This is a genomic window from Chryseobacterium lathyri, assembly GCF_003290185.1.
In the GTDB taxonomy this organism is placed as follows: domain Bacteria; phylum Bacteroidota; class Bacteroidia; order Flavobacteriales; family Weeksellaceae; genus Chryseobacterium; species Chryseobacterium lathyri.
In genome coordinates this window covers 345,767-388,997 of the sequence record NZ_QNFY01000003.1, presented here as the reverse complement: position 1 = coordinate 388,997, position 43,231 = coordinate 345,767, and the positions used below count along the sequence as shown (strand labels likewise).

Below are 43,231 nucleotides of genomic sequence, written 5' to 3'. Positions count from 1 at the left end.
TTATTAATACAGTATTTAGCATCATATGTTAATTTAACATATTATATATTGAAATTATTACCTATTTTAACCATACAGAACACACAAGACTCATATCTCATTGCAACACAGTATTTTTCAAATTTCAAGCCGATATGTTAAAAAATCATAATGTTAAAAAAATGAAATTTCTTCATGTTTATTTTTAATAATAAATGGTGCATTATCATTTTTCACCAGGCAATTCTTATAATCTGTGAAATAAAAAAAGCAAAGCTTACGGCTTTGCTTGAAAAAAAATGATTTAAAAATTATTTCAGATACTTTTCAAAAAAATTTTCTAGTTTATCAAAAGGAATTACATCAACTTTATCATAAAGATCAACATGAACTGCACCAGGAATTATCATCAGTTCTTTGGGTTCGGAGGCCATTTTGTAAATATCTTCACTGAAATATCTCGAATGTGCTTTCTCACCAACAATTAGAAGCACAGGTCTTGGAGAAATTTCTTTTACATAGGTAAGTATCGGCATATTCATAAACGATAAAGGGTTGGTCAAAAGCCAGGCTCCGTTTGAATTAAGTGAATTGGTGTGAAAACCACGGGAAGTCCTGTAATAATCGAAATAATCTTTTACAAATTGTGGTTCGTCGCCTTTTAGACTTTCGGGAAGGTTTCTTTCGCCTTTGGTTGGGTTTCCATTTTCAGCATCTTTCCAACGCTGTTGACCCAGGTCTTCCAATATTTTTGTGCGCTGTTCCAAACTTATTACATCGTTATATCCTTTTGACATCAATCTGGTCATATCATACAGGCTGGTAGTAGCGACCGCTTTCACTCTTTTATCAACTGCAGTTGCATTCAATGCAAAGCCTCCAAAACCACAAATTCCAATGATGCCTATTCTGTTTCTATCCACATTTTTCTGAAGTCCTAAAAAATCGACAGCAGCGCTGAAATCTTCGGTATTGATTTCCGGTGATGCGAGGTTTCGAGGTTCTCCACCGCTTTCACCGGTATACGAAGGATCAAACGCGATGACAGCAAAACCCCTTTCTGCCATTTGGTTTGCATATAAACCGGATGATTGTTCTTTTACTGCTCCGAATGGTCCGCTAATCGCTAATGCTGCTAATTTCTGACTTTTAACATTTTTCGGAAGATAAAAATCTCCTGATAATGTTATACCGTAACGGTTTTTGAAAGTCACCGCTGTTCTTACTACGTTTTCGCTCAGTTGAAAAGTATAGTGTTCTGCCGTATCCATTTTTGGGGTATTTAAATTTTTGTTTTGGGCAAATATCTGCCCTGTAAAAAAGAGCATCACTGCCAGTGTTATTATTTTTTTCATTACAGTATTTATTTAGTTAATTGATTTTTCCTGAAATAAGCAACTGCAAGAACCACTGACCTTTTGTTCCCGTTCAGGTAAGGAGGACTGTTCATTTCAATCACTTAATTTACAATGCAAAAATAAATCAGATAAATATGCAACTTGTTACAAATAGTACAGTAATAATGTCAAATATTACGTATTTTAGCATTTTATCGACAGAAAGTAATATGGAAACACCGGCTCAACCAAAAGTTTTATTATTGAAAGCCACCGGAGACATCGAATTTCCGGAAGATTTCCAGTTACACTATCATACGCACATCTATTGCCAGCGTGGAAATGCAAGCTTTATTTTTAATGGAAAGCCTGTTCAATGTAAGCAAGGCGAATTTATTTTCTGGCTTGCTGACAGTAAGATTTCAGATTTATCTTTTTCTAAAAACTTTGCTGCAACAGTACTGTTTATTGATAATTATTTATTAACAGACAATTTTCCCAGCCTGAACATCAGCATCGACGCCATTGTGCATCATAGAGTTGATCCACTATTACGTCCAGATAAAAAAAACAAAGAAAGAATTCTGAAAAATTTTCAATCATTGTACATTAAGTCGCTTGAAACAGCCAATCGCTTTTATGATGAAATTCTAAAACTTCAAATGCGGCTTTTCCTGCTGGAAATGTGGGATATTTTTATTGACCAGCTTGAAAGGCGAAGCCGCAGTTTGGAAAGCGGAACATTATACGAGCGATTTATTAAACTCGTAGAAGTACACTGTATGAAACGCCGCGAAGTGCAATTTTATAGCAGTCTGCTTAATATAACCCCAAAATATCTAAACCAGATTTGCAAAACCAATACCGGCATCACTGCATCGGAGTGGATACAACGTTATACGAAAGACCGACTTATTTTCCTACTGGGTAACAAAACCCTGAATATTTCTGAAATTGCTGACCAAATGGGATTTTCCAGCCATTCATTTTTTACGAGATATGTGAAAAATATGTTGGGAATCAGCCCTAGCGAATTTAGAAACCGGCTATAATATGTATGTTATTTGAGCACTCACCGCAATCTCTTTTCCGTGAAATTAATTTCTAAGATACAAGGAAGACTGGTACTGCTTTTAGAGACATCTACCTATTATCTGCCGGGCAGAAAAAGAATTAGAAGCAACCGGAAAACTGTTAAATAAAAAAAGAAGGCCTGTTTCAGACCTTCTTTCTTAGTTTCATGACAATTGGAATTTATCTTAAGATATTTCAATCAATCGCGGTGGCTTCTGTTTGGCATCTTCTTTCTTCGGAATGGTCAGCAAAAGCAATCCATTTTCATATTTTGCATTGATATTATCCTGATCGACAACATCTTTTGGAAGTTCCAGGCTTCTTTGGAACGATTGATAGCTGAACTCCCTTCGGGTAAAATTGTCCTGCTCCCTTTCGCTGCTATCCTGTTTAGAGGACGAAATAGTCAGAAGATTTCCATCAAGTTTCACTTCAAAATCTTTCTTGTTCATACCCGGCGCAGCAATCTGCACCTCATAAGCATCTTCATTTTCTCTGATATTAACCGAAGGAACCGTTGTACTGGTCGATGAATAATTGTTGTTTCCCCAGTTAAAAAGTTCACGATTAAAAAAATCATCGAAAAGACCTGGAAAGGCTAAATAGCCATTCGGGTTTCTTTTAATAAGACTCATAATAATCTTTTTAAATTAAGTTAAACAATCATTTTATACATAAATCAGCTGGCCAGCTGTACGTTATGAAAACATCAAAAAAAATACCATGTTGAAAAATGTGTTTTTTTTGCAGAAAAACTGACAAAATTTCACTTTGTACTTCAAAAATTCTTTATGCGGGGAACCATAGTAATCCACTCCGAATAATGTATTATGATCTCACTCATAGACGTATTGATGAGTAATATATAATTTTGAATAATTAAAGCATTTAATAACACTAACCATCATTATAATATAACTTATGAAAAATTTATTCTTATCAATCATGGCCATAAGCTTCCTTGTAGCTTGTAAAAAAAATAACGAAAAAAATACCGTTTCTACTGATTCAGCCAATACCCAAAATGTTTATTCCGAGACTGATACAGGTGCCTCATCGCCCCGTATCTCCGCAGATAGCACGTCAGGTCGGGACAGTATTAATACAAAGACTCATATAGGCGGCAGAAAAACAAGCAATAATAATACAGGCAACGCCACTGGTAATATTAATGCAGCAGTATCAGACAGCGCACGTCCCAGCAGGTAAATTAAACAATTTTTATCGGGTTCCTACGGCCTAATTCCATATAAGATTTACGTATTAGTTTTAGACAAGACCTAATGATTTAATCGAACTATCCCTTGAAGCAAAATATTGCTTCAATAGTTTTATTTTATGGTTCTAAATTGAAGATCTTATTTTAAATAACTGAGCTTTAATCACTTGTCTCTACATCAATTGGTATCTGTTGTCAAAAGATAATTTTATCTTACAATGATTTTGGAATTAAACTTTTGCAGGCTTCATAAATTGTAAAAAAATCAGTATTTTCGCAGTCGGAAATCATACGTGATAAGTCTTTTTGAATTTATTCACTGCTGATGAACATGGCTGCATAGTTTAATGGATAGAACTTCGGATTTCGGCTCCGACAGTGAGGGTTCGAATCCTTCTGCGGTCACTTGATAAAAGAGAATTTGTATATTATTAAAAATTAAATAATTACACATTCTCTTTTTTTTGTTTTGAACTTCCAACGATTACGGACAAAAAAATAAAGCATTACAGCTATAAAAACAAACCCCTTACATTTGGAATGTAAAGGGTTTTATTGTCTTGAAATTTTTTTTAGGCTTAAAAGGTAATCTTCACTCCTCCCAGAATCTGTGCACCTAAGACTTTATAGCCTTTGTAGGTCTGGTAATTGGAGTTTAGAAGATTGTTTCCGATGGCAAAAACACTGAAGTTTTTATGAAATTTGTACTCTGCAGAAAGGTTTAAATCTGCATAGCCTCCAACTTTATCGTTTCTGTTTTCCGTAGACTGATAAACCATATCCGGGTTTGCTACTCCTTCAAGAGCAAAAGAATTGGTTGTTCTGTCGCTGGCAAAAATTCCTTTGAATCCTAACAGTAACTTTTTATCCAACATGGTATATTTTGCTCCGATGCTGGCGTTCACTAAAGGAACGTTGTAAATATCCTCGTAATTCTTCAGATCATATTTGGTAAATCTTACTTCCCCATCTAAAATCAAGTTCTCAAGCGGGAAATACTGTACACTTCCTTTGATATCACTTACATTTCCGTCGTCATAAACTGCAGAGAACGTATTGGCAAAATTATAAGCAGAACGATTCAAAGTATAGACATTGTCGAAAAGGTTGTTTCCCTGGAAAAACATAATATCTTTCATCTTTCCATAACCGGCAGAGAAGTCATATTTGAATGTTTCATCGATGTCTCCTCTCAGTCCTACATAAAAATGATATTTCGTCTCTGTTGGCTTTAAAAACTGGTCAGAAACAATAAATGGATTTGCCTGTAAAAGATCTCCAAAAGTATTAAGCTTTAAACCTCCGTCTACCCCGCCATAAAATTTGAATTCTTTAGCGGCAGCAACCTGAAACTCGGCCTGTGGAAACCAGTATGTTTTATTATTTTTGACTTCACCACCAAGCACATCGTTTGAGTTCTTGGCATTTAAGAAAGAAAATGTAGATCCCAGCATTAAATAAGAGTCTCCTTTTCTGAAGGTCACTTTCGGGTCCAGAGTCGTATTAAAGAAATTGGATGAATTTTTGTCTACGATGGCAAATTCTGTTTTCACAGCCTCCAAGCCTACGCCTAAGTCCGCATTTAAATTGATTCCTGATTTTCCGATCTCAACAGCATGCTTGGAAAGATTTGCCAAAATGGAAACCTGGTTCTCCTGTGCATCAAAATGATCTTTCAGGAAAGATGATTTTACCCTTACATCATTTAGAATTTCGTTGGAATAAAAATCGTAATATCCGTTCACTTTAAACTGGCTTACTCTCTGCTTCAAATCAACATCTGCAGCCGGCTCCAAAGCATAGATCCCGTAATATCTGTTATTATCCAATCCATACTGGGCATTCAGGTTGAATTTTCCTTTTTCGCCATATGAATTCAGGTAAGCTCCGATCGCTGTAGAACTCTGTTTGGAGTCCCAGGCATATTCTTTTTTCAGACCTAAAGTAGAAAGGAAATGGAAATCTGCCCCTACTTCCAGCTTATTATCAAGCGTCTTGGAAATATTGGCATCTGCAAGGATCTTCCCGAAGTTACCCATTCCGAACTGTACATAATTATTCTGAGCCGTCCCTTCGAATTTCGGAGTCACATCCTGTCCCTGAATGGTAGAAGTTTTGAAATCTGAAACCGCAGGCACATCTGTAATGGTATATTTTACAGGGTTCTGAGATTTCTCTTCCGGCGGATAATTCTTGATCGTTTCCACAGAGGTTTTCTTCTTCTCGATCTTCTTCACCTCCGGTTCCCGCTTCTTATTAAGAATCAGTTTCTCCTCCTTGATCTGGGAAAACGCAAACTGCGAAAACCCTAAAAATAATATGGATAATAATTGAATTTTTCTGTTCATTGTTCAATATTTGTATTAATGTATAATGTCGGATGTATAATGTATTTACTGGACTTTGTACATTTTTACATTATACTTTATACACTTTACTTTTTAATCTGCTTTTTAACCTCTTTTGCTTCTGCCACGATCTCCGGGAAATCTTTATAGTTCTCGATGATCTGATCGCATGTATAGCTCGCCTGATAATTATCTTTCAGCCCAACGTAGTTCTTAGCCATCAGTACCAAAGCTTTTGCTCCCCAATAGTCTTCGGATGCATAATTATTGGCCAGCTTAAAGATGGTCTCGTTTGAAGATTTGAATGCTTTTCCTTTATTCTGATAGTACGCTTTTGCATATAATGCTTCAGCCGCTACCGAGGTGTTGGATGATTTTTCAAGAGTACTATAAGCTGACTGTGCATCTTTATCTTTTCCTGAATTCATTAAGCTTCTCGCTTTGATTACTTTCGCAGTTTCAATAACTGCAGCAGAGTTTTTCGTATTTGCAATCACTGCATCTGCCAGTTTTTCAGCCTGAGAGAAGTTTTTCTCATCCGCGTACATCTTCATGAGCTCTACATTCGCATAGTTCTTAATGCTGATATCTGAAGAGTTTTTGAGATTCTCAAGGTATTTTTTAGCTTCTGCCGTGTTCCCCTGAGCGATGGAGATCTGTGCCAGACGGGTCTGTGCATCATCCTGGTAATCATTCTGAACCGAGGCCACTTCCTGAAGAACAAGAAGTGCTTTCGTAGCATTATTGGTTTGATAGTAGCTTTCACCCAGCTCGTATTTAGCCTGGTAAAGGCCTTCCCCAGTAGGATTCTGCGTTAAATATTTTTCGTAGTAAGAAATAGCATTTTTGTAATCCTTCTTAGTGAAATACTGTTTTCCGGTAGACAAATTAATTTCATCTATCTCAGAAGCATCTACATTCACGCCGATACTTTTTGCAAAGCTTTCATATCCTGAAACGTCTCCGTTTTTCGTGAAAACAGGTTTCGCTGCCTGAACAATCTTCTCGGCATACGCTGTATTTTTGTACTGCTCTCCTAAAGATTTAAGCTCAGAAAGCGCTTTATCATTTTGGTTCTGGTCAATATAGTTCTGCGCTCTGTAAATAGAGGCGTTTGCAATAAGATCTTTATCCGAAGATGTTTTGATCACTTTGGCAAAAGCATCATTGGAGTTGGCAAAATCATCCTGGGCAGCATAAGCCGTTCCCATTTCATACTGAGCATCATCATAATATTCAGAATCCGGATATTTGGATAAAAGATTCTTCAAATTGGTAATCTTTGCCTGCGTGTCTCCTTTAAATCCTAAAGCCATCGCTTTCTGATATAAAGTATAGTCCGTAGCATCTTCATTCTTATCGTAAATGGCAATTGCCTCGTTCAGATCATTGTTCGCATAATGAATATCTGCCAGGCGGAGCTCCGCATCATTTTTAAATTCAGGTTTCGGATTGCTCAGATACTGCTTGAAATAAGTCTGCGCCTGGTCGAATTTTTTAGCTTTGAAATAGGCATAGCCTAAATCATAAGGCAGCTGCTGCTTTTCAGGGAAGTTTTCGGTCAGGAGTTTCTCATAACGGGTAATAGCGGACGGATAATTCCCTTTCTGGTAATACACCTGTCCTAACCAATATAATGCTCTGTTGTAAAATTCTTTATTGATATTGAACCCTAAGCTCCTCAGGAAATATTTTTCAGCTTCATCATAATTTCCTTTGTTGAATTCTTCCGTCCCCAACAAATAGGAAACCTCCTGATCTACTTTATTGATTTCCGGAGTAGAATCCTGAAGTCTGTCAATTGCATTCAGGGTTTCTTTATAGTTTCCGGAATATAAATAGGATTTCACAAGAAGCGATCTCATTTCAGGAGCATTCGCATCATTCTGATTGTTGTTGATATAATTTTGGATTACAGCAGAAGGACTTTCAAACGGGTTCCCGATATCGTAGCTTAGTTTTGCGTACTGTTCGTGAGCTAATTTCTTCACCTTGGCATCGTAATCCATCTGGTAAGAAGAACGGAAGGCCGAAAGGGCTTCCTGCTTTTTATCAACTGCCAGATAAGCATTTCCTAACTGATAGTAAGCATTCTGTGCAAGCGCCGAATTGCTGTTGATAAGCTGGTTGTAATACGAAACCGCTTCATCATATTTTTTCAGCTGAGCGGCTACAAATCCCATTTCGTAAAGGTCATTTTCAGAAGGATTCTGCTGCACGCTCAAATAATCTTTAAGATGCGGATATGCCGAAGTGTAGTCATTTTTCATGAAATAACTTTCCCCAATGATCTTATGAACCTCAGCTTTGTAAGATTCAGAAATGTCCTCGTTCAGGAGGGCGGTTCCTTCGGTAATTGCCTGGTCATAATTCTTGTCATTATAATACATCTGTACATAATAAGGACGCACCAGTTTAGAAAACTTAGGCTGGTCCTTTACAGAATCAAAGTATTGAAACGCTTTATCGCTCTGCCTGTTGGAATAATACAGGTGACCCAGCATATAAGCAATATCTCCTTTTTGGGATTCATCAGCTGTTTTATAGGCTTCCTCCAGAGCATCTGTAGCCCCTTTGGTATCGCCCATCATGAATTTAGCATAGCCCAGCTTCAGAATATACTGTGTATTCTCTTCTTTTGAAAGCTGGTACTGATTTACTTTTTTCAGGGTCTCTAACGCTTTTTCAAAATCTTTTTTAGCCAGATAATAATCAGCCAGCGGTAAATTAGCCTGAGCAAAATAGGCTGAATTAGGATACTCTTTCATGAAGGCCGTTAATCCTTCCTCCGCATGGTTTTTCTGCAGAATCACCCCGATCACGTTATCAAAAAACTGCGCTGCTTCCTTTCTCGATTTGGACAAATTCTGATTATAGAAGTATTGTCTGGCATATTCGAACTGGGAAGCATTGTATATTTTGGTCTGATAAAGATTTTCTGCGAGGTTGAATCTGTAATTGTCTTTCTGTGTAAAGTACTGTGACTGTTGCGCTTCGGAAGTTCCGAAATAAAGCACGGCAGCTGAGAGAAGGATTTTTTTTGAATTCATTCTTTTTCTGAATAAAAAGATTAGTCTATATAAGTTAACGAAAATATTAAAAACTTATTGTTTAAGCAAGTTTTAAAAGGTTTAATAATCCAAAATATCTATTGAATGCATTTCACTATTTGATGATAAAAAATGATTACTTTAGTATCATAAAAGTTAAATAAATATCAATATAGAATTATCATAAAATATTTTGATTTAATCCTCATTCTACAGCAGCTAAAAACATACCATATTATGAAAATTAAGATACTTTTAGCATTAATATTTGTCAATCTGATGCATGCCCAGAAGTTTTACTTCCCCAAAACGGCAGTAACAGACTCCGTGGTTCTGGAAAAACAAATGCCCCAGCTAGCATCAAAACTGATCACTCAGGCCCCACTGCTGAAGCTTAAAAAAACCAATAAACTTGCCTATTTAGATAACCTGCTACGTCTGCAGATGGTCGCCAAAGACTATAAAACATCTATCACAACATTAGCAGATTACCGTAAGGAATTTGCAGACCATAATATGGCAGGAAATAAATTCATTGCCTACGAATTTTACAGCCTGGCAAAACTGATTGAGGAGAAGAAAAAAATAAGTTTTCCTGATGCACTTCAAAAAGCGTTCAATAAAAAGTATGAAGGCCTTCCTGATCAACTGATCACTAAAGTGGGTATTGCTGTTGATGGAGATGTTCCTGCTTCCAGGAAATTATTAAAAGAAGCGTTGAACAAGCAGAAAGATAAGGATAGCATAGATTATACCTCGGCTCTGGCGTTATGTAAAAGCTATTTAAACTATAAGACTTTTTCCAGCACCAAGCCTCAGATTGTACAGTTAGTGAAGTTAAAAGACCAGGAAAAATTCATTACCGAAACAAAGGATCTGAAAACCAAAAACGGAAATACCCTGACGATCACTATTGTCAGAAAAAAGGAAAACCCGGCTCCACTTCCTGTTATTCTTACCAATAATATCTATGCCGGACCTTTTGATTCATATTTTGGAAAAAGAGCTGCCGTTTACAATTATGTAGGAGCTGTTGTAAATACCCGTGGCAAAAGAAACAGCAATGATGAAAACAATCCTTTTGAGCATGAGTCACAGGACATTTATGAAGTTATAGATTGGGTAAGCAAACAGCCCTGGAGCAATGGTAAAGTCGGAATGATCGGCGGAAGTTACTTAGGTTTCAGCCAATGGGCAGCGGTGAAGAAATTGCACCCTGCCTTAAAAACAATTGTCCCACAGGTCGCTGTAGGAATTGGAATAGACTACCCTGCTCAAAACAATATATTCATGAGCTATATGCTACAGTGGATTAATTATGTGACCAACAATAAGCTTACTGACGAAGCGGATTTTAATAATTTCACAAAATGGGATTCTATCAATACGGCATGGTACAAAAGCGGAAGATCATTCAGAGCCTTGGATACCATCAGCGGTAAGCCTAACAGGATATTTCAAAGATGGCTGGATCACCCGGGTTACGATCAATATTGGCAGAAAATGGTTCCTTATAAGGAAGATTTTGCGAATATCAATATTCCTATTTTGACGACTACAGGATATTATGATGATGATCAAATTGGGGCAATGTCCTACTTTAAGGCCCACCATCAATATAATAAGAATGCCAATCATTATCTGGTAATGGGCCCATATGATCATGGCGGTGCACAAAGTTTTGGATTTACTTTCGTTAATGGCAGACCAATAGATCCTGCAGCCAGAATAAGCATTGACGACCTGGCTTTTTCATGGTTTGATTATATTCTGAAAAACGGCAAAAAACCAGCTCTTCTAAAAGACAGAATCAACTTTCAGGTAATGAATACCAATACATGGAAACATGCTCCTACTCTTGAAGAAATGCACACCTCAACACTTAAGTTTTATCTTCAGGACCGTAAAGGCAGTTCATCTGTTTTTAATCCGCCGGCAGAGAAAAGCTTCACTAAACAGACCGTTGATTTTAAAAACCGGGATCAAAAAGATACTTATCATCCAGTAAGCAAAACAGACAGTGTAAAAACCACAAATTCGATGTATTTTGAAAGCGAAGTGCTGGACAAAGATCTTATTATCAGTGGAAACCCGGCCGGATTCTTCAATGTTTCCATTAACAAAAAAGACTTTGATACGGATACATATCTGTACCAGATACAGCCGGATGGCAAAGCTTTCCTGTTATCAACCCATATTGTAAGAGCGAGCTATGCAAAAAACAATGCTTTACGCCAGCTACTTGAACCCGGTAAAATAGAACAGATCCCTATAAAAAATTCAATATTCATCAGCAAAAAAATAGAAAAAGGAAGCAGACTTGCCCTATTGGTTGGCGTCAATAAAAGCCCAAGCTGGCAGATCAATTATGGAACGGGCAAAGATGTAAGCGATGAAACGATAAAAGATTCCGATGAGCCGCTGGAAATAAAATGGTACAACGACAGCTATGTGGAAATACCTATTTATCAAGAATAAAGGCCATTAACGCTTATAGTCTCAGTCTTTTTAACGAAATATTATGATTACAGCCAGCACCAAAATAAAAAATCATTACATTTGCTTTTTTTCAAACTCAAATAAATATTGAATGAATCAACTTTTTAGAAGGAAAAACTATTCAGAAACAGATACTTCTACAAGCCTTTTAAGGGTTTTAGGTGTTTGGGATATTGTTTTTTTTGGTATTGCGGCCATTATTGGAGCAGGAAGTTTCAGCAGTTTAGGTGAAGCGGTTTTCAGAGGCGGCCCCGGAGTGATTCTATTGTATTTGATTTGTGGTTTTGCCTGTGGTTTTACGGCATTATGCTACGCTGAATTTGCGAGCAGAATTCCTACGGCCGGTTCTGCCTATACGTATGCTTATGCCAGTTTCGGAGAACTGATCGCATGGGTGATAGGATGGGCCCTGATCATGGAGTATTCTTTTGGTAATATTTATGTGGCTTTTTCATGGTCCGACTATTTCACCAGCTTCCTGGAACGTCTGGGAATGCATATTCCCGATTATCTTACCTGCAGCTATACGGAAGCAAGAAAAGCTTTTCAGAACGGTTCTGAGAATAAAGAGCTTTTAAGCGCATGGAAATCTGCCCCATTGATCGGCAGTTTGAAATTCATCGTTGATGTGCCTGCATTAGTGATCAACGGTCTCATTACGTGGCTTTGTTATGTTGGGGTGAAAGAAAGTAAAAACTTCAATAATTCTTTAGTCATTTTAAAACTGGCGGTCATTGTTTTAGTGATCCTGGTAGGCTTTGCTTATATCAATACGGATAACTGGACGCCGGTAAATCCGGAAACACAGGTCGCTTCTTTCATGCCAAATGGTTTTGCAGGAGTAATGAGCGCGGTTTCAGGGGTTTTCTTTGCCTACATCGGTTTTGATGCATTAAGTGTGCTTTCCGAAGAAACCAAAGATCCCCAGAAGACCCTTCCGAAAGGAATGATCATCTCTCTTGTACTTTGTACGGTAATTTATATTGCTCTAACACTGGTTTTAACAGGAATGGTGGATTACAGGAAATTTGACGGTATCGGAGATCCGCTTTCATTCATATTCGAAAAATCGAACGCCAATGTGGCCTGGATGGAACTTGTGGTTTCCTTCGTAGCTATTGTTGCCATTACCACTGTATTATTGGTGTTCCAGATGGGGCAGCCGAGGATCTGGTATGCGATGAGCCGCGACGGGCTGATGCCTGAAAAATTCAAAACTGTACACCCAAAGTATAAAACACCTTCATTTGCAACTATTGTTACGGGTATTGCAGTAGGCGTTCCTATTCTTTTTACAGATAAAACATTCATCCTCGATTTCACAAGTATCGGAACGATCTTCGCTTTCGTACTGGTGTGTGCCGGAGTTTTAATGCTTCCTGCAAAACAGAAGATCAAAGGCAGATTCCACCTTCCTTATATTAACGGTAAATTCATATTCCCGGTTATTTTTATCGGTGGGTTAATAGGTTTCTATTTCTGGCAACCGGAATTCTTTAGCAACCTGATGGACTGGAGCAATCCTAAGGAAGGTGAATTCAAAGCTTCTATCTTTGTTTTCATTCTGATCAACCTGGTGCTGTGTATCTTTACCTTTATCAAGAACTTCTCTTTAATTCCGTTAATCGGTTTAAGCTCCTGTTTATACCTCCTTACCGGAATGAGCCATGAGAACTGGTTTTGGTTTGGACTCTGGTTCGCTTTAGGTCTGGTGATCTATTTCTGCTACGGTTATAAAAACAGTAAGCTCAGAAAAGAAGCAGCGTAAAAAAACAATATAAAAGACATATAATAAAAGGCAAATTCGCAGATCAGCAAATTTGCCTTTTATTTTTTCATCAAATCGGCAGAATTATTGCATAGATTTTATCTGAAACTATAACTAATATTGCCATGTCAGGAAGAATAAAAACTTACGGGGAATTTTATCAGTTCTATCTTACCGAGCACAGTAAAACAGGAACAAGGATCTTTCATTTCATTGGAACACTTCTGGTATTTCTTGTGATCTGGTATGTCATCAGTTCAGGAAAGGAGCGGTTTCTGTGGTATATTCCGATCTTTGGTTATGGCTTTGCCTGGTTCAGCCACGCAGTGATAGAAAAAAATAAACCTGCTACTTTCAAATATCCGCTCTGGTCATTGATCTCTGATTTCAGGTTGTTTTTCGAGCTATTAATAGGTAAACAAAAATTCAGAGGGATAGCTCCTGTACCAAAGGAAACAGAGGATTCCGGGAATTTGTAGGGGTCTTTATTTTTAATAACAAAAGTCACCGCCTGAATCTAATACTTAGGGTTAGTTAAATTACCTTTAAGTTTTAAAAAATGTCCTGTTTTTTAGCGGTGAATTAATATTGTTTTTCCAGAATATCATAATGAACGGTATTCATTATTTTCTCTGCTAAAGCATCTCCATCCACTTTTGTATGTTCCGGTCTGTATCTTGAAAATGTAACCGTTTTGTCTTTATTAAATGTAACAGTTACTTCTTCAAGAATCTGACCTTCAACATAGAATTGAAGCCTGTCATCCACTATCTTCCAGAACGAAAGCCTGGGTTCAGAAGGCATACAATCTCCCGAGCTTCCTTCTACATAATTATAAATGGCAAAACCGTCTTCTCTTATGGAATAGTTTCTCATCAGGCGGCAATTGTCAAAATCCTTAATTACTTTTTCCTTATTTTCATAAAAGCCGGATTCTTTCAGTTTCCAGAATCCTGTGATATCCTCTTTCTTTAATTGTTGGGCACTGAGAAAGGAACTGACCGTTAAAAACAGTATTCCTATGTATATTTTATTCATTATTAATACAATTGTACTTCTTTTATTTGAGACATTTTGAGAGAGAAAGTTTTTTATTTTCGGCGGCCTCCGGCCGCCGAAAATAAAAAATCAATCTTAAATATAAACTTTAAGTATAAAAATTTAAAATACTAAATATCAATCTATTTAAACTTTTTCTTAAAGTTAAACTTGATCATATTCATTAGGCCAGGTTCTATAATATCAATTCCTAATCCAAAATTACTGTCTGCTATTGTATGATGATCTTCACGAAATTTTTCAAACTGATCCTGCGGAATTTCAAGATTCACCAGAGGATTGTATTCTATAAAAACCGTAGCCCCATTTTTAGTAATTTTCTTGCGGCTTTTGTACTCAAAATAAGGATTGCTTATCGTACTTTCCTGGACGGTATATTTTTCCTGGGTATCAATCTTTTGATCTGTATTCAGACTTATCTCATACTTTTCACTATCAAAGTTATGCCAGAAAGGAAGATCTTTATGTATAAAATCCCTTGCGCTTGTTTTAATGACATTACGATCAAAATACATTAAGAACCGGTTTTTCTGGGGATCTATGTAATATGGATTTTCTACTGTCGCAGTATACTGGATCCTGAATTCATTCAGTTTTTTATCATCGCTCACAATATCAATGGTGGCATCTTTAAAAATATCTCTAATATCTGTTCCGTTTCTGTCGCCAGAGTAATTAAGACCATAAAACAGAAAACTGTTCCAGCTGTCTACGATTTCCCTTTTGTTGGTAGTCTTGAAATACCTTCTCATCGCATTGGCTCGGTTTCCTTTATATGTTGTGGTCAATTTCAGACGACCCGTTGTATTCTGAGCGTTAAACTCAACTTTTTCATCAATACAGTAATACGGAAATTTATATGATTTTCTTTCCTGAAGTACCTGATCCGGTTTTACTTCGAGATAATGCATAAAGTAGATAAAGCCACGGTTTTCTATCAGTCCGAATTCATCACGAACCGTAGCATCTACAAAGTATTCCTGCCCTTTATAGTCAATCTTTACCACCACATGATTAAAGCTAAGCAGTGAAGGCAGATAATATTTAATATAATAGTCGGTATGAAAATTCACAAGGACTACCGAAGAATCAACACCGATATAATTTAAAATAACCTTCAGTAAAACACATTTCGCTTTACAGTCGCCCTGCTTATTCTCGTACGTGACAGAGGGTTCCTGAGGCTTATGCCCATTCATCTCATCGGCATTGAAAATATAATAAATATGATTCTGGACGTATTCTATGGCAAACTGCAGCTTTTCATCCAGGCTAGCAATCGCATCCAGCTTCTCAGCAAGATGGGGCGCAAAATCCTTTAAGGAATAGGTACTGAACATTTCTTCATAAATCGGAGCAATATAATTGGACAACTCTTTCCAGCTGTTTTCGGTTGCAAAATCTATAAACGGAAAAATTTCACGACTCGCATCTACTGAATTAGTGTAATTATCCTCTTCTATAACGAACCTCTCCCCTTTTTTCAGATAATGGATTTCCGGCTGCAAAACATTGCCTTGTTCATCTCTGAAAAAAGTCTTTTTATAAGCAATATTCTCTTCCCGGTCATTGATAAATGTAAACTTAAAGTTTCCGTATGCCCAGTAATTATCCGGACTTACCCAGACATATTTTGAAAATTCTTTTCTCAGAAAATCTCGTTCTGTAAATGCTTTAAACCGCGAATCTTCGAGAATCAGTACATCGTAAAGCCTCAGATCCTTAATGGTAATATTGATTTTTTTATTACTGCTTAAAACTCCGCCGCTGCTCTGGCTCTCGCTGTCCAATACTTTTATTTTAGTATCCGGAATCTTATCGATCAGTACACCGTCTCTCAAAACACTGATCCTGTGAATACTGTAGACTTCATTTTCTTCCACAATAACCTCCGAAACAGAAGCCCGCTCCAGATTCACCGGCTCATTAAGGGTATAGGCCATACAGACATATTCGCTGTTTTCAGTATTGCTTGTATAATATTTTTTATCAAGAAAATAACAGTAATCTCTTCCTTCATCAATCTGTTTTCTGGAAAATTCAGAGTCTTTTATTTTATCAATCAGTTCATGATCTTCTATATTTCCAGCCCATGCTTCAGGTTTCTGAATTTTGTAATTTTCAATGTGAATTGGATTATTCATAGTATATTCTGGTAATTGTCTTTGGTTAAATTTTTAGAAGTGCTCAAATTAAATAATTAATAAATAAAAAACAATAGAAGAACTGCGTCAAAAACTTCGGCACAGTAATTGGAACCAAGATGTAAAATAAAGTTTTATGAAAATTATCGCAAACATTCTAAAAAGCGCTGTTCCTGCAGTAGCACTATTCGCAATGACACAATGTACCACGACAGCCAACACTGCCGGAGCAGATGAAAAAACTTTCATCGTAGGACCTGAAACTGCAGACTGTACAGGAGTAGCCCCAATGAAATGCCTGCAGGTAAAAGAAAAACCATCGGAAAGCTGGACGAATTTCTATACAAATATTGAAGGATTTACTTATGAGCCGGGATACGAATACGTTTTGAGAGTAAAGACCGAGAAAATCGCCAATCCTCCAGCCGACGGATCTTCTATAAAATACACCCTGATCAAAGAGGTTTCCAAAACCAAGAAATAATACACAAAACTCCCGGAAAATTCCGGGAGTTTTTATTTTGAATGTTTATTGTTGTTCAGATTAAACCGTCATTCCTATATCAATCCCTTTGATCTTTCTGTAAAGATCGGTTGCAAAATTATCAGTCATTCCTGAAACGAAATCTACCACACCAAGTACTTTCTGATAATCCGTTCCTTCTTCGTAAACGAATTGTCTCGGAAGCAGTTTCAATGCTTTTTTATCGTAAGATTTTCTTTCATCCTCAGGTTTCAGAATAGAGGGAATAAAATGATCCAGAAGTTCATACATTACATTGTAACCGGCATTTTCAATTTCTACTACGGCTTTATGATTATAAATCTTTTCAATGGAGAACGCCTCGATGTCCTGCAGGGCGCGGTTCTCTGATTTATAAATATCCAGGAGCCCGTTATCCAGATTTCCCTGAAGGATGTTCTCGAAATTATGTTTGTAAATTTCAAGGGATTTATTGATCAGGGCATTAATCGTTTTTGCTCTCAGGTAAGAGATCTTTTCATTTTCATTGGAAATGGAAGCCAGCTTATTTTTCACCCTGTCCGTATCATTGCTTTCAGATTTGATCAGTTCAAAAAACAGGTTCTCACAGTCTGCAGTGGATACAATTCCCAATCGGTGTGCATCTTCCATATCAATAATATTGTAACAGATATCATCTGCTGCTTCTACAAGCCATACGAAAGGATGCCTTTTGAATATATAAGGTTCTTCATTTTCCAAGATCAGATTCGTTGCTTTTGCTATTTCAAGGAAAATATCTTTCTCATTCTGGAAAAACCCGAATTTCTTTCTGTGAATGATCCCTTTTTTCCTGGCAACGGCTTCACACGGATATTTTGCAATACTCGCTAAAGTAGAAAAAGTAAGCTGGATTCCTCCATCATCTTTTCCCTGCTGACGTTGGGCCAGAACTCTTATAGCATTGGCATTTCCTTCAAAATTAACAAGATCTGCCCATTCTTTTTCATTAAATTTCAGCTTCAGATCCTTTTCATTCCTCTCAAAATAGCTCGCAATTGCATCTTCCCCGGAATGTCCGAAAGCCGGATTTCCGACATCATGACACAGACATGCCGCAGCAATTACATTTCCTAAATTATGAAGATAAAAATTTTTAGAATCTTCCGTAAGGTCATTTTTATAGGTTTCAAAGATAAATTCCCCGATAATACTTCCTAAACTTCTGCCTACTGACGAAACTTCCAGTGAGTGTGTCAGCCTGTTATGCACAAAAACACTCCCGGGAAGAGGAAAAACCTGAGTCTTATTCTGCAGCCTTCTGAAAGCAGAAGAAAAGATAATTCTATCAAAATCTCTCTGAAAATCAGTTCTTGAAGCTTTAGTATGCGGATTGTTTCCTGTACGCTGATTCGTGAAAATCTGGTTTAAATTCATCATTTTTCAAAATTACTCCAAATTTTATTTTTACGGAATAGTATTTGAACTTTTGTTGAAAAGTAAAGCCATGCCTGAAGGACCATCCATTATTTTAATGAAAGAAAGCCTGCAGCCGTTTACCGGACATCAAGTAACGGAAGCTTCAGGCAATGCCAAATTCGAGAAAGAACCATTGATTGGCCAAACACTTCGCGAAATCCGCACATTCGGAAAACAGACATATCTTGTTTTAGACAATACAGCCATTCGAATTCATTTGCTGATGTTCGGATCATACAGTATTGATGAACAGACCAAACCGGATAAAAGCCTGCGCCTGTCAATTCATTTCAAAACCGGAAGCATCTATTTCTACACCTGCTCCGTCAAATCTGTAGAGTTAGAATTTTTATCCGGGATAGACTGGGAAGCCGACGTCATGAGTGATATATGGAACCCTGAAAAAGCAGAAAAGAAACTGAAATCCAAACCGGAAATGATGGTCTGTGATGCTCTGATGGATCAGGATATTTTTTCAGGTGTGGGAAATATTATCAAAAACGAGGTTCTGTTCAGAATTGGCGTTCAGCCGGAAAGCAAAATAGGGAATCTGCCTGCAAAAAAACTTAAGGAACTTATCGCTGAAGCCCGAAATTACAGTTTTGAATTCCTGGAATGGAAGCGAGAATTTGTTTTAAAGAAACACTGGCTCGTCCATACCAAAACAACATGTCCGAAATGCGGGCAGAAACTCGTGAAGAAACAGACGGGACTGGGAAAAAGGCGAAGCTTCTACTGCGAAAAGGATCAGAAGCTCTATTAAAAAATTTACGGCAGCCTTCATTTCAAAAACCTATTTACAAAATCTATTTTCACCAGTGCTTTTTCCATTCACGGAAACGGCTGGAAACATCCTATATTTGGGTCTTCAATGAAAACTATGATTCATCAGTGACTGATGAGCAACAAATAACCAAATAACACTTACATTCTTACAAATGACAGATAATACATGGCTTGACAGATGGAATGACAGGTACAGCAGTGAAGAATTCGCTTACGGAACAGAGCCCAATAATTATTTAAAAGAACAGTTAGAAAAATTAGACCCCGGCACTATCCTGTTTCCCGCGGAAGGTGAAGGCCGGAATGCTGTTTTTACAGCAACAAAAGGATGGAAGGTTTCCGCTTTTGATATCAGCAACGAAGGTAAAAGTAAAGCGCTACGGCTTGCTGATAGTCAAAACGTAGTGATTGACTATCAGATTGGTGAGCTTGAGGCCCTGAACTTTCAGACGGACCAGTTCGATACCATTGCTCTTATTTATGCACACTTTCCGGCTGAAATCAAATCTTCCGTTCATCAGATGCTGGACCGGTATCTGCGTAAAGGAGGAATTATTATTTTTGAAGCATTCAGCAAAAATCACCTGGATTATGTAACCAAAAATGAGAAGGTTGGCGGCCCCAAAGATATTGGGTCGTTATTCTCAATGGATGAGATCAAAGCTGATTTTCCCAATTATGATATTATACAGCTGGAAGAAAAAGAAATAGAACTCAGTGAAGGCTTATTTCACAACGGAACAGGTTCTGTAATCCGTTTTACAGGACGAAAGCGGTAATCTATCCCTCAGAATTCAGAAATCCACCGGCATATTTTGTAAAAAAATCGGATCTGTAGACTTCACCCAGGGGAATCTCAGATTCATCAATATAGATATTATGATTATCAAATGAATCAATAAAATCAAAATTGACTACATAAGATTTGCTTACGCGAAGAAAGGTTTCCCACGAAATTTTCTGGTGGATGGTTTTCAGGTTCATGGCTGTAATGAGTTTCTGCTGCCTGGTGTGGATGACAACATAGTCTTTCAAACCTTCTATAAATTTAATATCTGAAAAGCTGATCTTATAGAATCTCCGGTCTGCTTTGATGAATAAAAAATCTGCCGTATTGGACTCTACTGTATTTTTTACGGTGTCTTTGGATAAAAGCTCTGTGTAAAGAACAGCCTTTTCTATAGCCTTATCCAGTCTTTTGGCGTCTATCGGCTTCAGCAGGTAATCTACAGCTTCCAGTTCATAGCTTTTCAAGGCATACTGGGCATAGGCTGTGGTAAAAATAATCAGGGACTTTTTGGGAAGCATTTCGGCAAATTCCAACCCGGTTACCATTGGCATTTCGATATCCAGGAAGATAAGATCTACATCATTTGTTTTAAGGAAATCCAGAGCTGAAGGAGCATTGGAAAATTCTCCCAGGATTTCGGCTTTTGATGTTTCATTAATCAGCGAACGCATTTCTGTTCTTGCCAAAGGTTCGTCATCTACTATAATACAGTTCATACAGGAATTTTTAAGTTAACGGTGTATTTTTTTTCTCCGGAAATGATTTCCAGGCTGAAGGTGTTTCCGTAGAGGAGCTCGAGCCTTCTTTTAATATTGGCAAGTCCCAGACCGCTGTAGTTTGTACTGGATATAGTCAGGCTTGGATTCATTGAATTGGTGCAGGTGAAATGGAGACTTTTGTTTTCAACACTTATATGTATTGTCACATACGATGTTTTACTGCTGATATCTACACTGTGCTTTACAGCATTTTCAACAAAAGTGGTAAATAAGTTGGGAGGAATAAAAGTACTTTTTAAAGCTCTGCCTTCTGTTTCTGCATTAATATCAAAGGAAAAATTTTCTCTTCTTATTTTTTCAAGATTAAGGAAATTGGACAGAAAATCTATTTCCGAAGTCAGGAGGGTTTTTTCTTCTCCATTTTCATACAGCTGGTACCTTAAAAACTCTGAAAGTTTAACAATTACTGCGGATGCTTTTTCAGGATCTGTTCTGGTCAATGCTTTTACATTATTCAGCATATTAAAGAGAAAATGCGGGTTGATCTGGTTGCGGAGTTCATTCAGCTCCATCTGCAATGTAAGATTGTTGAGCTCGGTTATTCTTTTGGTATCATTGATCCATTTCTGAAGCAGCTTCACTGTAGTTGTGGTCAAAATAATCGGGATGCACATTAATATCCCTTCATAGATGCTGCCCTTCTCCCCTTCCTTCTTAATATTTTCCACTCTGAAATCTTCAAAAAAAAATTTAAAACCGTTGCCTATCATATTCAATCCGATCACCCCCATAAGCACCAGAAGAATCAGATAGGTAATATATTTTGTTTTAAAGAAAAATTTTGGCACCAGAACATAGATATTAATATATACCATTACAATCAGTATAGCATATACAAACAATAAAACATAATACTGATAAATTCCGGAATACCAATGCCAGAATCTTGCGCTGTACAGCAGGAAGAAAAAGAAAATAAGGAACAGCAAGTGCCTGCGGAACTTAAACCGGTCTTCAACCAGAAAGTCCATGACAAGTGTTTCCTTAAATTTTAGTGCGCTGTATTTCATAGTATTCTGCCGGTTTTAATACAGAACAAAAATAGAGAATAACGCAAGAAGTCCCCACAATATTATACAAACCCTGCATTTTTTTATACGAATTATAAAGTATAAGGATTTCGTATAAAATAGAAGCGGTTTGGTATAAAAAAAAATTCCTGCTCTATTATTCTGTCTTCCTTTGCCCTGAATTTTTATGCTTATGGAATTAGCCGTTTTTCAGGAACTCACAGAAGAAATAACCTCAGAATGTTTTTATATGACAGAATCCCAGCAAGAAGAGAAGATCATACAGATGATCGACCTGCATCATTTCGCAGAATGCTATCATTCGGACATCAGGATTTTAAACTACATTAAACATCCTATTAATACCGTAGAAGAAAATGGTATCAGAAAAGGAATTTTATTTTATAATCTTAAACATTCTGCCCCGTTCGACTGGAATGCCTTTGAGGAGTACAAAAGACGGAACCTGCTTAAAGAAGTCTGGTTTGTCTTCGTGGAGGAAGATGCTGTTTCCGACACGTTCCGTCATACTGATTTTATTATTGAGAATAGTCTAGAGATATTTTATGACAAAATATTCGTGTTCCATTTTTTCCAATCTGTCATCCATACTTTAAAATAAACTATGAAAACACTGAGAAAAGTTTTTGTTCCACTTGCCATGCTTCCTTTAAAGAATATTGCTTCGGCCCAAAAAAGAGACAGCATTCCGCTGAAAGTAAGAGCATTTTTTGCTGATAAATTTCCACAGACCCGCGATTTTAATATTGATTATACCGTAACTACACCTTATCAATTCTCTTCGAAACTTCAAGGGGCGGATTTACCTGACAACAAGGTGAAAAGCTTCCAGCAGCTAAAAGCCAATGCCAATATTTATTTCATCAAAAAGAAAAACCTGCTGTTAAGTACTACCCTGAATTACCGTTATACAGTATTCAATACGGAAGCACCGGTTTTATCCGAAACAGATAAAAAGAATGATTATCATTATCATTCCGAAGCGGTCAACCTGAGTTATTTTACAAAATTACTCAATAAAACAGCAATATATACCGCCACTGCTTCAGTGGACGGAAGCGACCGGCATTTTGAAAGAATCAGAGGGATGCTGACTGCTTCTGTTGTTTTAAAAGCTACTCCAAAGACAAAAATGCTGGTGGGCCTGGCCGGGTTTATTGATCCCAGCGCGCAGATTCCTTTACTTCCGATATTTACTTATGAAAACAGATTCAACAACGGTTGGGTACTGGATATTCTTCTTCCTAAAAAGTTACTGATCAGAAAGGATATTTTTGCCAACGGCAGGATTTCCCTGGGAACAGAAATGGAGAATACATCATTTTATATTTACCGGAATACCAGAACTTATGAATTCCGGCAGCTGGAAATCAATTCCGGGGCTATTTATGAACATAATCTCGGCAGTAATTTTATAGGAACTTTAAAAACCGGGATCAGGGCAGTTCCGCAGGCAAGAGTGTTTGATAAGGAGGAATCTTTTAAAGATTATATTTTTGAAGCCAGCTACAAACCTTCATTTTATTTCAATATCGGGGTATCTTATAATCCGTTTGGAAAACCGAGAGCAAAATAATTTCAAATTTCTGAAAACCATTCAAGAGTTCCTGGAAAAGCAAAACCAGAATTTTTGAATCGGTTTTAAACTAAACCCTTAAATGACTATGCTGAACTTTATCCTAAGCTCAGCTTTAAAACCCATTTAAAACCCATACTCAATTTAATGTCTGAAATCTTTAAATCTTAATTAAAAAATCAATGCGTTCCCATTTTTGAAAATACATTAATAACAATCACACCAATCACGATCAGTGCAATTCCTATGATAGCAGGCAGATCCGGCACCTGCTTAAAAGCAATAATACCAATGAGTGTAATAAAGACAATCCCCACTCCGGACCAAATTGCATAGGTTATTCCGACAGGGATCTGACGTAGGGTCAGGCTCAGAAAATAAAATGCAGCAGCATATCCAATAACCGTAATTACAGAAGGCCAAAGCTTTGAAAACTCTTCAGATTTTTTAAGAAAAGTTGTTGCTATGATCTCAAATATGATCGCTAATGCAAGGAATATATAACTGCGTCCCATACAGGCTTGTTTTTTACAAAAATAAGGAAAAGCTATTTCTTTACGTTGAAAACTGACCAATAAAATCAACATTATTGTTCCGTATTATTAATGTTATCTAACTTCTTCTATTTCATTTTTATTATATCCCTGGTTAATGTGTATGAAGGAAAAAATACTCTAAGAAAATACTTCTCTTAATATCCCTTGCTGGTGAATATCTATCAGGGTATTTATTATTAACAATTTACAAAAAGAAAACTTATCCTCTTTAAAAATGTCTGACAGTAATTGTTTCAATCTGTCACTATTTCCAATACATGTGACAAAATTTACAAATGTCTGTCATAAAATTAGTCAGGCTTTAAAAATTTAAGCACAAAATTCACTCCTGAAAAATAAATTTTCTTAACATAATAATTCATCCATTTCCCAAAATCTGACGTTCAAAACCCAAATGAAAAGTGAATGTTATGCACAGCATTTTTAATTTTTTGTTTTATCAAGTCCAATATAGAAGCATTGAAACAGTTGTCAACTTTTTAATTTTTTACAGATAAGACAATAAATATAGCAATAATTTCATAAAAATATATTAATTTTTTGTAAACAAAAAGCTTGTTAAAATTAACAATTCATACACTTAACATACTGATATACATCATAATTATTTGCTTTGGCACGTGATTTGAAAACTGTAATATTGCAATTAGAAAATTGATAAAATAAAGTCAAATAATTAAATAAAACAAAAAATGATAACTTACATCGGTATCGCAACATGTGTAGTAGTATTCGCTTCTTACTTTATGACAGTAAAAAGAGAGGAAAGAAACTAAGTTCTATTTAAGGAAAGCTTATAGAACATCTATATTAATTGTATTGTTTATGTTTTTTAATCTGAATAGTCAGATTTGCTCTTTTACTCACCGGAGTAAAAGAGCCCAAAAAACATATCCCTTCAACTGAATTCATAGCAAATTTTATATATCCCAAATAGTCAAGCCGAACCAATAGTCCGGCTTTTCTTGTAATATCTGGCCAACAGGCTTTAGCCCGTTCTTATTGAATATTCTACTCTTCCCTGCTCTGGACTACCTGCTAATTCTGATTCAGACTTCACTCATCATTCCATAAAGCTTTATCTTTGTACAGATAAAAATTATTTTTAAATTATAGCATGAATCTGTATAATCTCATCATTCAGGATAAAGAGGAGGTAACCCTCAATGACGTATTTCTCGGCAACGACAACAGAGCTCAGCTGGTACAGCTCATTAAAGAACATACTTATGTAAAAGAGCTGCAGGAATATGGTCTTCCGGTAAATAATAAAATCCTCCTGCAGGGAAATTCCGGATGCGGAAAAACCATGACCGCCAAAGCCGTTGCCAATGCTTTGGGTAAAAATATCCTGATTTTAAACCTGAGCAATATCGTTTCGTCCCGAATCGGGGAAACTTCCCAGAATATTAAAATGATCTTTGATAAAGCGGCGAGGGAAAGATCTGTCCTTTTTCTGGACGAACTGGACCAGATTGGGAAAGCAAGAGGGAGCGACGATAAGGATGTAGGCGAAATGAGAAGACTGGTGAACACGTTGATCCAGCTGATCGATTATTATCCTGAAAATGCTCTTTTAATCTGTGCTACAAATCACGCAGAAATCATTGATACTGCCTTACTGAGGCGCTTTCAGCTGAAAATCAGCTATGAAATGCCTTCCGCTGAATTTCTCGATACTTTTTATGATGATCTCCTGTCAAAATTCCCGGAAGACCTGAAAAATATACACCGTAAGTACAATATTTCTTTTGCTGAAGCGAAAGATCATGCTTTGACATCGGTAAAATCAGCTTTAATTAAAAAACTGGAAGCCAGAGAAATCACACAGCCATGAAAGGAGACATCCTCTACAATCTTGAGGTTATCCATGACAGGATAAATAAAGCCTGTGAAAAAGCGGGCAGAAATAATGAAGAAAAACAGTAAGCTAACATAGTTTAGCAACCTTGTTCAATTTCCACGGTAAATCATTACCACTCACCTATCTCTTCAAAATAACCTTCCGTAGCCGCTCTTCATGCTGATCTCCCCAATTTCCCAGTGCAGAAATAACAGGAATCAGTGTCTTTCCAAAGTCCGTAAGATAATACTCTACTTTGGGCGGAAGCTGGGCGTAAATGATTTTTGAAACCAGTTCGTGTTCTTCCAGTTCTTTCAGCTGAATATAATGGATGCACTGGGAGGAATTCCTTACGTAAGACCGCAAAACCTGAAGAAGTAGTTGAACTCATAGGATTCCTGGTCTCACCAAGAGCTGATTATCTCACAGGAACCGAATACATTATTGACGGAGGAACAATACCCACGATTTAAATCAATAGTATAATTATCCATATTTCTCCCGTTTTATATTGATACAATACAATCTAATATTTACTATTTATCACATACAGAATTATTATTTAAATAGACTAATTGGTATCTTTTTTGATCATAAAATCTTTAAAACCAAACAAATACACCTATATGATTAAAAAATTATTCTCGGGCTGTCTATTCATGACAGTAGTATTCTTGTCTTCGTGTGATAAAGATCACAGTACATCACAGGTAAACGATAGTGAAGCATCAATTAAAACAGTTTCAATGGTAACTTTTGGAACCATGGCTGTAGCACTTCTTGTAGCCTACAGCTCCCGAAGAAGGTAGCAGATAAATAATAAAAAAAGCACCCGTTTGAAAATCAAACGGGTGCTTTTATCTTTACTATAATAATTAATTACATATAAGCTTCAATCGGCTCACAAGTACATACTAAGTTTCTGTCTCCATAAGCTTCATCCACTCTGGATACGGAAGCAAAGAATTTGTGGTCTCTTACCCATTCCAGCGGATAAGCTGCCTTTTCTCTGCTGTATGGTTTATCCCAAGAATCTGAGATAACCAATTGTTCTGTATGAGGAGCGTTTTTAAGCACGTTATTTGCCTGATCTGCTTCTCCGTTGGCAATCTCATCAATCTCTTTTTTGATTGAGATTAATGCCTCTGCAAAACGGTCGATTTCAGACTTGCTTTCAGATTCTGTAGGCTCTATCATTAATGTTCCTGCTACAGGGAAAGAAACGGTAGGTGCATGGAATCCATAATCCATAAGTCTCTTCGCCACATCAGCTACTTCAATTCCTAAAGATTTGAACTGACGGAAATCTACGATACATTCGTGAGCCACTCTTCCATTCTCGTTTGAATATAAGATCGGGAAATGCTCTGCTAATATCTCTTTCAGATAATTCGCATTCATGATGGCATGGCCTGTTGCTTTTTTCAGTCCATCCGTCCCTAACATCTTAATGTAAGAATAAGAAATGTTAAGAATAAGACCTGAACCGTAAGGTGCTGCAGAAATACCGTCGATCGCATCTTTAGAACCGATTTTGATATTGGCATTGGAAGGAAGGAAAGGAACCAGGTGCTTGGCCACACAGATCGGACCTACTCCAGGACCTCCGCCACCGTGAGGAATTGCGAAAGTTTTGTGTAAGTTCAGGTGACAAACATCTGCTCCAATGTTTCCAGGACTTGTGAATCCTACCTGAGCGTTCATATTGGCACCATCCATATATACCTGTCCGCCATGTTCGTGGATCAGGCTTGTAATTTCTTTAATATTGTCATCAAAGAATCCGTATGTTGACGGATAAGTGATCATTACACAAGATAAGTTCTCAGAATGCTGTTCTGTTTTAGCTTTTAAATCTTCAAAATCAATTTGTCCGCTTTCAAGATTTTTAACGACAACAATTTTCATTCCCGCCATTGCTGCAGAAGCTGGGTTTGTTCCGTGTGCAGACTGAGGGATCAGTACTACATTTCTGTGGCCTTCACCTCTTGAAATGTGATATTCTCTGATCACCATTAATCCCGCATACTCTCCCTGAGCTCCGGAGTTTGGTTGTAATGAAGTTCCTGCGAAACCAGTAATTTCAGCAAGATCTTTTTCAAGTTCTTTGATCATTTCCTGGTAACCTCCGGCCTGATCTACCGGTACAAACGGGTGAACACTTCCCCAATCTGCCCAGGAAAGCGGAAGCATCTGAGTCGCTGCGTTCAGTTTCATGGTACAAGATCCAAGAGAGATCATTGAATGCGTTAATGACAGGTCTTTTCTTTCAAGACGTTTGATGTAACGCATCAGTTCTGTTTCCGTATGGTATTTATTGAATACCTGTTCTGTAAGAATTTCATCTTTTCTCAAAAATTCTTCAGGAATGCTGTATCCTTCTTTAATTTCTAATTTGAAAGTCTGCTTGTCTTTAAACTGAGCAAAAGAAGCCATCAGATAATTTAATTTCTCCAATGTTGTACTTTCATTGATCGCAATACTTACCACTCCTTCTGTGAAATAGTTCAGATTAAGTCTGTGATCAAGCATCATTCTCATTAACCTTCCTTTTTCATCTTCGCTCATTGTGATTTTCACAGTATCGAAGATTGGCTCTTCAACGGTTTGATATCCTAACGCTTTAAGACCGTTCTTCAAAGCATTGGCTTTAAAGTGGATCTGATCAGCAATGTAGTTTAATCCTTTCGGACCGTGATAAACTGCATACATTCCTGCCATTACCGCAAGAAGTACCTGTGCTGTACAGATATTGGAAGTGGCTCTTTCTCTTTTGATGTGCTGCTCTCTGGTCTGAAGCGCCATTCTCAGTGCACGTTTTCCATACATATCCTGAGAAACCCCGATGATTCTTCCCGGAATATCTCTTTTATAATCTTCTCTGCAAGAGAAAAATGCTGCGTGAGGACCTCCGTACCCTAATGGAATACCAAATCTCTGTGAAGTTCCAACCGCACAGTCAGCTCCCATAGAAGCCGGTGACTTTAATTTAACCAAAGCCATCGGATCACAAGCTACCACTACCTGCAGATCTAATTTTTTATAGTCTACGATATCTTCTGTGTAATCCAGAACGATTCCGTTTTTACCTGGATACTGTAATAAAACACCATAATAAGTTTCATCAAACTGGTGAGTTTTATGATCACCTTCCACGATTTCGATGGCTAAACCTTCTGCTTTGGTTTTTAAAACAGAAACGGTTTGAGGTAAAACAAGATCGGAAACGAAGAATTTGTTGGCATTCGCTTTTTTCTGGTCCTTCGTTCTGTTGTTAAAGAACATGTGCATCGCCTCGGCAGCCGCTGTAGACTCATCTAAAAGAGAGGCATTAGCCAGTTCAAAGCCTGTAAGATCGCACACTACGGTCTGGAAATTCAGAAGCGCTTCCAGTCTTCCCTGGGCGATTTCCGCCTGATAAGGAGTATACGCCGTGTACCAGCTTGGGTTTTCAAAGATATTTCTCTGAATAGCTGATGGTAAAAGGGTATTGTGATATCCAAAACCAATGTAGCTCGTATAATCAGTATTCTTCGATGCCAAATCTTTCGAATGGTTCAGCATTTCGTATTCTGAAAGCGGTGCCGAGATCTCAAGATCTTTCTCTAAACGGATAGAAGAAGGAATGGTCTGAGAAATTAGTTCTTCAATACTTGAAACGCCCAATTTTTCCAACATCGCCTGTTTATCGGCTTCATTAAGGGAAATGTGACGGCTCACAAACTGTTCTGTATTCATTTTTATTTATTAGATTTTGTTCGTAAAAAAGATTCGTAAAATTACAATTTTTTAAACGATTGTACAAGAGTCTGAAATTGCCGAAATAATAGGGAAAATTCCGGATCAGTTAAAAAAAGAAACGATATAAAAACTATTTATTACATAAAATTTAAAAGCTCAACTTTTTAAGTTTTAATATAAGGTTTTGTTAAACTGACCGTGCAAAAAATAAATCAGTTTAAAACTTGTATTTAAATTTTATTCAGTCTAAATTTTAGTTTTTTGTTTATACTGATTATTATTTTCAGGTAATTTTTTGGACCCAAAAACTATGCTTTCATTCTAAAATCCGGTATTGGATACCTCATAAACACACTGATAAACAGGGGTGATAAGATTTATAAAATTTTATTAATTATATTTATTCTAAATTAATATATTTGCAGTATGAATATGATTATCCCATTTAAAGTACCGCCTTTATCGCCAGTATACTCATTCAATAATGAAGACATGTTCTGTGAAAAGAAATCATGTTGTAAGAAATTTAAAAAGGGAAAAAGATGTAAAAAGTGCCCGGGAAGGAAAAAGATGGCTTAAACTAGCCAAAATTTCTGAACAGGAAATATATTGCTGCCGCCAAAATAAGAATTCCCCAGATCAGCATCATGATCTTTGGCTGGCCTGTTCTGTTGATTGGTGTTCTTGGCTGAGGCTTAAACATTTCCTCAACACTGTTTTTAAACTGAGCAGCATCATTCTCAAAGACTTCAGTAATCGTAATTCCCTGTACCGCAGTTTTGTGAAGCAAAGAATTTGTCGCATGAAGCAAAAGCTGGAATTTTCCGTCTTTAAATTCCGTAATCTTAAAAATCCGTTCTCCAAAAGGTTTTTCCAGGCCGAAAGGCAGTATTTTTACCACATCGGCATTATTCGTCTGCCAGTTAATGATAATCTCCTCCCCTTTTTTTGCATGAATTTTATTGGACGTAAAAGTTTTGATAGAAGGCGGAGTATTGTATCTGAAACTCTTCTGATGACTCTCTAAATTCTGATCATAGGTACGTCTCTTTCCTGAATCACTCAATATTTCATACGCTTCCTGAATTTCACGGAAACGCCCGGCAAAGAAATCATCATTATCATTCTTGTCCGGATGATATTTTAAAGATAATTTTCTATAAGCCTTTTTGATGTCTTCTTCTGAAGCATCCGGAGAAATCCCGAGAAAATAGTAGTAGTCTTTCATTGAGCTACACAAAAATAGGAATTTATTTTTTTCCTTATTGAAAATACAGAGGGCTATTTGATGAAAAATAATGATGTAAGGTCTCGTTTTGTTTCCATAATAAAATTTCACAGTGTCATTGCGAGCGAAGCGAAGCAATCTCTTTTAATGCAAAGACCACAAAGATTTTTTGAACATTTGATGTTTTTAAGCTCGCAAAGGCGTCTCAATTAGCAAAAGATTCTAAATATGCTGTGCTTTTCTGGTGGCTGAAGCCCTTGAAGTCATCTGTATTTTGAGATTGCTTCGCTTCGCTCGCAATGACAATAAAAAATTCCGGCGCGGGAAGCAAAGCTTCCCGCGCCGGAATTAACAATTTCAATTTAGTTATTTACTGCTTAAGCTTCTGCAGTATTGTTCTTATGTCCTGTTTTGCAGCATCTTGAAGCGAATTCTTTTTTGAATTTCCCTTTCAGTTCCTGATACTGTTCTTCGTTCATTTCTCTGATCTTATCTGCCAAGCCGAAAGGCGATTTTTCTTTGATTCCGTATTCGCTGAAAATACCTTTTATAAATCTTTTTCTTTGTATTGCTTTTTTGGCAACTAATGCCACTCCTACAACGGCTAATGCTCCCAGAACTCCTTTTAATGCTGAATTTTTCATTTTTTCAAAATTTTAAATTTTACTACTTCTTGTTTTTTATAGAGACGGATGAATTTCAATTTTACTTTACTACTTCTTAAATTTTAAATTATCCGTTATTTCTGTTGAAGAATCCTCCTGAACATCTGTTTTTCCATACTTCTTTAAATTTTTCCCGTTCTTCAGGAGATAGTCCAGCCATTTTCTCTCTCATTTTCCTTTCTTTAAAGTCTCTCACTCCTTTTCCGAAATGAAATCCTCCAAAAAGAATCTTACTTAAGATAAGAATCCCCATTGCCTGCCAGAATGTAATGGATTTTACCCCCAGGATCTCAGGAAGCAGACAGTTCCAAAGCCACATCACAATAAATGTAACAGTAATTAAGATCAATGGCGGACATAAGAGTAAAAAAATCCAGCCTTTTTTGTGTTTATGATTCATAATTTTCTTCTTTACTAACTATTTAAATCTTCGTATAATTTTCTCAGTCTGTTTCTTAAATGCTTTACAGCATAGTTTTTCCTACTGATAATGGTTTTAATATTTTCGCCCTGTTCATCGGCTATCTGCTGGAGGGTTTTGTCGTTCAGTTCGTTTTCTACGTAAACCAACCGTTGTTTCTCGGGAAGCTCGTCCAATGCTTCGAAAAGCTTTTTCCAGATTTCGTCCTGGAACATTTTAACTTCGGGGCCTGCACTCTCGTCCAGCAATAAGATATCTTTGATAGAAAAACTTCCGTCTTCATCTTCATAGACAAAATCTTCAAGATTTTCAGTTTTCTTTTTGCGGTAACGGTCGGTGATTTTATTAGCAGTCACCCTATACAGCCAGCCGCCTACATTCACAATCTCGGAAAGATTGGTCAGACTGCTGAACTGAAACCACACTTCCTGCAGAATATCTTCCGCATCTTCTGTGTTTTTCACTTTCGGACGAATATAAGACATCAGTTTTCCTCCGTACTTTGAAACGGTTTGTGAGATGATGCTTGCTTTCTCCTCTTGTGGCATTGTTATTTCTTCGACAACCTCCATATTGCTATGACGATCTGCCTTTTGATTTTACTTTAATAAATTTAAAAAAAATTATTGACTGTTGGGATTTTGTTTCTGGATGCGGGTTTGTGAGTTTGGGGTAAGAGAGTTTTAGAGTAGAAGATGAAAGGAATATGATCCGCGATTTCAGTTGCGAGTTGATGGATTAAGACTTTTGAGTATTTGAATTGTAAATAATCACTCTTTAATCTTAACTTCAACCTCAATCTCATATCTGATATCTCGCATCTTGACTCTTGGCTCTTGATTCTTGGCTCTTGGCTCTTGGCTCTTGGCTCTTCTTGAGTCTATCTAAAAAAAACGGAAAGCATTACACTCTCCGTCTCTATCGTTATAAAAATGAAATTTTATTTTTTGTTGAAATTCTCTGCAAAGAAGCCCAGCATATATTTATACAGCTCCAGTCTGTTTGGCTCTTTTCCAAATCCGTGCCCTTCATCATATTTTACCAGGTATGGAACTTCAAAGCCTTTTGCACGCATTGCTTTTACAATTTGGTCAGACTCATTGATGTTGACTCTTGGGTCATTGGCCCCCTGTACCACAAATAAAGGTTTTTTAATTTTATCGATCTGGAAAACCGGAGAAACTTCTTTGGCAATTTTTGCTTCTTCAGGGTTATCAAGATCATACCAGATTTGTTTTACCATTTCTTTGTAAGGTTTCCAGTATTCCGGGAAGGAGTCGAAGAAGGTAAAAATATTGGATACTCCTACGTAATCCACACCACAGGCATAAAGATCCGGAGTTTTGATAAGCCCCATCAGCGTAGCGTAACCACCATGACTTCCTCCATAGATCGCAATCTTATCTTTATCTACCCAACCCTGCTCAATGACATACTTCACTCCATCCTCCACATCATCCATTGCCTTTCTTCCGATCTGCTTGTATCCTGCTTTCTGAAATTCTTTTCCGTAGCCTCCGGAAATTCTAAAGTTCACCTGGAGCGTTGCATACCCTCTGCTGGCAAAGAGCTGTGTTTCCGGGTTGAATCCCCATTCATCACGGATTCCCTGCGGACCGCCGTGAGGATTGACAATTAGAGGCACTTTTTTACCTTCAAGAGCAGCTTTTGGAAGGGTTATATATCCACGAATCGTTAATCCGTCCCTGCTTTTGAATTCGATAGGCCTCATTTCTGCCATATCTTCTTCTTTCAGCTGGGGCATCAGGTTATAAAGAAGATTTATCTTTTTACTTTTTGTATCGTATTCGTAATAGGCGCCATAGAATTTGTCGCTTCCTACATATACCAAAAGTTTATCATTATTATCATCTGAAGAAACGATAGAAAACTGTTTGTCTTTAAATTCAGATTTCAGCTTAGCATCAATTTCTTTATAAAACTGGCTTACCGGAACGGTTTCACTTTTGATCCCGTCATAGCTTACGTAATCGAGTTCATAATTCCTGTTTTTGCCGGCAACGCTTATGGAGCTTACATCAAAGACAGGATTGGAATATACTTCTCTGATCACTGCATTCTTCTTAAGGTCATACAGTACAATCCTGGACTTATCACTGTCCAGATTGGTCACAACATAAGCTTCATCCTTATTTTTGGAATTATCATTAAGTCCTATGATGCTGAAAGTATCCTTCCAGTCTGTGGATTTAAGCAGGTTAAATTTCCCAGTCTGCAAATCTTTATAGTAAGTCTTGGTCGTTAGCCCATTTTCAAGGACGGTATATCCTCTGAGGTTCCCGTCTTTATCAAAAATATAATCATCAATAGGGCTGTTAACATCTTTATTTTCATACAGCTGGGTCATTTCTCCCGTGTTGAAATTGATCTTATAGGGTTCAAAGATCTGTTTGTTGTTTTTATTCATAGTCACCACAACAAATTCCGTATCTTTTATCAGCTTAACAGTTCCCAGCGTAATCCCATCGAAAGGAGTCAGGTCTTTAAGGTTTTTTCCGTCAATATCTGCTGCGTAAAGATGGATATTTTCATTCCCTCCTTTATCCTGGGTAAAGAAAAGGCGTTTTTTATCCAGCCAGCCATAGCTCTTGATAAGGTCATCTTTTTCAACAATCGCTTTAGTGATTTTGCCTGTTTTCAATTCTTTTACATAGACATGGTTCTTTTTGTCCTTATCTTTTTCTTTATAAGAGAGATACTGCCCATCCGGAGATATTTTAAACTGTGAAGCACTGGGTCTTGCAAAGTAATCTTCTACTTTATATTTGAAGTTTCCCTTATCATAAGAAATCAGTTTCTCAAGATTTGCTTTAGTGGATGGAAGCGTAGGATCGCCCGGCAGTTTTGCCGTTGAGGTCTGTGCATTAATCATAATTGCTGACAGTACGACTTGAGCCGCACCAAAAATTTTAGTATTAATATTCATAATTCATATTTTGGATGTTAAATTGCCTAGCCAGATCTTAAATTAATAAAAATCTTATATATAATATGACAGTATTACCCGCAAAATGTTACATACATTACGAAATTTTATGAAAAAAGATTTAAAAATAATAATAGTTCACTTCTAATGTAGGTAAATTCCAAAATACCAGGTCCAAGCAATCAGGATAAGCTGCATTGGGATTCTTTGGGTGTAAAGGTATTTCATGCCCGGCCCGGTATAGTCCGCTTTGAAAATATTGATTTTTTTTCTTGAAGAATTGATATTAGCGATAAAAACCAAAATATAAAAGATAATCAGCAGTATAGTCGTTATTTCTCTTATTGAAGGAATCATCAGACCAATTCCCGCAGCAATTTCAAGGACTCCTGTAAAATACACCCAAAACATTTTACCGGGAACAAAATCGGGAATCATCATAGCCATTCCTTTCTGGAATTTAAAATGCGAAAATCCTGTGAAGATAATAAATACAGCCATACCCAGATTCCCGGAGAATAAAAAATCCGGCTTTCCCTGAAATATATAAGTTCCTACCAAAGCAAGAATAAATGTTGCGAAAAGGATCGTTAATAATTTCATGTTTTTTTATTTTATTTACTGTACTAAAAGATAGAAGAAATTTTACAATACTGTACCGTCCTGCATGAATAAAACCACATAGATGAAAACTATGTGGTTTTTCTTTTTATACCAGGAACAAATTATTTGTTTTCAGCAAGATTTTTTACAACTTCCAGCCCCTGCGTGAATCCTTTGTCCATATCATCTTTCCATTCTTTTTCAACCTGTACTTCAACATGAAGCTTCGTTTTCCCTTCCAGATCAATAAGAATGTATTTTTCAAAACAGCCGCTCCACTCCATTACTTCTTTGCTTTGGGTGTCTTCATTTCCTTCTTTATCTACCATTCCCAGATGTTTAAAAACAATCTGGTTAGGCTCATCCAGGCTATCAATGGTTGATACCATTCCTGCACCTTCTGCATTCACGAAGTAGGTTTTTCCGCCTACTTTCCAGTCAGATTTCATTTTGGATCCGGAACCGAAAAATTTTGTCCATTCGGTATAAGTATCCGGATTCCAAAGAACGTCCCAGACTTTCTGTGATGGAGCGTCGATTACAAGTTCGTAGGATAAGGTTTCCATATTTTATATTTTTGTGGTTGATATTACAATTGATTTTCTGAAAGGTTTTTCACAATTCCCAAAGCATTTGGAAATTTTTCTTCAAAAAAGCTTTTAAATTCCTCGGGTGTCTGAATTTCAATTTTCAGTATTGTTCCTGTTGGGGTTTCTTCTAAAATATAGCCTTCTGTGGCTTCACCCCAATCCTGTTCAGTTTCCACACCGCCATAAATTTCTCCAAGGTGCAGAAATTTCATTTCTTCATTGGGTATATTTTTTTCAACCCGGCTGAACATTCCGTTATTATCCGGATCAAAAAATTTAATAATACTTCCTTCTTCAAAAGTTCCCATATAGAAGGAACCTTCTGTAAATGCTGTTGTCCATTGCCTGTATGTCATATCACTCCAAAGCACGTCCCAAACTTTTTCAGGGGGCGCATCGATTTGAATCTCAAAAAATAATTTCTGCATTGTTTTTTTATTAGATGTTAGATGGTTAGAAATTAGAAGTTAGTTTTTTAAACATTAGATTTTAGATCGTAGATGTCACATTTTTCTAACTTCTAACTTCTAACTTCTAACTTCTTGTTTCTATTTTCAATCAGCCTCCCACAAAATCACCGCCATTGATATGGATAACTTCTCCTGTAATATAATCTGCATCTTTGGAGGCAAGAAAAACGTAAGCCGGAGCTACTTCTGATGGTTGTCCTGCCCGTTTCAGAGGTGTATCTTTTCCAAATGTTGACAGATCATCAAAGGTTTCTTTTACAAGAGGTGTCCATATTGGCCCGGGAGCAATTCCGTTGACTAAGATTTTTTTTTCAGCAAGATTGGTTGAAAGGGAGCGTATAAAGGATAAAATAGCTCCTTTTGTAGCTGCATAATCAATCAGATGATCACTACCCCTGTATGCTGTAACCGACGTAGTACAAATAATACGACCTCCTTCACTAATTAACGGTAGAAAATCTCTTGTAAAAGAAATCATGGAGATGATATTGGTATTAAAAGTTTCCTGGATTTGCTCATCGGAGATTTTTTCAAGACTGTTTTTTGAGGTATGAATTCCTGCATTATTAACGAGGATATCCAGATCCTTCCAGTCCTTTTTTATCTTTTCCACGCATTTTGTTCTGAAAGCTTTTTTGGTAAGATCTCCCTTGATGAGGATGCATTGCTGTCCTTCTTTTTCAACAAGCTTTCTTGTTTCTTTGGCATCGTCATCGCTTTCTTTATAAATAATTGCGACGTCTGCTCCCTCTCTTGCAAAATGAACGGCTACAGCCTGTCCTATCCCACTATCTCCGCCTGAAATAACAGCTTTTTTTCCTTGAAGTTTACGGCTTCCCCGGTAATCATTCCGGATGATCTCCGGAAAGATTCCTTCTTTGGGAACTTTTGATTTAGATTGTGATCTGTTCTGTGTTTTCATAAGCAAATCTTTTTGTAAAACCACATCAAACGGCAAGCCGAAAGCTGAAATTCAAATGGAGAAACAGAGAAATCCGTTGTTTCTTTTACGAATTATAAGCCTCTTCCAGGTCTTTTATAACAATCTTCTGCATCTTCATCATGGCCTGTACTACTTTTTGTGATTTTGACTGATCGGAGTCGTTCATCAGCTGAATGAGCTTTTTCGGAACAATCTGCCAGCTGAGGCCATATCTGTCTTTCAGCCACCCGCACATGCTTTCTCTTCCGCCATCTGAAATAAGGGTATTCCATAGATAGTCTGTCTGTTCCTGGTCATCCGTCATGATTACAATAGAAATTCCTTCATTAAAATCAAACTGATGGTCATAAGAATTATCCATACAGAAGAAGCTGTAACCGTCAATAATAAAATGGGCATGCTGTATATTTTCTACCGGTTCGGATATAGGATGTCCTTCTCCACCATCACCATATTTCAGGATATTTCCAATGCTCGAATTGGGGAATGTTTTGGTGTAAAACTCCATTGCTTCTCTTGCCTTTCCGTTATTTTGATGGATAAACATCAGCGTAGGGATAATTTTCTGATCTTCTGGCTTATCTCCTAAAAACAGCTGCCAGGTAACGCCGTATTTGTCCTGCACCCAGCCGTATTTCTTACTCCAGGAATAGGAATCGAGTGCCATGAGAGCAATTCCTTCTTCTACAAGTTTGTCCCAATATTGCTGTACTTCGTTTTCTGTTTTACAAATTACCATGAAGGAAACTGAAGGATTCTTTTTAAAATGAGGCCCACCGTTCAGCAGCATCAATTTCTGCCCAAAGAGATCAATGTTCATGACTACGGGAGTATCAGCGGTGATTTTTCCGTTAAATACTTCACAATAAAATTCTGCTGCTTCCTTTGATTCTGCGTCGAACCAGAGACATGGAAAAATATCGTTATTCATACTATTAAATTTAGGAGTGAAAATATAGTTTATTGATCATCGCTGGCAAAGGCTGCAATGAAAGATCCGGTATTTTTTTAATAATCAGTTCCTGAAAGAAATCTGATGTTCTTCCATATGGTTTTTCAGTCTTTCCATAGCATTTCTTCCGAAACCATGAAGGTTCATGATCTCTTCTTCAGAATAGCCCGAAAGTTTTTCGAGAGAATCGATTTTTTCTCTTTCCAAAGCTCTTCTTGCCGGTACTGCAATAATGCCAGACAGGAAATTATTATTTTTAACAACATGATTAACAGCACAAATGGAGCTTAAACATTTTGCCATTATGACCAGATTTATCATGACTGAAGTTAAGTGTTTTAGTGATTTTCAACATACTTGTGAAAATTATTGAGAATAGCATACCAGCCATTCCGCTGCATTTCCACAGAATTCTGTTTTTCGGGGTCAAAAATTTCGGTAACTTTTGTGGTATTTTCGTCTATCTTATCAAAAATAACCTCAACTTTCCGGCCGTCTTCCAAATGATATTTAATCGTGGAATTCGTAACCACTTCATCATAGATTCCTTCAAACTCAAAACCGAAACTTTTGTCTTTTGCTTCCATTCTGGTTTTAAATTTCCCTCCTACTCTTAAGTCGTTTTCGGAACTGGGACACTGCCAGGATTCATCGGCAAAATTCCATTTTGTAATATGTTGTGGCTCATTAAAATAATTCCAGACTTTTTCTACCGGGGCTAAAATTGTGATATCTATCTTAATAGGATCCATTGTTTTATTTTTTTTAATTAAATAAAAAGGCAGTCCGGGTTTGAACTGCCCTCAATAAATTTAGTTAAATATAAGACTATTTTGCAGATTCTTCATTATAGTTCACCATCCAATGAACTCCATATTTATCCTGGAAACTACCGAAATAGTCTCCCCAAAACTGGTCTTCAATCGGCATTTCTATATTTCCACCTTCAGAAAGGCCTTTGAACAGTCTGTCAGCTTCTTCTTTGGATTCCGGGAAAATGGATACATAATTATTATTTCCTACGTTAAGGCTCTGCCCGAAGCTTGGAACAATATCCGAAGCCATAAGAAGGTCATCTCCGATAGGCAACGCAATATGCATCACCCTGTTTTTTTCTTCGTCTGATAAGTTTTCGGTTCCCGGGGCATTGCCCATTTTGAAAACCTCTCCACGGAATTCTCCTCCGAAAACAGATTTGTAAAAGTTGAAAGCTTCTTCTGCTTTCCCGTCAAAATTTAAGTACGGATTTAATTTAGCCATGATTTCTGATTTTTAAATGTTATTGTTAATTAAATTAAGTTTTAAGTTAAACCATTAAGTTTGATTAAGCTTTTAAGAATATTAAGAGCTATCATCATATAGCCTTAATGGTTTAAAAATTTTGTTACTTCACTTACTGTAAAGTTTATAAGATTGGAATCTGTGTTTCCTTCGAAATCTGCCATCATGTAGGATCCGTGGCCTGCCGGAAGGATCATCAGTTCGGATTCGGGGACCAGACGCCACATTTCCACTACATGTTCAGGTTTCATCACATCTTTGTCTCCACTTATGAATAAGGCAGGAGCTTTTATAGATGTCAGGACTTTCTCATCCCAGTCCTCAAAAGTCTGCATCCTTTTGCTGTCTTTCTCAAACAGGTTTTCAAGTTTTGAAAAATCAGGATTCAGGTTAAGGAAATTGATCTTAAGAGGTTCCGGCATAGATTCGAGAGTAGCTTCTGCCATGCTTTCGAAAAAACCGTCCATCATACCGCCTCTTTTGTAGAATGCAGATGCAATAATGATCTTTTCGGTTATTTCAGGATAAAGATGCGCAATCTGCATCACCGTGCTTCCACCGTTGCTGAACCCCCAGAATGAAGCTTTTCCGATATGAAGTTCCTTTAAAAGAGCTGCTACATCATGGGCATCCTGTTCAAAGGTTTCGGGAATGTCACGATGATCGGTCATTCCGTGATTCTGCAGATCAATACCTATGAGCTGAAACTGGGTTTCAAGCCTGGAAATTATTTCTTTAAAATCAAACAGAATGGAAGATCCTCCGCCATGAATGAGTACTAAAGGTTTTCCGGAACCATAAATCTCGTAGTACATACAGATTCCGTTGACCTGTTTATAGCCTTTTTCTTTAGGTTCCATTGATTAATACTTTAGATTTTCATCTACCTCGTATTTCATGCCCGGATAATCCAGAATTTTTCTCATAAGACCTATTTGCCCACATAAATAGTCTTCACGGCCGATACACATTCCTACGAAATTGAGTTTGGTTTCACGGATAAAAGGAATATTCATCCCGATCTCAAAGATTTCATCCAGCTCTTCATCCGTAACTTCCAAAAGCTTCTGGTATACTTTTGGCGAAATATCGTGAAAATTTTTCTCCAGTTCATCCAAGCCCGGATAGTTGTAATTTTCATCCAGAGCCTTTCCCTGAAAGAAGAGATCACTGTGAGGATCTTCGTCTCTGAGTCCTAAAACCCAACCCAGGCCATAGCGCATATTGACAAAGTTTCCTGCCATCCAGACGATATGGTTGGTTTTTCCTTCAATTCTTTTCAAAGCATCTTCTTCCGAAATGCCGTCCAAAACATTGAGAAAGCTTTGAGAGTGCATTCTGTAAGCCGGAATAACGAGCTCCATTTTTTTTGATTTTGGTGTGTCCATTCTTTAATTTTTAGTGATTGGTGTCTTTTGTAAGGAATATAGAGTTCTTCTACAGTTTTTTTAAAATTCTAAGCGTGGCTATTTTACAGCACCGGGTTTTCCTAAGATTCTTCTGAGATATCCCAACTGTCCGCTATGATAAATTTCGTGAAGACAAAAGATAGCAATATCATTAATTGTTTCAGGATTAAACTTTTCAATACTGATGAGTTTTGCTTCAAGCTTGTCCTGGGATTTTTGCAGATAGGATTTTAATTCTTCAAAACCTACTAGCTCATCTTTTCTTTCGAGCGGTATCTCTCCCCTGTTGTAGCAGGAAAATTTATTGTTGTCCCAGACAGATTCTTCTCCAAGGGTATTCAGAAATGCATTCCTTATGTAAATTAAATGCCCCAGAACCCAGTTCAGGCAGTTGGCTTCACCATTTGGGAAGATCATAGCTTCTTCATGGGTAATGCCTTCGGTATTCATTGAAATGACTTTGTAATTGCTGAATACCTGGACTTTCACTATTTCAATGTCGTTTGATTTTGTTTCCATAGCGGCAAGATTTCATTGTGAATAATCTTTGATCTTTACTCAGTTGGCATCTGAGAAACATCGGCAAACGTTATGTTCCAGCCATGACCATTTAAGTCCCAAAAAGAGTTTTGATACATCCATCCGTAATCCTGGGGTTCTTCGTGCTGCGAAGCTCCATTTTCCAGGGCTGTATTCACTACCTGATCAACTTCTTCACGGCTGTCCAGAGCAATAGCAACAAGAACCTGTGTTGTATCGCCTTTCGGAACCGGTCTTTCGGAAAAAGTCTGGAAGTATTCCTCTGTCAGGAACATGACGTAAATGTTATCTTCCTTCATCACTACGCAGACTGCTTTGTCATCTGAAAATTGCTCATTAATCGCAAATCCGAGCCTGGTCCAGAATTCTTTTGTTTTCTGTACATCTTTTACCGGAAGGTTGACATAAATTTGATTGGCTTTCATAATAGTAATTTTTGTGTTAATCTTTTAACCAAAATTACCAAGCCTTGATGAAAATCAACTTGCCATAAGACAAGATTTAATTTTTCTTCGAATGGGATACAATTTCTTTGCGGATACGGCTTAAGGAAGTGTCTGTTACGCCCAGATAGGATGCAATTTGTTTGAGAGGAGCAAACTGTACCACCTGGGGTTTCTGCTCCAAAAGATTAAGATAACGCCTGGTAGCGGAAAGAGTAAACATTTCTACAGAGCGCTGTTTATAGACAAAAAGCTCTTTTGACATCCATGCTCTTCCCCATTCTCTGAGATTGGGGATTTTATGGAAAAGCTCCTGAAATGTCTCATAATCAAATTTCCAGCATTCACAGTCTGTAATACAAATGATATTTTCCTGGGTTGGAATTCTCTGAAAAATCGACAATACCTCAATAATGATCTCGTTATCAGCAAAAAAATGTGTGGTTACTTCATTCCCGCTAAAGTCGTTCACGTAGGAACGAGCTAAGCCTTTTTCCAGGATATAATATTCATTAGCCGTCTTTCCTTCTTCAAGAATACTATCTCCTTTCTGGAACGAAACTTTTTCATGAGCCTGGAATATTTCGTCAAGCTCTTCCTGAAGAAAAAACGGGAAATCGTAACAGATCTCTAAGGCTTTGCTGATCATAGAGTTATTGCTTTTTTAAAGCTTTAAAAATATAATTTTTAATTGAATCCTGAATATAAAAAATTAAACAAATTGATGGAATGCATAAAAAGAACCCCATTTTACTGTATTGTTATCAATTGTTTTTATTCTTTCTAAATAATTAAACAGTTTTTTAATTACCTCTGCTGACCTTTAATATCAGAACAAAGAAAGCTGGATCGGTTTTGGATTTTTAGGTGGTTGTGCGTCCCCGAATACTGTTTTCCCTCCAAAGCGCCATGAATTCTGTCTTTCTTCCTCTATCACCTGCTGGATATCAAAATCGGGAGTAAAATCTTTTTCAGTGGCTGCAACAATCTGATGCAGTTTGTTTAAAGTATTCAGCTTGTCGGAGTTTCCAAGTTTTGATTTTTCAATTCCTTTTTTGAGAATACTGATGCTTTCGTCATAAGTTTTGGTAGGAACCGGGAAAGGATGTCCGTCTTTTCCGCCATGAGCAAAAGAAAACCTCGCCGGATCGGCAAATCTTGAAGGTGCACCGTGAATAACTTCACTCACTAATGCTAAAGACTGCATAGTTCTGGGT

At 37.1% G+C, this 43,231-nt stretch carries 44 protein-coding genes and 1 tRNA gene (1 of these 45 only partly in view); 14 read left to right on the top strand and 31 right to left on the bottom strand.

From position 1 onward, the window contains the following. Positions 1–290: 290 nt before the first annotated feature. Positions 291–1,334 carry an alpha/beta hydrolase gene (locus tag DRF61_RS06020; protein ID WP_111955045.1) on the bottom strand — a complete coding sequence of 348 codons (1,044 nt, stop codon included), beginning with the start codon at positions 1,332–1,334 and terminating at the stop codon, positions 291–293. Between the two features lie 167 nt (positions 1,335–1,501). Between DRF61_RS06020 and DRF61_RS06015 the strand changes: the two genes are divergently transcribed. After that, positions 1,502–2,368, top strand: coding sequence for a helix-turn-helix domain-containing protein (locus tag DRF61_RS06015; protein ID WP_228452601.1), 867 nt, complete (start codon positions 1,502–1,504; stop codon positions 2,366–2,368). Between the two features lie 207 nt (positions 2,369–2,575). Here the strand turns inward: DRF61_RS06015 and DRF61_RS06010 are convergent, their stop codons facing one another. Further along, positions 2,576–3,025, bottom strand: coding sequence for an Hsp20/alpha crystallin family protein (locus tag DRF61_RS06010; protein ID WP_111955041.1), 450 nt, complete (start codon positions 3,023–3,025; stop codon positions 2,576–2,578). A gap of 310 nt (positions 3,026–3,335) precedes the next feature. Here DRF61_RS06010 and DRF61_RS06005 point away from each other — a divergent pair, with 310 nt between their 5' ends. Both DRF61_RS06005 and DRF61_RS06000 read left to right on the top strand, forming a co-directional pair. Further along, positions 3,336–3,599 carry a hypothetical protein gene (locus DRF61_RS06005; RefSeq protein WP_146897017.1) on the top strand — a complete coding sequence of 88 codons (264 nt, stop codon included), beginning with the start codon at positions 3,336–3,338 and terminating at the stop codon, positions 3,597–3,599. Between the two features lie 343 nt (positions 3,600–3,942). Then, positions 3,943–4,014 (top strand) — tRNA-Arg (locus tag DRF61_RS06000). Positions 4,015–4,187: 173 nt separating this feature from the next. Here DRF61_RS06000 and DRF61_RS05995 read toward each other — a convergent pair. Then, entirely contained in the window at positions 4,188–5,957 is a 1,770-nt protein-coding gene (locus DRF61_RS05995) for a TonB-dependent receptor (protein WP_111955037.1), read from the bottom strand. Between the two features lie 86 nt (positions 5,958–6,043). After that, a complete protein-coding gene (locus DRF61_RS05990) occupies positions 6,044–9,007 on the bottom strand; it encodes a tetratricopeptide repeat protein (protein WP_111955033.1) in 2,964 nt (987 codons plus the stop codon). Between the two features lie 237 nt (positions 9,008–9,244). Here DRF61_RS05990 and DRF61_RS05985 point away from each other — a divergent pair, with 237 nt between their 5' ends. From DRF61_RS05985 to DRF61_RS05975, 3 genes are all read left to right on the top strand, one after another. Continuing rightward, entirely contained in the window at positions 9,245–11,485 is a 2,241-nt protein-coding gene (locus DRF61_RS05985; protein WP_111955031.1) for a CocE/NonD family hydrolase, read from the top strand. A gap of 112 nt (positions 11,486–11,597) precedes the next feature. Continuing rightward, positions 11,598–13,274, top strand: a complete 1,677-nt coding sequence (locus DRF61_RS05980; protein ID WP_111955029.1) for an APC family permease — start codon at positions 11,598–11,600, stop codon at positions 13,272–13,274. Between the two features lie 125 nt (positions 13,275–13,399). Continuing rightward, positions 13,400–13,753 carry an Mpo1-like protein gene (locus tag DRF61_RS05975; protein ID WP_111955027.1) on the top strand — a complete coding sequence of 118 codons (354 nt, stop codon included), beginning with the start codon at positions 13,400–13,402 and terminating at the stop codon, positions 13,751–13,753. A gap of 103 nt (positions 13,754–13,856) precedes the next feature. Here DRF61_RS05975 and DRF61_RS05970 read toward each other — a convergent pair whose 3' ends face one another. Both DRF61_RS05970 and DRF61_RS05965 read right to left on the bottom strand, forming a co-directional pair. After that, positions 13,857–14,312: a lipocalin-like domain-containing protein gene (locus tag DRF61_RS05970; RefSeq protein ID WP_111955025.1), complete on the bottom strand. Its 456-nt coding sequence runs from the start codon at positions 14,310–14,312 to the stop codon at positions 13,857–13,859. A gap of 143 nt (positions 14,313–14,455) precedes the next feature. Beyond that, entirely contained in the window at positions 14,456–16,477 is a 2,022-nt protein-coding gene (locus tag DRF61_RS05965) for a hypothetical protein (protein WP_111955023.1), read from the bottom strand. Positions 16,478–16,613: 136 nt separating this feature from the next. On the opposite strand from DRF61_RS05965, the gene DRF61_RS05960 reads away from it, so the two are divergent. Then, entirely contained in the window at positions 16,614–16,961 is a 348-nt protein-coding gene (locus tag DRF61_RS05960; protein WP_111955021.1) for a DUF4377 domain-containing protein, read from the top strand. 60 nt (positions 16,962–17,021) lie between these two features. Here DRF61_RS05960 and DRF61_RS05955 read toward each other — a convergent pair whose 3' ends face one another. Beyond that, on the bottom strand, positions 17,022–18,377 hold the full coding sequence (locus DRF61_RS05955) for a deoxyguanosinetriphosphate triphosphohydrolase (protein ID WP_111955093.1): 1,356 nt from the start codon (positions 18,375–18,377) through the stop codon (positions 17,022–17,024). Positions 18,378–18,447: 70 nt separating this feature from the next. On the opposite strand from DRF61_RS05955, the gene DRF61_RS05950 reads away from it, so the two are divergent. Beyond that, on the top strand, positions 18,448–19,182 hold the full coding sequence (locus tag DRF61_RS05950) for a DNA-formamidopyrimidine glycosylase family protein (RefSeq protein WP_111955091.1): 735 nt from the start codon (positions 18,448–18,450) through the stop codon (positions 19,180–19,182). 175 nt (positions 19,183–19,357) lie between these two features. Then, positions 19,358–19,984, top strand: coding sequence for a class I SAM-dependent methyltransferase (locus DRF61_RS05945; RefSeq protein ID WP_111955019.1), 627 nt, complete (start codon positions 19,358–19,360; stop codon positions 19,982–19,984). Position 19,985: 1 nt separating this feature from the next. Here DRF61_RS05945 and DRF61_RS05940 read toward each other — a convergent pair whose 3' ends face one another. Then, positions 19,986–20,711 carry a LytR/AlgR family response regulator transcription factor gene (locus tag DRF61_RS05940; protein WP_111955017.1) on the bottom strand — a complete coding sequence of 242 codons (726 nt, stop codon included), beginning with the start codon at positions 20,709–20,711 and terminating at the stop codon, positions 19,986–19,988. Further along, a complete protein-coding gene (locus DRF61_RS05935; protein WP_111955015.1) occupies positions 20,708–21,784 on the bottom strand; it encodes a sensor histidine kinase in 1,077 nt (358 codons plus the stop codon). The genes DRF61_RS05940 and DRF61_RS05935 overlap by 4 nt, the downstream gene beginning before the upstream one ends. A 193-nt stretch (positions 21,785–21,977) precedes the next feature. Here DRF61_RS05935 and DRF61_RS05930 point away from each other — a divergent pair, with 193 nt between their 5' ends. Both DRF61_RS05930 and DRF61_RS05925 read left to right on the top strand, forming a co-directional pair. After that, positions 21,978–22,406, top strand: coding sequence for a hypothetical protein (locus DRF61_RS05930; RefSeq protein ID WP_111955013.1), 429 nt, complete (start codon positions 21,978–21,980; stop codon positions 22,404–22,406). Positions 22,407–22,409: 3 nt separating this feature from the next. After that, the gene (locus DRF61_RS05925; RefSeq protein WP_111955011.1) at positions 22,410–23,381 is read left to right on the top strand and encodes a DUF6268 family outer membrane beta-barrel protein; all 972 of its coding nucleotides are present in this window, start codon (positions 22,410–22,412) and stop codon (positions 23,379–23,381) included. A gap of 179 nt (positions 23,382–23,560) precedes the next feature. Here DRF61_RS05925 and DRF61_RS05920 read toward each other — a convergent pair whose 3' ends face one another. Next, positions 23,561–23,896 carry a DMT family transporter gene (locus DRF61_RS05920; protein ID WP_111955009.1) on the bottom strand — a complete coding sequence of 112 codons (336 nt, stop codon included), beginning with the start codon at positions 23,894–23,896 and terminating at the stop codon, positions 23,561–23,563. Positions 23,897–25,055: 1,159 nt separating this feature from the next. Between DRF61_RS05920 and DRF61_RS05915 the strand changes: the two genes are divergently transcribed. Continuing rightward, the gene (locus DRF61_RS05915; RefSeq protein WP_111955007.1) at positions 25,056–25,775 is read left to right on the top strand and encodes an AAA family ATPase; all 720 of its coding nucleotides are present in this window, start codon (positions 25,056–25,058) and stop codon (positions 25,773–25,775) included. Positions 25,776–25,922: 147 nt separating this feature from the next. Here the strand turns inward: DRF61_RS05915 and DRF61_RS05910 are convergent, their stop codons facing one another. Beyond that, positions 25,923–26,147 (bottom strand): winged helix-turn-helix transcriptional regulator, encoded by a 225-nt coding sequence (locus DRF61_RS05910; RefSeq protein ID WP_111955005.1) that lies wholly within the window; start codon positions 26,145–26,147, stop codon positions 25,923–25,925. On the opposite strand from DRF61_RS05910, the gene DRF61_RS05905 reads away from it, so the two are divergent. Further along, entirely contained in the window at positions 26,066–26,254 is a 189-nt protein-coding gene (locus DRF61_RS05905; protein ID WP_111955089.1) for an SDR family oxidoreductase, read from the top strand. The two genes, DRF61_RS05910 and DRF61_RS05905, sit on opposite strands and share 82 nt — an antisense overlap. 186 nt (positions 26,255–26,440) lie before the next feature. Next, on the top strand, positions 26,441–26,590 hold the full coding sequence (locus DRF61_RS05900) for a hypothetical protein (RefSeq protein WP_223559225.1): 150 nt from the start codon (positions 26,441–26,443) through the stop codon (positions 26,588–26,590). 70 nt (positions 26,591–26,660) lie between these two features. Here DRF61_RS05900 and gcvP read toward each other — a convergent pair whose 3' ends face one another. The 20 genes from gcvP to DRF61_RS05800 form a co-directional block, all read right to left on the bottom strand. Beyond that, positions 26,661–29,519 (bottom strand): aminomethyl-transferring glycine dehydrogenase, encoded by a 2,859-nt coding sequence (gene gcvP / locus DRF61_RS05895; RefSeq protein WP_111955001.1) that lies wholly within the window; start codon positions 29,517–29,519, stop codon positions 26,661–26,663. A gap of 583 nt (positions 29,520–30,102) precedes the next feature. After that, positions 30,103–30,750 (bottom strand): J domain-containing protein, encoded by a 648-nt coding sequence (locus DRF61_RS05890; protein WP_111954999.1) that lies wholly within the window; start codon positions 30,748–30,750, stop codon positions 30,103–30,105. Positions 30,751–31,127: 377 nt separating this feature from the next. Then, the gene (locus DRF61_RS05885) at positions 31,128–31,394 is read right to left on the bottom strand and encodes a hypothetical protein (RefSeq protein WP_111954997.1); all 267 of its coding nucleotides are present in this window, start codon (positions 31,392–31,394) and stop codon (positions 31,128–31,130) included. A gap of 88 nt (positions 31,395–31,482) precedes the next feature. Continuing rightward, a complete protein-coding gene (locus DRF61_RS05880; RefSeq protein WP_111954995.1) occupies positions 31,483–31,815 on the bottom strand; it encodes a hypothetical protein in 333 nt (110 codons plus the stop codon). 14 nt (positions 31,816–31,829) lie between these two features. Then, entirely contained in the window at positions 31,830–32,408 is a 579-nt protein-coding gene (locus tag DRF61_RS05875; protein ID WP_040994467.1) for an RNA polymerase sigma factor, read from the bottom strand. A gap of 368 nt (positions 32,409–32,776) precedes the next feature. After that, positions 32,777–34,783 (bottom strand): S9 family peptidase, encoded by a 2,007-nt coding sequence (locus DRF61_RS05870; RefSeq protein ID WP_111954993.1) that lies wholly within the window; start codon positions 34,781–34,783, stop codon positions 32,777–32,779. A 144-nt stretch (positions 34,784–34,927) separates the two neighbouring features. Further along, entirely contained in the window at positions 34,928–35,386 is a 459-nt protein-coding gene (locus tag DRF61_RS05865; protein WP_111954991.1) for a DoxX family protein, read from the bottom strand. A gap of 122 nt (positions 35,387–35,508) precedes the next feature. Continuing rightward, positions 35,509–35,952: an SRPBCC family protein gene (locus DRF61_RS05860; RefSeq protein WP_111954989.1), complete on the bottom strand. Its 444-nt coding sequence runs from the start codon at positions 35,950–35,952 to the stop codon at positions 35,509–35,511. A gap of 23 nt (positions 35,953–35,975) precedes the next feature. Continuing rightward, on the bottom strand, positions 35,976–36,404 hold the full coding sequence (locus DRF61_RS05855) for an SRPBCC family protein (RefSeq protein WP_111954987.1): 429 nt from the start codon (positions 36,402–36,404) through the stop codon (positions 35,976–35,978). A gap of 130 nt (positions 36,405–36,534) precedes the next feature. Beyond that, positions 36,535–37,368: an SDR family oxidoreductase gene (locus DRF61_RS05850; protein ID WP_111955087.1), complete on the bottom strand. Its 834-nt coding sequence runs from the start codon at positions 37,366–37,368 to the stop codon at positions 36,535–36,537. An 85-nt stretch (positions 37,369–37,453) separates the two neighbouring features. Then, positions 37,454–38,320, bottom strand: coding sequence for a VOC family protein (locus DRF61_RS05845; protein ID WP_111954985.1), 867 nt, complete (start codon positions 38,318–38,320; stop codon positions 37,454–37,456). Between the two features lie 84 nt (positions 38,321–38,404). Beyond that, positions 38,405–38,644 carry a helix-hairpin-helix domain-containing protein gene (locus DRF61_RS05840; protein WP_223559217.1) on the bottom strand — a complete coding sequence of 80 codons (240 nt, stop codon included), beginning with the start codon at positions 38,642–38,644 and terminating at the stop codon, positions 38,405–38,407. Positions 38,645–38,679: 35 nt separating this feature from the next. Beyond that, entirely contained in the window at positions 38,680–39,093 is a 414-nt protein-coding gene (locus tag DRF61_RS05835) for an SRPBCC family protein (RefSeq protein ID WP_111954981.1), read from the bottom strand. Between the two features lie 76 nt (positions 39,094–39,169). Continuing rightward, positions 39,170–39,601 carry a VOC family protein gene (locus tag DRF61_RS05830; RefSeq protein ID WP_111954979.1) on the bottom strand — a complete coding sequence of 144 codons (432 nt, stop codon included), beginning with the start codon at positions 39,599–39,601 and terminating at the stop codon, positions 39,170–39,172. A gap of 104 nt (positions 39,602–39,705) precedes the next feature. Continuing rightward, complete coding sequence (locus DRF61_RS05825; RefSeq protein WP_111954977.1) at positions 39,706–40,482, bottom strand: alpha/beta fold hydrolase; 777 nt, start codon at positions 40,480–40,482, stop codon at positions 39,706–39,708. A 3-nt stretch (positions 40,483–40,485) separates the two neighbouring features. After that, positions 40,486–41,010: a DinB family protein gene (locus DRF61_RS05820; protein WP_111954975.1), complete on the bottom strand. Its 525-nt coding sequence runs from the start codon at positions 41,008–41,010 to the stop codon at positions 40,486–40,488. Between the two features lie 78 nt (positions 41,011–41,088). After that, complete coding sequence (locus DRF61_RS05815; protein WP_111954973.1) at positions 41,089–41,550, bottom strand: DinB family protein; 462 nt, start codon at positions 41,548–41,550, stop codon at positions 41,089–41,091. Positions 41,551–41,585: 35 nt separating this feature from the next. Next, a complete protein-coding gene (locus tag DRF61_RS05810) occupies positions 41,586–41,996 on the bottom strand; it encodes a VOC family protein (RefSeq protein WP_111954971.1) in 411 nt (136 codons plus the stop codon). 76 nt (positions 41,997–42,072) lie between these two features. Next, positions 42,073–42,663 carry a Crp/Fnr family transcriptional regulator gene (locus tag DRF61_RS05805; RefSeq protein ID WP_111954969.1) on the bottom strand — a complete coding sequence of 197 codons (591 nt, stop codon included), beginning with the start codon at positions 42,661–42,663 and terminating at the stop codon, positions 42,073–42,075. A 180-nt stretch (positions 42,664–42,843) separates the two neighbouring features. Beyond that, positions 42,844–43,231 carry the final stretch of a DUF763 domain-containing protein gene (locus tag DRF61_RS05800; protein WP_111954967.1) on the bottom strand. The gene runs 824 nt beyond the window's last position, so only the last 388 of its 1,212 coding nucleotides appear in the window; its start codon lies beyond the right edge, outside the window — the gene reads right to left on this strand; its stop codon occupies positions 42,844–42,846.

What these genes read in the sequence shown, in the direction of transcription:
- DRF61_RS05860 (WP_111954989.1), bottom strand. Translation starts at nt 35,952, where the DNA reads ATGGAAACCTTATCCTACGAACTTGTAATCGACGCTCCATCACAGAAA.
- DRF61_RS06015 (WP_228452601.1), top strand. Translation starts at nt 1,502, where the DNA reads ATGTCAAATATTACGTATTTTAGCATTTTATCGACAGAAAGTAATATG.
- DRF61_RS05970 (WP_111955025.1), bottom strand. Translation starts at nt 14,312, where the DNA reads ATGAATAAAATATACATAGGAATACTGTTTTTAACGGTCAGTTCCTTT.
- DRF61_RS05920 (WP_111955009.1), bottom strand. Translation starts at nt 23,896, where the DNA reads ATGGGACGCAGTTATATATTCCTTGCATTAGCGATCATATTTGAGATC.
- DRF61_RS05975 (WP_111955027.1), top strand. Translation starts at nt 13,400, where the DNA reads ATGTCAGGAAGAATAAAAACTTACGGGGAATTTTATCAGTTCTATCTT.
- DRF61_RS05950 (WP_111955091.1), top strand. Translation starts at nt 18,448, where the DNA reads ATGCCTGAAGGACCATCCATTATTTTAATGAAAGAAAGCCTGCAGCCG.
- DRF61_RS05830 (WP_111954979.1), bottom strand. Translation starts at nt 39,601, where the DNA reads ATGGCTAAATTAAATCCGTACTTAAATTTTGACGGGAAAGCAGAAGAA.
- DRF61_RS06020 (WP_111955045.1), bottom strand. Translation starts at nt 1,334, where the DNA reads ATGAAAAAAATAATAACACTGGCAGTGATGCTCTTTTTTACAGGGCAG.
- DRF61_RS05815 (WP_111954973.1), bottom strand. Translation starts at nt 41,550, where the DNA reads ATGGAAACAAAATCAAACGACATTGAAATAGTGAAAGTCCAGGTATTC.
- DRF61_RS05980 (WP_111955029.1), top strand. Translation starts at nt 11,598, where the DNA reads ATGAATCAACTTTTTAGAAGGAAAAACTATTCAGAAACAGATACTTCT.
- DRF61_RS05915 (WP_111955007.1), top strand. Translation starts at nt 25,056, where the DNA reads ATGAATCTGTATAATCTCATCATTCAGGATAAAGAGGAGGTAACCCTC.
- DRF61_RS05820 (WP_111954975.1), bottom strand. Translation starts at nt 41,010, where the DNA reads ATGGACACACCAAAATCAAAAAAAATGGAGCTCGTTATTCCGGCTTAC.
- DRF61_RS05865 (WP_111954991.1), bottom strand. Translation starts at nt 35,386, where the DNA reads ATGAAATTATTAACGATCCTTTTCGCAACATTTATTCTTGCTTTGGTA.
- DRF61_RS05850 (WP_111955087.1), bottom strand. Translation starts at nt 37,368, where the DNA reads ATGAAAACACAGAACAGATCACAATCTAAATCAAAAGTTCCCAAAGAA.
- DRF61_RS05870 (WP_111954993.1), bottom strand. Translation starts at nt 34,783, where the DNA reads ATGAATATTAATACTAAAATTTTTGGTGCGGCTCAAGTCGTACTGTCA.
- DRF61_RS06005 (WP_146897017.1), top strand. Translation starts at nt 3,336, where the DNA reads ATGGCCATAAGCTTCCTTGTAGCTTGTAAAAAAAATAACGAAAAAAAT.
- DRF61_RS05890 (WP_111954999.1), bottom strand. Translation starts at nt 30,750, where the DNA reads ATGAAAGACTACTACTATTTTCTCGGGATTTCTCCGGATGCTTCAGAA.
- DRF61_RS05840 (WP_223559217.1), bottom strand. Translation starts at nt 38,644, where the DNA reads ATGGCAAAATGTTTAAGCTCCATTTGTGCTGTTAATCATGTTGTTAAA.
- DRF61_RS05825 (WP_111954977.1), bottom strand. Translation starts at nt 40,482, where the DNA reads ATGGAACCTAAAGAAAAAGGCTATAAACAGGTCAACGGAATCTGTATG.
- DRF61_RS05855 (WP_111954987.1), bottom strand. Translation starts at nt 36,404, where the DNA reads ATGCAGAAATTATTTTTTGAGATTCAAATCGATGCGCCCCCTGAAAAA.
- DRF61_RS05885 (WP_111954997.1), bottom strand. Translation starts at nt 31,394, where the DNA reads ATGAAAAATTCAGCATTAAAAGGAGTTCTGGGAGCATTAGCCGTTGTA.
- gcvP (WP_111955001.1), bottom strand. Translation starts at nt 29,519, where the DNA reads ATGAATACAGAACAGTTTGTGAGCCGTCACATTTCCCTTAATGAAGCC.
- DRF61_RS05940 (WP_111955017.1), bottom strand. Translation starts at nt 20,711, where the DNA reads ATGAACTGTATTATAGTAGATGACGAACCTTTGGCAAGAACAGAAATG.
- DRF61_RS05955 (WP_111955093.1), bottom strand. Translation starts at nt 18,377, where the DNA reads ATGAATTTAAACCAGATTTTCACGAATCAGCGTACAGGAAACAATCCG.
- DRF61_RS05985 (WP_111955031.1), top strand. Translation starts at nt 9,245, where the DNA reads ATGAAAATTAAGATACTTTTAGCATTAATATTTGTCAATCTGATGCAT.
- DRF61_RS05960 (WP_111955021.1), top strand. Translation starts at nt 16,614, where the DNA reads ATGAAAATTATCGCAAACATTCTAAAAAGCGCTGTTCCTGCAGTAGCA.
- DRF61_RS05810 (WP_111954971.1), bottom strand. Translation starts at nt 41,996, where the DNA reads ATGAAAGCCAATCAAATTTATGTCAACCTTCCGGTAAAAGATGTACAG.
- DRF61_RS05900 (WP_223559225.1), top strand. Translation starts at nt 26,441, where the DNA reads ATGACAGTAGTATTCTTGTCTTCGTGTGATAAAGATCACAGTACATCA.
- DRF61_RS05965 (WP_111955023.1), bottom strand. Translation starts at nt 16,477, where the DNA reads ATGAATAATCCAATTCACATTGAAAATTACAAAATTCAGAAACCTGAA.
- DRF61_RS05995 (WP_111955037.1), bottom strand. Translation starts at nt 5,957, where the DNA reads ATGAACAGAAAAATTCAATTATTATCCATATTATTTTTAGGGTTTTCG.
- DRF61_RS05805 (WP_111954969.1), bottom strand. Translation starts at nt 42,663, where the DNA reads ATGATCAGCAAAGCCTTAGAGATCTGTTACGATTTCCCGTTTTTTCTT.
- DRF61_RS05835 (WP_111954981.1), bottom strand. Translation starts at nt 39,093, where the DNA reads ATGGATCCTATTAAGATAGATATCACAATTTTAGCCCCGGTAGAAAAA.
- DRF61_RS05925 (WP_111955011.1), top strand. Translation starts at nt 22,410, where the DNA reads ATGAAAACACTGAGAAAAGTTTTTGTTCCACTTGCCATGCTTCCTTTA.
- DRF61_RS05845 (WP_111954985.1), bottom strand. Translation starts at nt 38,320, where the DNA reads ATGAATAACGATATTTTTCCATGTCTCTGGTTCGACGCAGAATCAAAG.
- DRF61_RS05875 (WP_040994467.1), bottom strand. Translation starts at nt 32,408, where the DNA reads ATGGAGGTTGTCGAAGAAATAACAATGCCACAAGAGGAGAAAGCAAGC.
- DRF61_RS06010 (WP_111955041.1), bottom strand. Translation starts at nt 3,025, where the DNA reads ATGAGTCTTATTAAAAGAAACCCGAATGGCTATTTAGCCTTTCCAGGT.
- DRF61_RS05880 (WP_111954995.1), bottom strand. Translation starts at nt 31,815, where the DNA reads ATGAATCATAAACACAAAAAAGGCTGGATTTTTTTACTCTTATGTCCG.
- DRF61_RS05990 (WP_111955033.1), bottom strand. Translation starts at nt 9,007, where the DNA reads ATGAATTCAAAAAAAATCCTTCTCTCAGCTGCCGTGCTTTATTTCGGA.
- DRF61_RS05930 (WP_111955013.1), top strand. Translation starts at nt 21,978, where the DNA reads ATGGAATTAGCCGTTTTTCAGGAACTCACAGAAGAAATAACCTCAGAA.
- DRF61_RS05935 (WP_111955015.1), bottom strand. Translation starts at nt 21,784, where the DNA reads ATGAAATACAGCGCACTAAAATTTAAGGAAACACTTGTCATGGACTTT.
- DRF61_RS05945 (WP_111955019.1), top strand. Translation starts at nt 19,358, where the DNA reads ATGACAGATAATACATGGCTTGACAGATGGAATGACAGGTACAGCAGT.